Raw genomic sequence first — 56031 nt, 5'->3', positions numbered from 1 at the left:
AGTGCGGCAGCCTCAGTTTCCGTCTCTTCCAGCCCTGTTCACCGTCGTTCGGACGAGACCGTGCGCCGGTTCCTTCCCGTAGCCGGGCCGCCCGCCGACACAGTGGGAAAGCGTGCGCATCAATACACGCTGGATGTCGGCATGCGAGACGGGCTACCGAGGGTGGACGGTGGGCGAGTGGAAGCAGGGCAAGTGCGGTTGGCCGACGGCCGTCGGCGGTCGCTGCCGTGAGCAAGACGCTGAAGGGCACGGCGCGCTGGTACCTCCATCAAGGTGTGTGGACGGAACGCGGCCGGGCCGAACTGAAGAAGAAGGCGAGCAGGCGCCGCAGGAAGTGAGCTGGAGGCATAGGGCGAGCGTCCGACTGCGCGACAGCGCCGACGGACAGCGGCGGACGAGCACGGATGCCGGCGGGCCGTCCGCGCAGGCGAGAGCTGCGCCGGTCCCGGACAGCGTCCCCGCCCCGGTTGCTTCGGGGCGAGGAGGTCGCGGGTTCACATCCCGCCACCCCGACAGTGAGGCACCAGGTCAGGGGCCTGATCCGTATCGCGGGTCGGGCCCCTGACCTCGTACCGGGGACTTCTGGGAGCCGTTCGGGAGCCGACTTCACGCCTCGGCACCCGAACCGGTTCCCCTCACCCCGCCGCGGCCCCCACCGCGCCCGGGGTGCGGCGCACGGCGCCCGGAGTAAACGCTTCGTTCACGGGACCGGGGCCGGAGCCGGCTTCGGAGACAGCGCTCGCGCCATCCGGCGGTCGGAGAAGGCTGCCGTCGATGGCTGAAGTTCCTCTCCTCGGCTCTGCGTGCCAGGGCCGAGGGTCCCCCGGCCCGATCGGATCGACACGTAGAGTGAACGGCCGTGCCACTGTGTGACCGTGATGGGTGGCGTGGTCGGGCGGGTGGCGCGTCGCCCCGGCGCAGAGGCCCGGGCGGTCGTCCTGGTGGTCCCGGGTGAGGAGTGCGGATGAGCCTGTGGGGTGTGGTGGTGGCCGGTGGCGTGGTCGTCGGCTACGGGGCGCTCTCGCGGCGGCTGTCGACGACGGCGCTGTCCGGGCCCCTGGTGTTCGTCGTGTGCGGGCTGGCGATCGGGCCTCTGGGCCTGGACCTGCTGAACGCGGACCGGGATCCGGAGGTCGTCCGGACGCTGTTGGAGAGCGCGCTCATCCTCGTGCTGTTCACGGACGCGGCGGCGATCAGGCTCGAGGACCTGCGCAGGGAGGGGTTCCTGCCGTTGCGGCTGCTTGTGGTCGGGCTGCCCGTCACGATGGTGCTGGGGTGGCTGGTGGCCTGGCCCCTCCTGCCCGGTCTGGGGGTGTGGGAGCTGGCGCTGGTCGGCGTCATCCTGGCCCCGACGGATGCCGCGCTCGGACAGCAGGCTTTCTCCAACAAGCGGGTCCCGGCGCTGGTCCGAGGCGGCCTCGGCGTCGAATCGGGGCTGAACGACGGTCTGGTGCTCCCGTTCTTCGTGCTGGCGCTGGCGGCGGCGGGCGAGGCGGAGGGGCATCCGGGGGTCGTCGTGACGTTCCTGCGCGCGCTGCTGCTGAGCGGTGCGATCGGACTCGTCGCCGGTCGGGCCGGGGCGGACGTGTTGCGTCGGTCGGTCGCCCGGGACTGGAGCACTCCCGCGTGGCGGCAGTTCCTGACGCTCGCCGTTCCCGTGATCGCCTACGCGCTGTGTGACGCGGTCGAGGGCAGCGGCTTCATCGGCGCCTGGGTCGCCGGTCTGGCCTTCGGAAGCCGGCTGCGTGGCGCGCCGACAGGACGTGGCGCTCGCGCCGAAGGACCGGGCGCCGCGCAGAACACGAAATTCAGCGAGCGGCTCGGGCTCCTGCTCGCCTCGGTGAGCTTCCTGGTCTTCGGCGCGGTCATCCTGGGGCCGGTCCTTCAGCACGTGACGTGGCGGATGGTGGTCTACGCGCTGATCAGCCTGACCGCGGTCCGGATGCTGCCGGTCGCTCTGGCCTTGATCGGCACCGGTCTGCGGACCGCATCCGTCGCCTACATCGGGTGGTTCGGTCCGCGCGGGCTCGCCTCCCTGGTCTTCGGTCTGCTGGCCTTCGAGGAACACCTGCCCGGGACGACGCAGCTGAACGGCGTCATCGCCGTGACCGTGGGCCTGAGCGTTCTCCTCCACGGCGCCACGGCCCCGGTTCTGGGAAACCGCTACGGCGACTGGTTCACCAGGACGCTCCGTACCGAACCGGACCTGCGGGAGAACGCACTCGGCGCCGACGACGCCCCGGGCGTACGAGGCCCCCGCAGCCCTTGACGCCCCCGGGACGAATGGTGCTGCCGGGGCGCTAGGAAGTGAGCGACCCGCTCTGGTTGCCGGAAGCGGACTGCCAGGCCTGCAGGCCCGCTCGGGACGCCTCCTTGGCCTGCCGCCATTTCATGGCCGCCTGCTGGGACGGAGGCACGTCCATGGCGCGGACCATGCGCCGACCCGCGGCGAACACGGCGACAGCCATGATGCCCATGCCGGTGCACGCCACCACGGCGCCCGCCGCAGTGAGCACGGCACCGGCCGTGACGAGCCGGGTGTCGATGTCGATCGAGTGCAGGGGCTGGTGATGGTTCATGCCTCCACCATCCGACAGCAGGTGACCACCTGCATCCCGGGCATCACCACCGGCGCGGGGGCCGGGGCCGGCCAGAGTCCCCGGGAACGTTGCCCGGGGATACGTTGAACAGGGAGCGCCATGTCAGAGGGGCGCGGGCGGGCGCCGTGCCGAGCCTGCCCGCCACCCGGCCCCGGCTGGGCCGGTCGGCAGTCTGCTCAGGCGTCGGGCGGCTGGGTGGCGGAGTCCGGGGTGGGTGGGAAGCCGCCACGGATCAGGAAGTAGATGTGAGGGCCCAGCCATACCGTGTCGCCGGTGTGGACCCGCAGGCGGTGGCCGGGGGTGAGGACCTGGTGACGGTTGACGCGGACGCCGTTGGTGGAGCCCTCCGCCACCTCGGTCAGCCAGACCGTGCCGTCCTCGGCGTACTCGACGCCGGCGTGCTGCCCGGAGACCGTGGGCTCGTCCGCCAGGATCTCGGCCGCCTCCGGTGTCGCCCAGCTCCGGCTGCGGCCCAGGTGTACCGTCTGCCCGCGGTCCAGGAGCAGTTGTCCGCCCAGTCCGCGGAAGTCCAGTGCGAGTCGGGCCCTCACTGCCCGGGTGGGGCGGGAAGAGGTGTGCTCGGGGGCGGGGCGGGGCGGTGACAGGGCTCCGGGGGTGAGGGAGATCCAGCCGTCGGAGTCCGATCCGGAGTCCGGATCGGAGCCCTGAGCGGAGTCCGGTTCGGGCGGTGAGGCCTTCGGGGGTGGTGGGGGCGCGGAGTGTCCTTCGGTGTTCTGGTTCCGGTCCCCGTCCCCGTCCCCGGGCTGGCGGGGAGCGGGGAGAGGGCTCTCGGAGAGGGAGACCCAGCCGTCGTCCTCGGGTTCGTCCGCCGTCACCGGGGGGCTGTCTCCTTCTCGAAGTCCACCAGGAGCTCCACCTGGCCGTCCGGCAGTTCCTTGACGCCGGCGACCACCACGGTGGTGCCCGCCCCCAGGCCCGGTGCGGCGAACAGCGCTCGGGCCAGCGGGTTGATCAGGTCCGTCTCCAGCGCCATGCCGATCCCCCGCCCGCCCGTCCACGGGTCCTTGGTGCAGCGGCGCAGCAGCGTGGCGCGGGCGTCCTCGCGGATCTCCAGGACGACGCGGTGCTCGGCCGCGAGCTGCCGCCGGATGTTCTTCACCTGGAGGTCGAAGATCTTCTTCGCCACGTCCTCGGAGATGAAGTCGAACACCACGACGTTGCCGCCGATCCGGTTCATCAGTTCGGGCCGGCCGATGACCTGCTCGAAGTGCTCCTTGACGTTCTTCTTGACCGTCGCCTCCAGGGCGGAGTACTCCGTGCCCGGTTCGACGACCCACTCCCGCCGCTGCGTCTGCGGGTCGATGCGCTGCACCCCGAGGTTGGAGGTGAAGATCAGCACGCATTCGCTGAAGTAGGTGGTGACTCCCTGGCCGTCGGTGAGCCTGCCGTCCTCCAGGACCTGGAGGAACTTGTCCAGCACCCCCTTGTCGGCCTTCTCGATCTCGTCGAAGAGGATGACCCGGAAGGGGTCCTGCCGCACCGCGGCGGTGAGCTCGCCACCCGCCTCGTACCCGACGTAGCCGGGGGGCGCCCCGACCAGCCGGTCGGCGGCGTGCGAGGAGGAGAACTCGCTCATGTCGAAGCGGAGGTACGCCTGCTCGTTGTCGAAGAGGACCGCCGCGACGGCCTTGGCCAGTTCGGTCTTGCCCGTGCCGGTCGGACCCGCGAAGAAGAGGACGCCGCGCGGGCGGTGGCCGGGACTGGTCGCCTGCGCCCCGGACAGGCCCAGCGCGGCACGCTTGAGGATGTCGAGCGTCTTGGCGACGGCGGCGTCCTGGCCCAGCACCCGCCGGGGGACGGAGCGTTCGTCGTCCGGGTCCTCGCCCCGCAGGATGCGCCGGCGGACCTCGTCCCGGCTCCAGGGGTTCCGTTCCACGCCGAGGCGGTAGATCCGGACCGCGTCGGGCATCGAACGGAACGGGAGACCCCGGTCCAGTGCCAGGTCGAGGCTCTCCCGCATCGCCCTCAGCGTCATCCCGCCGGCCGCCCGGGCCACCGCCTCGACGGTCTCCCTCTCCTCCTCGGGGACGTCGCCGGCGGGGGCCGCGGCCGTCCGCTGCCGGGCCCGGAAGTCCCGGCGCAGGAGGTCGGCCATCCGGCGCCGTTCGTCGGCGTCGGGCGGGGGGACCGCGATCGGGCGGATGCGCTCGCTCCCGGAGACGAACCAGTTGGGCAGGTCGCGCTCCCCCTCGGCCAGCCAGATCACCGGGTTGAACAGGTCGCGTCCGTCCGTACGCCTCGGGTCCCGTATCCGCTTGGCCAGATCGGCGAGTTGCAGACAGGAGAGGAAGAAGTCCCGTTCGTCCGGGGTGAGCCGGGTGACGTCCTGGACCAGCCGTGAGGCGTGCTCGACCACCAGGGCGACCCGCAGCGGCGGGAGTTCCACGCCGTCGGTCCGCGCCCTGCTGCGTTCGTCCGCCCAACCGGAGACGATGTTCCGCAGGTCGGCGCTCACCTTCTCCTGCTGGGCCGCGTCGGCCCCGGGGAACCTGCGGGTCGGCAGCAGGGTCCTGGCGGCCTCCTCGACCTCGGGAACGGCGTACAGGACCCGGAGACCGTTGATCTGGTCGCATCCCACCAGGACCTGGTAGCCCATCCGCAGCAAGGGGTTCCACACCACGTCGAGCAGGGGGTGGTGCCGGTCCCGGCCGTTGCTGCGCACCAGGTGCAGATCGTGGATGTTGCCGTGCAGGACGTACTGGGAGTGCACGCTGAGCGTGCCCGTCAGTTCCTGGACGAACAACGGCAGTTCGTCGTTCTTCTGCTTCTGCAGATCCATGGGGTGAACCTTCCGTGAAGGGCGGGGCCGGGTGGCGGGGCGGCCGGGTGGTCACGTGCGGCCGGGACTGGTCGCCGTCCGGTGCTTCCGGGGCCCGGGGACCGAGGATCCGGTGCGACCGCCGTGCGCGTCGGGCGCGGAGCGGTCGACGGGCGTACCCGCGAGCACCTCGGCGCGCCGCATCTCGAAGGTCAGCGGCAGTCCGGCCTCCGCGGCCAGGGACCGGAACTCCTCCAGCCGCTCGGCCGCTTCCGCGCACCGCCGGGCGTCCAGCTCCAGGTCCTCGGTCCGCCGCTCGCCGCGGGTCGCCGGGCGCATGGTGACGGCATGGACGCGCTCCCCCCGCAGCTCCATCCTGAGCCAGTGGTCCGGGCCCCAGCCCCCGGGCGTCCAGTCGAGCGTCACCGCGTCGTCGTCGGTGCGGCCGACGCGCAGGTCGCCCGCGGTGTCCAGGGCCAGCCGGGCCAGGACGCCGGTGCACTGGCGCTTCAGGTGGAGGGCTTCGAGCGCGGCGCACCGTGCCGTCGTGCTGTGCTCCACCAGGTCCCGCTCGCCGGAGGTCAGCGGGACGTTGTCGTCGACGCACTTCCGCAGCGCGGCCACGGCCTGCGGGTCCGGGTCGGGGAGGTCCTGGTCGTCGGGGAGGGGCATGGTCAGGAAGTCGAGTTGCACCGCGGCCTGTTCCACCTCGCGGCGCAGCTTCCACGCCTTGCGGTTGGCGTCGGCCACGAAGGTCCGCGCCTCGCGCAGGTGCCGGCGGGACCGCTGCGGGCGGGCGGCGTGTGCCACCGCGTGGCCCACCGCTTCCGCGGCCATCTGGGCCAGTTCGGCGTCGGCCCGGGCGTCTAGGGCGGCCAGGATGTCGGCGCCCTGGTCCCGGACGGCGGTCCCGTCCGCCGGGCCGGTCGCCCGCGGCGGCTCGGGCACCGGGAGCGGAGCGTCCTGGGCGGCCTGCCGGGCCCGGAGCATGTCGTCCCGCCGGGCTCGCAGCGCGTCCTGCCAGTCCGGGCCGTCCTCACCGTCCGTGCCGCCCGCCGGGCCGGCCAGGGAGGTGAGGAGGGCCTCCGCCTCCCAGGCCGTCTGGGCCCTTTCCGCGGTCTCCAGCTCCCGCTCGAAGCGGGCCAGTTCGCGGCGGAAGTCGCCCAGCCGGATCGCGGTCGGGTCGAGCGGTCCGGGCAGGCCGGGGCGGGGCGGCGGGTCGCCGGGCGCCGTCCGTGCGGCCCGGGCGATCCGCGCTCCCAGCACCCTGCGGCGGGCGTTGGCGCGGGCGGCGGCGAGGGCCGCGTTCCGCCACTGTTCCGCCGCGTCGGCGGAGATCTTCTCCTGCCGCTCCAGGCAACGCTGTTCCTCGGCGGCGCGGACGGCCGCGCCGGCCAGCACCTTGGTGGTCGCGAGCGCGGCCCGGCCGGCCAGCAGGGCCCCGCTGAGGGTGCCCAGTGCCTGGAGCGCGGCGTCGGCGGCCTGCTGGGCGGCCTCGGTGGCCAGCTCGCCCAGCCGGGAGGCGACTTCCTCCGTGGTGCCGTCCATGTGCAGCGGGCCGGTGTGGGCGAGCTCGTTGGGGTCGGGCGGGGGTGGCGGCGGAGGCGGGGGCGGCGGGACGAAGTCCAGGCCGGGCGTCACCCCGGTGTCCAGGATCTGGGCGAACGCCTCACTCACAGGTCGGCTCCTGTCATCCGGTTCCCCGATGCGTCCCCGGTCGAGGGGGCGGGCGCCGCGGGGGCGCCCCGTTGCGGCGGCACGGACCGGCCCCCCACGGCCGCCGGGCCGTTGCGGCGGCTCCGGCGGCTTCCGCTTCTGCGCCCGTCCCTGCTCCAGGCCAGGCACCGCCGGACGCTCCACGCCACCACCGCGCCCGCGGAGACCGCCGGCCACAGCCACGGCACGTACATCACCGTCCCGACGACGAGCGCGCACACGGCGAGCAGCAGCAGGGCGCCGAGGAACAGCCGGGACCTGCGGGACAGGACGAGGGAGGCGGGGCGCTCCGCGCGCTCGATGATCAGGCCCGCCAGGGAGTGGCGCGGGTGGTAGGCGGGCGGGCGGATCCAGTTCGCGGTGAACAGTTCGGCGGCGAAGACGGCGGGTGTCAGTCCGAGGCTCCACAGCCAGGCGACGACCACCTGGTCCTGGGAGGCCCGGGCGAACACGTCCGCCAGCCCGATCAGGAAGCTGTAGGGGAAGGTGACCAGGGTGGCTCCGAGCAGCGCCCAGCCCAGGGCGGCGGGCAGGTCCAGCCGCTGCAGGACGGCGATCGCCCCGTCCTGGTCCTCCCTCAGCTGCCGTTCGGCCTCGTCCTGCAGGTGCCGCTCGTGGCGGGCGTCGGCGTCCCGGGCGGCCAGGTCCGTCAGCCGGTGAGCGGCGACGAGCCGCAGGCGGCGCAGACCGTCGTCGTCGACGGACCGCAGCAGCCGGCTGAACCAGGGGACCTCCAGCCCGCGGGGGAGGTCGTCCTCGAACCTCGCCGCCTCGTGGGCCAGTCGGGCCTCCACGCGGTCGGGCTCACGGGCGAGTTCCAGGAGCAGGGTGTCCACGGCGGTGGTCTGCCGCAGGGCGTGCCGCACCCGGGGCAGCCGCCGCAGGTCGGGGTCGGCCAGGAGTTCGCCGACCAGGTGGGGCCACCCGGTGCGCAGGGCCTGCCAGCGGGCGGCCGTCTCGTCCAGTCCCTCGCCCAGGGGGCGGTGCGCCAGGGCGGTGAGGATCTCCGGGTGCCTGCGCAGGTGTTCGGCCAGTTGGACCGCCGCGCCGTCGTTCTGCCGGACGGCCCGGGACAGGTCGCGGATGCCGCGGACGGTGAGCGGCATCCCCCAGCAGCCGGCCTCGAGCCGGGGACCCAGCCAGTTGATCAGCCGGATGGTGAGTTCTGGGGTGGGCGCCCGTTCCAGGGCTTCGCGGAGCCCGGAAAGGACGCGCCGTCCGGCCTCGCCCTCCTCTTCGGCGAACTGCGCCATCCAGCGGACGAGTTCGGACCTTCTGCCGTCGTCGTCCAGCATCCGGTCGGCCGCGACGTGGTAGTGGTCGAGGGCCCTGGCCAGCGGTTCCCGCAGGGTGAACTGCTCGCCGACGAAGGGGAACGGGGTGACGGGGTCCGGCTCCGGGCCGGGGGCCGTCGTCCCCCGTACGGGCCCGGACGTGCGGGGCGCGGTGTCCGGGGAGCCGCCGTCCAGCCATTCCCCCACCTGCCGGGCGCCCCACCGTCTCTCCGGGTCGCGCGTCAGGAGCCCGGTGCAGAGCATCCGGACACGCCGGTGCTCGAGGCGGTGGACGTCGGGGTTCCGGGTGGCGAGCGCCTCCATGACGGCCTTGTCCTCCCGCTCGTCCATGAGGGGTCGGCCCAGGGCCAGTTGGGCGGCGACCATGCCCACCGACCACCAGTCCGCCTCCGGGGAGACGGACTGGAGCCGCGAGGCGGCTTCCGGGGCGAGGTAGAGGGGTTTGCCCCGCCAGTCGAAGTGCCGGGTCGACTCGTCCGGCCGGTGCACCGCCGCACCGAGGTCGATCAGCGTGATCTCCGGGCTGCTCCCCTGCGCCTGGATCATGATGTTGTCCGGGGTGATGTCCCGGTGCACGACCTCCTCGTCGTGCAGGAACGACACGGCGGCGTACAACTGGGCTACGACCGGCTCCAGTTGCTCGAAGCCCATCGGGCCGGGGTGCTCCCGCTGGTAGTCGCCGAGGTGCGTCTCGCCGTGCGAACGGTAGAGGTGGTACGGGTGCCCGTCGGCGCGTCCGGTTTCCAGGAGGTGCTCCAGGTGCGTGGCCCTCTCGGGCGGGACCCGGCCGGCCTCGAACAGTGTCCGGCCGATCTCGGGGCCGGGGGCGTGCATGCGGTGGTACCACTTGAGCACCAGGGGGACGTCGGGGGTCCCGCTCCTCAGGTCGCGCACCCTGAGCACCACGGCCTGGGAGGGCCGCTCGGCGGTCTGCAGGACTCTGAGCAGGGAGAAGCGGTCCGCCAGTTCGGGCGGCACCTCCGAGACGACCCGCCGGGTCTCGACCTGGCGGGCCCGTGAGAAGCCGTCGTCCTCGGGGGGAACGAAATCCGTGGGGTCAGTGGTCGACATGGTCCGACCTTCCGATGAATATGCCCGTCCCGCGATCGTGAAGCGGCGCGGGGATCAAGAGATTATCCGAGTGGCCCCTGCGCCCGTGCGGCATTCGCCGATTCACTGCACGGAACGCGGAAAGGGTTCCGGGGGGAGTCACCGAGCGGGCCATCCAGTCCGCCGTCGTCACCGGAATGCAATTTTCCGATAATCGTATTTATGAGGTGAGGGGGCGGGTTTACTATGCGCCCCATGGACACATTGCCTTCGCATCAGGAGCTGACCGAGGAGTTGAGGCGCCTGAGACGGCTCGGGTTCCCCCGGCTGCGGCGCTGCTCCCGGGACGGGCTGCGCGCGGCCGCGGTGGCCGCCGGCTTCTGCGCGGACGCCGACGACGAACTCGAGGGCATAGAGGAGCTGCTCGGGTCCGCGGTACGGCGTCTGGGCGGCGGCGAACTGCGGGACGCGGACGACTGCGATCCGCTGGCCCGCGCCGCCGCGCACTCCTTCGGCCTCTTCGCCTACCGCCGCGGCGCGGCCGCCGCGGACCGGCGCAAGGCCGCGGCGGGCGTGTACGGGGTGAGCACCGAGCGCTTCCGCAAGAGCCAGGAGCACGAAGTGCTCGACGGTCTGGCCTCGGCGGTGCTCGCCCTGGCCCGGTCCGGCCGGACCGGTGTGCCCGGCGACGGCCGGACCGGCGCCCCGGGCACACCGGTCCGGCCGGGCCCGCGGACCGCGGTCCGTACGCCGCCCGCCGGCCCGGCCCCGGGCGGCCTCCGCCCGCGGCCGGCCGCCTCCCCTCCGGCGCCCGGCCGTGTCACGGTCCGGCTGTCTCCCATCGAACGGGTACGGGACGTCGACATCCTGGTCTCCTCCGAGAACGTCTACCTGGAGATGTCCAAGACCTTCCGGCCCACCGTCTCCGGCGTACTGCGCCGGGCGGCCGCCGAACGCTCGGACGGCGAGGTGGTGGACGACGTCCTCGCCCGCGAACTGGCGGTCTGGCTGCACTCCCACCGCCGGACCGGCCTCGCCGTACGGCCGGGCACGGTCGTGCCCACCTCCGCCGGGGCGCTCTCCCGGCAGGGCGTCCGGCGCGTCTACCACGCCGCCGTGGCCACCCCCGTGGACCACGGCAGCCGCTACCACGTCGCCCCCGACACCGTGACCGAGGCGGTCCGGGGCTCCTTCGAACTGGCCCGTGCCGAAAGGAAGTCACTCGCGCTCCCGCTGACCAGCATCTGCTTCCCGCTGCTGGGCGCCGGGCGCGGCGGTCTGCCCGCCGCCGACGCCGCGGCCCACCTGCTCGGGGCGGTCCGCGAGGAGCTGCGCCGGGACCCGAGCTGGTCCGTGCTGCTGGTGACCCGCAGGCGCGAGTACGTGGGGCTCCTCAGGGACGCCAACTCGGCTCCCTGAGCGTCACGCCGGCCTCCCGCAGCCCCTGCTCCACGGCCCTGAGTTCGCCGCGCAGCGGCACGCCGTGGAACCGCACCCCGGCGGGCGGCCCCGGTTCCACCACCGCCTGGAGTCTGCTGCCCGTGCTCTCCCGCTCCAGGTGCGGGGCGTACCGGGTCTCGCCCCGGGGCGTCAGCGGGCGCAGGCGCTGGTTGGCCGAGCCGCGCCAGACCAGACGGGTCGGCCGTTCCACCCGGAACCGGCCGGTGATCACCGCGTCGGCGCCGCGCAGCGCCCGGCGCCGCGCGGCCGTGAGTTCGTCCGGCTCGTACCCGGTGTACACCAGCAGGTCGGCCCCGTCCGCCCCGCCGTCGGCCCGGTCCCTGATCCGGGCGGCGCCGACCAGCAGTTCGGTCAGCGCCTCCGCCTGGTCGAGGGGCTCACCGCCGCTCACGGTGAGCCCCTCGGCCCCCCTGTCCAGCGCCTCCTCCCACATCCGCAGCAGACCGGAGACGTCCTCGGCGGTTCCCCCCTCGGGGGCCCAGGTGTGCCGGGACATGCAACCCGGGCAGGCCAGCGCGCAGCCCTGGAACCAGATGCCGAACCGTTGTCCCGGCCCCAGGGTCCCCAGGGGGAAATACGTGCTGCTGATCCGGGCTTCCATGAGCTCCCCTCCGTCACACCGGCAAGAAGTATCGGCGCCCGGACTCGGCTCGCGCAATCGCGCTTTCACCGTTCCCGGGCCGTCGTCCGGGCGAACTCCGGGCGTTTTCCGGATGCCCGGCGAGGAATGATCGATTCCGCCGGAAACCGGCCTCGTTCCGGTCGGATATTCAGTTACTCTCTCGATGTGCGGATCTCCCTCGGAGAGCCGTGCGGACGGAAATTGGAGGCTGTTCCATGACGAACTTCTCCGGTCGAACGGGGGGCCGTCCTCGAAGGGCGAAGCTCGGTTTCTTCTCCAGAACCGGCGCCCGGCTCCACGGAAGTCTCGATGCGACCGATCTGGTGTCCCTGATGACCGGCGCCCGTACCGGCGGCGCCCCGGCGGACCTGGCACTGCCGCCCTATGTGGTCGGGATCAGGAACGAGGTGGAGCGGGGCTGCTCGCGGTTGCGCCGGCATCTGCTGCACAGCCGGAGCGGACTGGTGGCGACGATCCACTCGGAGTCGGTCCGCGTCGTCACCCAGTACACGAAACGCGGCCGGCCGGCCCCGGCCGCGCTGGCCCGCTACGGCCGGATGGTGGCCGAGTGGCGCAACGCGGCCGACCTCCAGCGCACCAAGGCGCAGGAACTGGTCGACGAGGGGAACCAGTTGCTGGCCTGCTACTGGGACGCGGCCTGGCGGCGGGGGCACCGCCACCAGACCGCGGAGGCGGACGCGGACGCCGAGCCGCGGATGGGCGAACTCCGCCCGGCCGGCTGGCTGCCGGGCACGATGGCGCTGGACCCGGCCTGGCACCGGATCGACGACTGGCTGGACTCCGACTCCTGGTACGCGGAGCGCGGCCGGGACGAGACCGGTCCGGCGGTGGTCCAGGCGCTGGCCATCCTGCGGACCCAGCAGCCGGGCGCCGTCGCCGGGCAGCGGACCTAGGCGGAGGCCGATGACCGTGTACCGCCTCCGCGTACCCCCTGCGGCGGGGAGTTCCGCGATCCCGCCCCGGCCGGTGGCCCCGCGGCGCCTCGGCCCGGCCGAGGCGTACGGACTTCCCGGAGCCCCGGGAATCCCCGGATCTCCTGGAACTCCTGGAACTCCCGGAACCCCTGGGCCTCCTGGACCTCCTGGACCTCCTGGAAGGAAGAGAACCGTGCATCGATCGGTCTCCGACGGCCGGCGGCCGCCCCGACTGCGCCGCGCGGCCGCCCTGGTGCCCGCGGTGGGACTGCTGGCCGCGCTGGTCTCGTGCACCTCGCAGCCCGACCCGCTCACCACCCCGTGCGGCGTCGTCGTCGACGGATCCGGGTCCGGTTCCGCGACCGAGGAGGGGTTCGACGCGGAAGCGAAGCTGAAGAACAGCCTCCTGCCGTTCCTCGAGGAACAGAAGTGCGGCACCGTGGAGTTCGCGCCCGTCACCCGCTCCTCCAAGGCCTCCTCCTGCCAGGTGGCGGAGGTCGATCTGGACCCGCCCGGCAGCGAGACCACCGACCAGGAGAACGCGCGCGCCAAGGCCCGGGGCGTCGCCGCCGAGAAGGCGCTCGAGGAACTCGAGTGCGCGCGTACCCAGAACGGGTCGGACGTCTGGGGAGCGCTGGACCGCATCAGCGAGCTCATGCCCGGGGACGGGCCGGACGCCAGGCTGCTGGTCGTCAGCGACTTCGCCCAGACCGACAAGGAGTTCAGGATCTCCCGGGCCGACCTGTCGACCGCGCAGAAGCGCGAGACGGTCCTCGACACCCTGGTGAAGCAGCGCGGCCTGCCCGGACTCAAGGGCATGCACGTCTACCCGGTCGGCCTCGGCATGCAGTACGACGGCAGGCCCAGCGAGAGCGAGGACTTCGAGGCCTTCTGGGCCGAGATGCTGGAAGGGAGGGCGCAGGCCCATGTCCACTACGACTACAGGTGAGCCGCCCGGCCCGAGGCCGTGGCGCCGGTCGGCCCCGCGCCCCGAGGAGCCGGGGTCCCGGCGGTGGGCGTCGAGGGGGCGGCGGGACGGCACCCGGCCGGACCCCCGGCCCGGTCGCCCGGCGGTGCTGGACGTCCGGGCCGAGCAGCGTTTCCTGGAGGAGGCCGAACGCCGCGGCGCCGCCGCCGCCCGCAGCGGGGCGCTGGATCCGCTGGTGCTGCAGGGCGACGACCGGCTTCCGTACTTCGCCGAACTGGCATCGCTGCGGGACCGGGTCATCCGGGGCATCGGCGAGGAGGCGCACCACGCCGAGCAGCAGGCGAGGCTCGACGACGCGCACGCCCTCGCCGAGGCCGCGCGGCTGCGGGCCGAGGTGGAGCTGATCGACCGGGAACTGGTCCGGACCGACGAGCAGATCGCCACCACCACACGGCAGTTGGACCTGCTCGCGATGCGCTCGACCCGCTGGGAACGCTTCCGTGACGCGCTGCGCGAGCGCGTGGAGGGGCGCGCGCTGGAGGGCCGCGACGGACAGGCCCCCCGGCACCGGGACCCGGCCGGTGACACGGAAACCGGTGAGACGGAAACCGGTGGTACAGGGGGCGGTGGGACGGGGGACGGCGAGGCGTCCGGCGCGCGGGGGACACCGGACACCGGTGACCAGCAGTGGGTGAACGTGGGACAGCCCTCCCCCACCTCCGGGGCCCCGGCTCCGCGCCGCGCCGCGGAGCCCGGCCACTCCACCGCGTCGACGGGCGCCGGACTGGCCCGCGCCTGGGAAGGGCTCCACAAGCGGCCCGCCGTCCCGGACTGGATGAGGTGGGGTCTGCTGCTCCTGATCCTCGCGGTCGAGCTGCCCGTCTACTGGGTGGCCTACCAGCCGTTCCACGGCGTCGGCAACGTCAACGTGGACGTTCAGACCGGTGTGCTCGCCGTGGGCACGGCGGCCATGATGGTGGTGCTGCCGCACCTGGCGGGCCTGATGCTGCGACGGCGGCCGGAGACGGGCTCGTTCCGGGCGGTCTGGTTCCCCGCGCTGTCCCTGCTGGGCGTCTGGGTCTTCCTGACCGGCGTGCTCGGTGTCGTCCGCGCCAAGTACGTCATGCAGACCGAGGAACCCGCGCCCGCCGCCGACGGGTTCCGCCCCGCCGGCGCGGACACCGCCGCCGGCAGCCTGATCGAGCGGCTGCAGCTGGAGCCGTGGACGGTGACCTGGCTGTTCGTCGCCCTCCTCGTCCTCTCCGGGGGCATCGGCTTCCTGCTCGCCCTGTGCAAGGAGCACCCGTACCTGGACGCCTACCGCACCGCGATCGAGCACCGCGGCGAGCTGGTACGGCGGCGGGAGCTCAGCCTGGTCGAGGCGGAGCGCGAGCGGGGCACCGCGGAGACGGCCGACGCCCGGCGCGAGGACCGCAGGGCCGCGGCGGAGGACAGGGTGCGGGCCACCCGCGAACTCCACGAGGCGGCGGCCCACCGCTACCTCGACGGAGCCCTCATGTCGGCCAGGGAGCCGGCGGTCACGGAGGCGGCGATGCGGCTGTCCCAGAAGTGGCCCCTCCTCCCGATGACCCGCAGCGAGGTCTCCGTCTGACCCCGGGCCGTGTCCGGCCCCGGGCCACGGTCGTCCGTCCGCACGACGAGAACCCGCTGCCCCGGCCCTTCGCAAGGGCCGGGGCAGCGGGCTCGAACCGTGCCGCGGGTCAGCCGGGGGGAGCGGAGATCACCGACCGCAGGGGGCCCAGGAGCCGGTTGGCCCTCTCCAGTCCTTCCGCGGAGTCCAGCCGCCAGCTCTCCTCCGGCGTCCGGTCCGCCGCGCACGGCGCCCCCCGGTCGCCGAAGAACTGCACGGCGGCACGGGGCCGGCACCTCTTGGACGTCCACCGCAGCCCCTGCGCGGCGCCGCAGTGCCGGCGCATCACCTGCACCCAGTACCGCGTCTTGTCGTACTCGCGTTCCTCGCAGTCGATCAGCCACTCGTCCTGCCACACCGACGCCAGTCCCTCGGCCGTGGTCAGGTCGAGGAGCGTGACGTCCTCGGTGGTGCGCAGCGCGGAGAGCCGGTACCGGGAGGCCTGTGCCCACGGGATCAGCCGGACCCCCGAACCGCTGTCGAACTCCACGGACCGCAGGAACACCTCGGCCAGTGCGGTCATCGGGTCCAGCGCGGCGTAGAGGTAGGGGTAGGGGTCGCGCTCGGTGGCATCGAAGCGGCTCCCCTTGAAGTACTCGTGCGCCGGGCGGGGGTTGAACTCCGCCGCGCCGTAACGCCCACTGTGGCAGCGCCAGATGAGACTGCCGGCCGGGAGCACGGTGAGCAGCGGTTCCATGGCGACGCCCTCGGGCGGGGCCTGCAGCGCCATCAGTCCGCCTCCACCAGTTCGAGCGCGGCCCCTTCCAGCTCCTCGTCGGGCAGGGTGCCCAGGAGGTCCGCGGGAACGCCGTGCAGCCAGCTGTTGCCGCCCAGCCACCAGTCGGCCGCGCCCCACGGGTCCACATCGGCGCGGAGCAGGCCGTTGATGCGCAGTACGACGGGCAGCGGCTGGAGGGTGCCGGGCCGGAACTGGAAGCGCGGACAGTGCGCTCCGGGCCGTCCTGACCGGGGGTCCGCCAGCCGGATCAGCCCCGGCTGGTCCCCGTGCGAGGCGAGGAGTTCGGCGTGCTCCCGCTCGGTCAGAGCGGGAGTGGAGAGCAGTCGCGCCCGGGCCTCCGCCAGCAACTCCGCCGGCTCCGGGCCCGGTTCGGCGCCCGCCTCGGGCCCGGGAGCCGCCTCGGGCCCGGGGGCCGTCCCGGTTCCGGAGTCCGTCCCGGTCCCGGGGGCCGGTACGGACCCCGCCTCCCGTGCCTCCAGCAGGTTCAGCACCGTTCCGATCGCGTCGGCGGTCGGCAGGGCCCGGCCTCCCGTGCCGTCGGCCGCGTACCGGCGGCTGCCCAGCGCGTCGGACACCGGATGCTCCGGCGGCAGCGCGGAGAGCGCCCGGCGCAGTCGCCGCATGGCCGGGGAGGCGGACCGGCCGGCCGTCACCGCCTCGCGCAACTCGCGCAGTGCGGCGGCCACCTCCTGCCGGTCCTCCTCGTCGTGCAGGCCGTCGGCCAGCGACTCCTGGTGCCTCACCAGGAGCGCCAGCAGGTCTTCCGGGGTCACTGCGGGGTACCTCCCGAGGGGTTGCCGTGATGGACGAAGGCCGCCCAGACGTCGGTGTGGCGGAAGTCCCTGTTCCAGCGGCGGGCCCGGACCCGTTCCAGCGCCCGCACCGGCGGCCGTTCGGCGGGGTCGGCGAGCATCCAGCGCTGTGCCGCCCGCAGTGCGTCCGGCGGCGCCGCTCCGGCGGCGAGCCGGTCGTGCAGGACCAGCATCAGGATCTCGGACTCGTCGTCGCCCACGCCCCAGCGTGTTCCGACGGCGTCGGCCGCGAGCCGGTGCACCAGCACGGACGTCACGGTCAACGCCTCGTCGTGGTCGCGGGTGGTGAGGTCGGTCTCGCAGGCGCCGCACACCACGAGCGGCCCCCGCGACCGGTAGGCCTCACCGTCGTGCGGGGTTTCCAGCAGGGTGGCGAGGGTGAGCGGCTCGTCCTCGTCGCCACCCGCGGCCGAGCCGTCCTCGCCGGTGGAGCCGCCCGGCCGGGAGGGCGCCAGCCGGAGGGCGGAGGTCGTGGGGTCGGGGCCCGCGATGCCGTGGCAGGAGAGGTGGACCAGGGACGCGGCGGCCTCGGCGCCTCCCCCGACCAGGGACAGGACGGTCCGCGGGGTGGCGGGCGAGTCCCGGTCCCGGTACACCTCGGCGTGCGGATAGTAGACCTCGTTCAGAATCTCGATCTCCTCCTCCGCCCAGGCCAGTTGGTCGTCCCCGTGGAAGGCCAGCGCGGGACGTTCACCGGGGGGCATCCGGGTCCGGGCCGACGCCCGCAGGAACTCCTGGCCCGAGGCCGCGTGCGAGATCACCGAGACCTCGAAGGCACGCACCTCCCGCGGGCCGCCGAGCTCCGCCGGGGGACGCAACACCGCCGCGGGCCAGGGCACCACACCGAGGGTGCCGCACGGCACCAGGACCAGCCGCACCGCCCGGGCGGCCGGACCGCCGCCCGGCGGAGCGGGGGCCAGGCCCGATTCGGCGAGGGCCCTCGGCCACACGTCCAGCGTGTCCAGTACGGGCGTCAGCACCTCTCCGGCCCAGGCGCACACCTCGTCGAGCGCCTCCCGCCACCGTGTCTCGGCGCGCCGTGCCTCCTGCGGGGAGGAACCGGTGTCGGCGTCCACCCGCTTGCGTTCCGCTTCCGCGTCCAGGAAGGCGGAGAGCGGCGCGCGCCCCTCGACGGAGAGCGCGGACAGCGGCACGGACCGGGCGGGGCCCTCGGGCGTGACCAGGAGGACCGCTCCGTCGTCCGTGCCGCCGCCGGGCAGCAGATGGACGAGGGCGTCCACGTCCGCCCGGACCAGCCCGTCCCGCAGCGCGGCCACCCGTTCGGCGGGCGTCATGTCGTCGGTCTCCCGCTGCCCCGAGCGCAGCAGGTCGAGGGCCTGTCGCCGCACGTCTCCGGGGAGCCGGGGGCCGTCCCCGCCCGTCGCGAACACGGCCTCGACCGGGAACCCGGCCCCGGCCCCGCCCTCCGCCGCGGAAAACGGCGTCTCCCCCGTGCCGGGTGCCGCGGGCGCGACCGCCTCGCGCCACCGGTCCGCGAGCTGCACGGCGCCCAAGGCCTCGAGCCGGTCGGCGACGCTCCTGGACTCGGCCGCCGCAGCGAGCACCAGGGAGCGCCCCGCCTCCAGGCAGTCGACCGCCTCGTCCACCCGCCCCGCGGCCAGCGCCCAGGAGGCCGCGGTGCAGCCGTGGTCCGCGCCTCTCCGGGCGACGCGCAGGCCGTGGCGCACGCCGAGCTGGAGCAGGACCTCGTCCGCGACGGCCCGCAGCGACCGACGCGCGGCGGCCACGGCGGCCGGGAGGTCCTCCGCGGCCTGCGGGGTGCCGGGGTGGGCGGTCGCCCGGTCGGCCAGCCGGGAGGCGAGCAGCCAGTACACGCTCTGTGCGTCCGGGGCGCCCTCGGGCGGCAGGAGCCGGCAGGCGCTCTCCAGCTCGGCGATGGACTCGTCCAGCACGTCCGGGTCACCGGTGCGCAGTCGGAGGATGTCCAGACCGATGGCCAGGGAGACGCGGGTCTTGATCTCGAAGTCGAAGGTGAGGCCCGGCTTCCCCAGCGCGGAACGGGTACGCCGCAGCCCCTCCCTGAGACGTTCCGGGTCCGATCCGAGCAGAGCGGACAGACCCTGCACGGGGGCCGCGTTCACCTGGCTCAGCGTCTCGAAGGTGACGAGCCCGCCGAGGCTCTCCAAGGCCTCCTCCATATGCATGACGGCCTGGTGCATGTCCGCGCGCGAGCCGGACATCTGGGCGCGGGACAGATAGGCGTATCCCAGCGTGTACCCCAGCACTCCCAGCATGTCCTCGGCCGCCAGCGCCTCGGAGTCGAGGTCGTGGAGCTCGTCGATGAGCAGGTCCGTGGCGGCGAGGTCCCGTGTTTCCCGCAGTTCCCTGAGACGCAGCTGGACGCGCAGGCAGTCGGCGAGGACCCGCAGCGCGCTGCCGGTCCCGTCGGCCGGCAGCGGGGGGAGGCTCGCCAGGAGGCCTTCCGCCGCCTCCGTGTCCAGCAGGCTGCCGCCCGTCTCGCCCGCGAGCATCAGCAGCATCGACACCGTGACGTGGAGCCACTCGGCCTGCCCCTCGTCGGCGAACTCCCCGGTCCTGGCGGCTTCCTGGAGCTGCCCCAGCGCGCTGTGCAGGCGTCCGCGGTCCCCGGTGCGCATGCCCAGCGAGATCTGCAGCATCACGGCGATCATGCGGGACGACAGCGGGGAACCCGACTGGGACAACCGGCCGATGATCTGGGAGACCTCCTCGCCCCGCACGATCCGGGGCGACGTCGCCTCCATCAGTGCCAGAAACTCCGGTACGAGGGTGTGGTCTCCCTCCTCCCGCGAGCCGGACTGCTCCGGCCCGTCGGGGGAGGGGGAAGGAGAAGAAGAGGGAGAAGGAGAAGGAGAGAACCGGCCGGTGCGCAGCATGGAGCCGGCGGTCTCCATGGCATGGCGGAGCGGCAGGGGGAGATGGGCGGAGCTCTTCCGCAGCTCCTCCGCGAACCCGGCCACCGCCTGCCCGTCGTCCATCCGGAGCGTCGTGAGCCGGTCGAGGGTCCCCATGAGCTGCCGTACGGGGTCCGGAACCTTCTCGCCGAGGCCGGCTTCGAGCGCCAGCCGGTAGAGCAACTGGAGGTCCTCGACGTACCCGGGGCCGCCCTGACCTCCCGGTCTGCCCACCCACATCATCTCGTTGAGGGTCGCCTCGTCCAGGGTGTCGAAGGACCTCCTCGACACCCCGCCCAACCGGCGGGTGAGCAGCAGGATCAAGTGCTTTCGCGTCGTGAGGCGCTCCTGCTCGGTCAGTGCGTCGTACTGCCGTGCCGCCGCCAGCAGGGCCTGCGCCCTGACACGGTCCTCGTCGGCTCCGCCGAGCACGGCCCTGACGGAGAGCAGCAGGCCCAGCCGGGCCTCCAGCCGGGCCACGGCCACGGCCACTGCGGGGTCCCCGCCCGCCGTGGCCGCTCCCTCGGCCAGGAGTGCGTCGATCTCCTCGATCTCCCGGTCGAGTTCGGCCCCGCGAAGGCCCTCGTACGTCTCGGGTTCCGTGGGCGCCCGGCAGCCCTCCGTACGGGACAGGGCCGTTTCGGCCCGGACGGGCAGCGGTTCGGTGGCGACGTCGCTCATGGTCCGTTCCTCCCGGTGTCATCATGCCCACCGCGTGCCCCCGGCGGTGGCGGACCGGCGGCATCGCCACCCGCACAACCGGTTTTCGCCCGAACTCCGCCCGTCGGGGCACCGTTTGAGGTACGGGTGGGTCACCACCCGGTCGTGTTCCGGGCGTTGGGCGCGCGACGCTCGGCACCGCGTGGCCGGACGGGGAGGAAACAGGGCATGCTGTGCCCTTCCGCGCAAGCGCGCACAAGGAGGCCGGCATGCCGGAAGAGAGCTCCCCGCCCCGTACCGAGACCGACACCGGCCATCCGACGGCGGGACGCCGCGTGCCGTACCGGGAGATGACCGCCGAGCCCTACGCGCGCGACTTCACCCGGGAGGCACAGGCACTGCCCGTGGACGACGAGACGACGGTCCTCAGCGGGAGCTGCCCCCGCTGCGGCTGCTCCTTCACCTATACGTACCGGCCCCGGGCGTTCCGGGGTCCCCGGCGGGGCCCGCGGGTGCGGGAGGTCCCGGTGATGTGCACCTGCACCACCGAGCACGAGGAGCGTCCGGTCGGTGAAGAGGGCTGCGGGGCCTACTGGAACGTGAGGCTGGAGGAGCTGTGACGACCGCCGGTCCCCGGCTCACCCCCGGCCGTCCCGCCATCGCCGCGGACCGCGCGGCGGCCCGCCGGATGCGGCAGGCGCTGACCGAGGAACTGCCGAAGGTCCGGGAGGCCGCACTGGCCTGGCGCAACGGCCTCGCCGGGCTCTTCGTCGGCCTGCTCGGCTTCGGCCTGGTCAAGGGCCGCACGGATGTCGGCAAGCTCGCCTCCCCCTACGACGCGCTGGTGGGCGGCGTGCTCCTGCTGTCCCTGGTGTGCGGCGCCGTGGGCGCGCTGTATCTGCTGCGCGCCGCGCACGGCATGCCGGTGGCGGCGCCGCTGGCCCCGGAGCCGGGCCTGGGCGCGGCGGCCCGGTACGCCGGGGACCACGTGGAGGCGGGCCGCGCCCTGCGGGCGCTGCGCAGGGGCGTGGTCCTCACCATGGCGTGCGGCGCGCTGCTGGTGGCGGGCGTCGCCTTCACCTGGTACGGGCCGGGGAAGGAGAAACCCCAGCTCCTGGTGAAGACCCCGGCGGGCACGGAGTGCGGCGAGCCCCGGCGCACCGAGCGCGGCGTGGTGGTGCTGAAGACGGACACGGGCGAGACGAGGGTGTCCCTCGCCGACGCCACGGCGGTCATGCCGGTGGAGACCTGCCCGGGAACCGCGCAGGACGGCTGACTGCTTGCCGGTGGCCGCTCAGGAGGGAGCCGGGAGGGTTCTGGTCGAGTTCTCCCGGACGGCCGTCTCTCCCGGACTGCCGTCCGCCCTGCGGAAAACCGCAGGGTGCGGGGTGTGGGGGACCGTATCTGTTCGGCGGCAACCCTCATACCGGCGCTGACCTGCGGTTTCTAGGGTGACTGTGGAGCGTGGCACCCGTCCGCGACGACCCGCCCCGCAGCCTGGAGACTTCGAATGGACCTCATGCCCCTGGCTCTGCCCCAGGAACCCGCCGACGGTGTCGCGGGGTGGGCAGCCGACCTGGTGGACACCATGGGCGGCCCCGGCGCGGGCCTCGCCATCGCCCTGGAGAACCTCTTCCCACCGCTGCCCAGCGAGGTGATCCTGCCGCTGACCGGCTTCGCGGCCGGGCAGGGCGTCATCAGCCTGTTCTCGGCGCTGTTCTGGACCACGCTCGGCTCGGTGGTCGGCGCCGTCGCCCTCTACTGGATCGGCATGCTGTTCGGCCGGGAGCGCATGCACGCGATCTGGGCCAGGTTGCCGCTGGTCAGGTCGTCCGACCTGGAGCGGACGGAGGAGTGGTTCGCCAAGCACGGCGCCAAGGCCGTCCTCCTCGGCCGCATGGTGCCGATCTTCCGCAGTCTCATCTCCGTGCCGGCCGGCCTGGAACGCATGCCGGTGCCGGTCTTCCTGCTGCTCACCACCCTGGGCAGCCTGATCTGGAACTCCGTGCTCGTCCTGTCCGGTTACTGGCTGGGCGACCAGTGGGAGCTCGTCGGGGCCTACGTCGGAGTGGCCGGCAAGGCCGTCCTCGTCCTGGTCGCCGGGGCCCTGGTCCTCTGCCTCGTGCACCTCGTGGCCCGCCTGCGCCCCCGCAGCCCCGCCCAGCACCGCCGTACCTCGTGACCGGCCCCGTTCTCGCCCCGGTCGAGCGATCTTGCCCCGGCTGTGCCGCGCGACTAGCCTCGGCGACCGTGCAGGGGGAATCGGCGGACAGCACCACCCGGCCCGTCCCGACGGCGCCCGGACCCGCGCAACCGGCGGGCGGGCCCCCGTCGACGCCGTCTCCGGCGTGGCCGCTGCGGGTGGCCGGGGTCCTCCTCGGCTGCCTGACCGCTTTACCGGGACTGCTGTATTTCGCCGTCGTCGGCACCCTCCTCGGTCCGCTTCTGCTGTGGCCGTACACCCGGCGCCGCGCCGTCGCCGTCCTGACCTCCGGGGCCCGTCGGCTGACGGCGCTCGAACGCCGGCGCCGCTCGGTCTTCTTCGGGGACCGCTTCCCCGACCGCCCCGTTCCCGGCCCGCGGATCCTGCGCTACCTCGCCACCCGCACCTACGCCGGTCTGGTCACCGGCGTCGTGGTGGGCCTGCTCGCCTTCGGCGTCGTCCTGGCGGGGCTGCTTCTCGTCAGTCTCGCGCGCGGCACGCTCGGCTGGCGGGACCTGCTCACCCAGGGCCTGCTCGGCGGGGTGCTGCTCTTCCTGAACGTGCAGGGCCTGGTGTCGCTGGAGGCGTTCGACGCGCGTCTGGCCCGCCGGTGCTTCGGCCCGTCGGAACGCGAGCTGCTGCGGCAGCGCATCGACGAACTGGCCACCAGCCGGGCGGCGGTGCTGCGGGCGGTGGACACCGAACGACGGCGCATCGAGCGCGACCTGCACGACGGGGTGCAGCAGCGCCTGGTGGCGCTGGCCATGCTGCTCGGGCGCGCCCGTCGGGGCCGCACGCCCGAGCAGGCGGGGAGCCTGCTGGAGCAGGCCCACAAGGAGGCGCAGGACGTCCTGACCGAGCTGCGGGAAGTGGCCTGGCGGGTGTATCCGACGGCGCTGGACCATCTGGGGCTGGGGGAGGCGCTCGCCGGGGTCTCCGAGCGGTGCGGCATCCCCGTCCGGACGGACCTCGCTCTTCCCGGGTCGTTGCCCTCCTCCGTCGAGACCGCCGCCTACTTCGTCGTGTCGGAGGCCGTGACGAACGCCGCCAAGCACTCGGCCGCGTCGGAGATCCTGGTGAGCGTACGGCGCCGCGGGACCGTCCTCGTCGTCCGCGTCGAGGACGACGGCGTCGGCGGCGCGGATCCCTCGGGCAGCGGGCTGACCGGGCTGCACGGCCGGGTCGGCGCGCTGGACGGCCTGCTGCACGTGCACAGCCCCTCCGGAGGACCCACCACGATCACCGCGGAGCTGCCGTGCGCGTAATGCTGGCCGAGGACTCGACCCTGCTGCGGGAGGGACTGGTCCGGCTGCTCGTCGAGGAGGGACACCAGGTCCTGGCCGCGGTGGGCGACGCCGTCGCCCTGCTGCGGGAGGTCGCGGCCCGGCCGCCGGACCTGGTCGTCGTGGACATCCGGATGCCCCCCACCCACACGGACGAGGGGCTGCGGGCCGCACTCGAGATCCGCGAGCGGTGGCCCGGGGTCGGCGTGCTGGTGCTGTCCCAGCACCTGGAGCGCGCCTACGCGGCGCGGCTGCTGACCGCGAACGCGGAACGGGTCGGTTACCTGCTCAAGGACCGGGTCGCCCAGGTGGAGGAGTTCCTCGACGCGCTGGAGCGGATCCGGGCGGGCGGCGCCGCCCTCGACCCGGAGGTCGTACGGCAGTTGGTGATCCGTACGACGCACGGCGATCCGCTGGCCCGGCTGACCCCCCGCGAGCGCGGCGTCCTGGAGACGCTGGCCCAGGGGCACACCAACGCGGCCATCGCAAAGAAGCTGCACATCTCCACGAGCACGGTCGAGAAGAACCTCCACACGATCTTCGACAAGCTCGACCTCGCGCACACCACGGGCTACAACCGCAGGGTCCTGGCCGTACTGCGCTACCTGGAGTCGTGACGGCAGCCGCGCCTGCCGCGGTGAGCGACCGCGGCGGACCGGCGGGACGCGACACCCCGACCACCGCGAGCACCGCCGCGTACCGGGACCGGCCGCGGGGAACCGTCGTGGGGCCGGGCACACTCCGTGTGGTGGTGGGGCCTTCGCGGAGGACGGCCCGGCGGCCCCGGGCAGAGCGGCCCGCCTGGCCGTCGGGGCGGGGTCCGGAAGTTTTCCGGCGTGACACATTGCCGATCGCTCACCGGGGCAGCCGGTGACATGGTGGCAGCAGAAGCAGCGGCGTCGGCAGCGGAAGCAGCGGCGGCGGACGTCGTTCACGGAAGGGGCACCACATGATCGTCTTCGGTACCAAGGGGTATCTGTACCAGCTCGCGATGCTGACCCTGGTGTGCACCCGGTGCGGGAATCCCTCCGCGCACGCGCTCAGGAAGCGGGTCACGAAGTTCACCCTGTTCTTCGTGCCGCTGTTCCCGGTCTCGACGAAGTACTCGACCCAGTGCACCTTCTGCGGCGCGGAGTCGAAGCTCTCCCAGGAGCAGGCCGAGCAGTTGCGGGCGCAGGACGCGGGCGGTCCCGGCGGGCAGCCTCACGGGCAGCCGCCCCATCAGCACCAGCAGCCGTACCGGCCGTGAGGGAGCCGGGGGGGGCGCCGGAAGCGTCAGAGGTACGGGACCCCCGCCGGGGCGGCCCGGTCGAGGAGGCGCCGGGCCGCCGTGCTCACAGCGACGTGGCCGTGCGGAGGATCCAGAACAGGGTCACGGCCGCGTTGGCCGAGGACATCGCCGACATCGCCGTACCGGCGGCCGCTCCCCAGGCGGCCAGGCCCACCGAGGTGAACACCGTCGGCCAGGGCCCCGTCGCCGGAGCCGGGGCGAGCAGCGCGGCCACCCGACGGGGAACCGGCCCCGGCGCCGCGAACGGCGCTCCGGACGCCGCGAACGCCGGCGGGGGCGGGCCGGACCGGGAGGCGAGCGCCGCCTTGCCGATGGCGGTGGCGACGGTGCGGCGGTCACCGACCGTACGGGCCGCCTCCTCGTCCGCCCAGCGTTCCGCCGCGTACGCCACCGCCGTGCGCAGCGGGCGCAGGAACGGGTTGGCGTGTGCGGCCAGCCGGACGGCCAGCAGGTAGCGGTGATGGCGCGCGGTCAGGTGGGCGCGCTCGTGGGCGAACAGGGCACGGCGTTCGCCGGAGTCCAGGCGGCCGAGGAGAGCGGTGGTGACCACGACCCGGTCCCGGCTCGGTCCGCCGCCCGGGAGCGCGTACGCGTACGGGGTGTCGTCGGGCAGGACCGCCACCTCCGTGTCCGGCAGGCCGGCCAGGGCGCGGTGGGCGCGTCGGCGGGCGCGGACGTGCCGCCGCAGCGTGCGCGCGCAGACCAGCAGGACCGCGCACAGGGCCGGGATGGCCGCCTTGCCCACGACCTCGTCGTAGGGGACCGCCGCCCGCACCTCCGGGTCCGACCAGCCGTCGGGCAGCGGGTTGCCGGGCAGGGTGGCGGTGCCGACCACCATCACCAGGCACAGGCACACCGTGCTGCACACCGCCATCACCGCCGCGACCCAGGTCAGCATCCGGGTCGCGGTGCGCGGGTGCAGGTGCTGTTCGGCGAGCCGGGCGATCGGCCATGCCGTCAGCGGCAGAACGAGCGGAAGGAAGACGAACACCCCCATGAGGTTTCAGTCTTCCCCGTCGCCCCGGGGCTGACCCAGCAGTACCCGCAGCAGCCGTTCGTCGTCCGGGCCGAGACCGGTGACGAAGCTGGCCAGGACCGCCTCCCGGTCGCTCTCGGCGTCCAGCACCCTGCGCATCCGGTGCGCCGCGAGACCGGCGTGGTCGGCGGCGGGCGTCCAGGCGAAGGAGCGGCCCGCGCGTTCCCGGGTGACCGCGCCCTTGGCCAGCAGCCTGGTCAGGATTGTGATGACCGTCGTGTAGGCGAGGTCCTGGCCCAGCCGCTCCTGCACCCAGCCGGCCGTCGCCGGGCCGTCCGCCTCCCGGAGCGCCGACAGCACGAGTGCCTCCAACTCGCCCTGCCCCCGCCGCCGGTGGCGCTGACCTCGCCCCTGATCGCCCTCGACCACGGCCCGTCTCCCTTCCGCCGCCCTCCCGTTCCCGGGCGGTCATCGTATAGACACGTGCACGCCGTCAAATTCTCTACATTGCTGTAGATTCTATGGGCGGCATCCGGTAACGGCTCACGAGAAGGACGGACCCCCATGTTCGGGTTGAGCGAACTCGCGATCATCCTCATCGTCGTCATAGCCGTTCTCGGTGCGAAGAAGCTGCCCGAGCTGGCCCGCTCGGCCGGCAAGTCCGCCCGCATCCTCAAGGCCGAGGCCCGTGCGGCCAAGGAGGAGGAGCGGGCCGAGCAGGCGCGGGAGCAGGGCCTGCAGCCGGAGGCTCCCCGCGTCATCCGGGGCGAGACCGTCGCCCGGGACACGGCCGCCGACGGCCGCCCCTGAGAACCCTGAACCCCCTCCCCCTCAGCCGTTCCAGACCTCGTCGTACGGGTCGCGCGGGGCCGGGACCGGCTTGGCGGCCGTGACCTCGAAGTAGGGGACGGGACCGCCGTTGACCGGGTCCTTCGTCCGGCGCGGGGTGTAGGTGCCGCTGACCTCCAGCCAGGCGTCCGGCCGCAGGACCGGGGGGACCTCGCCGGTCAGGGCGATCTTGACCGGCTGGGCGTCCGCGGCGCAGCAGCTGAGGGACATCCGGACCAGCTGGGGAGCACCGTCCCGGTCCAGGGCGACGAAACCGGTGATCCGGATGGTGCGGTCGCCGAGGTGGCGGCCGTCGTCGTGGACCGCGCGTGCCGCGTACTCGCCGACCCCGAGCCGGAGCGTGTCCCCGGCGGGGAGGTCCGGGAACCCGAACGGTTTCTGCAGCGCCGTGCCCGTGTGGGTGGCGCTGTACGAGCCGAGGGCCGGCGGCGCCACCAGGATCAGGGCGAGGACGGGGAGGGCCAGGAGCCAGGCGACACGGGACTCCCGATGGCCGTGACCATGACCGTGACCGTCTTCCTGCTCCCGCTTCTGCTCCCGATCCCGCTCCTGGCCCTGCTCGTGCCTTCGGTGGGTGCCGCGCCACTCGTACCAGACCGTCGCCGCCGCCGTCACCACGAGTACCGCGCCGGACAGCAGGAGCAGCGGGCGCAGGCCCGCCTTCACGTAGCGCAGATGGAGGTCGGTCAGGCCCGCGTGCAGCACGGTCGCGCCCAGGAGGAAGAGGAGAGCCGCCTGGGCCTGGTGGTTCAGGTTCGGACTCGGCTTCGGATTCGGGTTCGGTTTCGGGTTCGGTTTCACAGCAGGACCGCTCCGGTCAGGGCCGAGACCGCCACCGCCAGGACGAGGGTCGCGGGGGCGAAGCGCAGGGCGAAGCCGCGGCCGAACGTGCCCGCCTGCATGGCGAAGAGCTTGAGGTCGATCACGGGACCCACCACGAGGAAGGTGAGCCGGGCCGTGAGCGAGAACTGCGTCAGGGAGGCGGCCACGAACGCGTCCGCCTCCGAGCAGAGCGACAGGAGGACGGCCAGCGCCGCCAGCACCAGCACCGACAGCACGGGGTGGTCGGCCGCCAGGCGCAGCCAGTCGGCCGGGACCACCGCCTTCAGCGTCGCCGCGGCCATCGCGCCGACCACCAGGAAGCCACCGGCGTGCATCACGTCGTGCCGGACCGAACCCCAGAACGCGGCGCCCCGGCCCTGCCCCTCGTAGGACGAACGGGCCGGCGGGCGCAGCCAGTCCGCGCGGCCGTGGCGCTGCCACAGCCAGCCCATCGCACACGCCACCAGCAGGCTCGCCACGAAACGGGCGAGGACCATCATGGGGTCGTTCGGAAAGGCGACCGCCGTCGCCGTCAGCACGATCGGGTTGATCGCGGGGGCGGACAGCAGGAACGCCAGCGCCGCCGCCGGCGCCACTCCCCTGCGCACCAGCGCCCCCGCCACCGGTACGGACGCGCACTCGCAGCCGGGGAGCACCGCGCCCGCCGCGCCCGCGACCGGGACAGCCAGGGCGGGGCGCTTAGGCAGGGCGCGGGCGAAGAAGGAGGGCGGGACGAACACGGCGATCGCCGCGGAGAGCAGGACACCGAGCACCAGGAAGGGCAGGGCCTGGATCAGCACCGCGACGAACACCGTCATCCAGCTCTGCATCACGGGCGCGGCCAGGGCGCGGCGGACGGAGTCCTGGAACATCACGGCGAGCAGCAGGAACAGGACGAGCAGGAGAGGGGAGTTGACGTGGCGGGTCTCCCCCGACGGCCCGGACTCCCCGGCGGCGGGCGACTTGGTGACGGCCACGGGCCGGGTACCTCCCACATCGCGCACGAGGGCGGAGCGGGGCCGCTCCCACCCCGCCCCGCCTTCTTGCTCCTTGGTACGAAGCGAAGTGCGGCCCCGTTCAACGCCGTTCGTCGAGTGTTTCTGGAACTGCCTGCGTGTATACGGCAGTCTTTCCTCTCGTGGTGATCCTTCCGAATCAGACCCCGCCGGACGAGCCCCCCGCACACATGGTGGTGTGCGGGGACGACGGACTCGCGCACCGGCTCGCCGCCGAACTGCGCGGCGTCTACGGCGAACAGGTCACCCTCGTCGTGCCGCCCTCCGGACTCCGGGTCCGGGAGCCCGTGGTCGGGCGGGCCCGCGCGGCTTCCGCCGCCCTGCTCGACCGGTTCGTGAACGCCACCGTCAACCGCGTCAACGGCAACGGCGGTCCCGAGGGCGCGTCCGACCAGCGACTGGTGGAGGCCGCCGAGCCGACCGACGCCGTGCTCGCCGAGGTGGGCGTGGCGCGGGCCGCCGCACTGGCCCTGGTGTACGACGACGACGAGACCAACATCCGCGCCGCCCTCACCGCCCGCCGGATCAACCCCCGGCTGCGCCTCGTGCTGCGCCTCTACAACCGCCGCCTGGGCCGACACATAGAGGAACTGCTGGACCAGGCAGCCGAGTTGGCCGGCGGCGACCCGCACGGGCACGGGTACCCCGGCGTCGACACCTCCACCACCGTGCTGTCCGACGCCGACACGGCCGCGCCCGCCCTGGCCGCCACCGCGCTCGTCGGCACCAGCAAGATCGTCGACACCGACGGGCTGATGCTGCGCGCGGTGGAACGGCGCCCGCCGGGCCCCGGCGAGGTGGCCGATCCCGGGCTGTGCACCCTGGCACTGCTCTCCGCGACGAGCAACGACCCGGGCGGTTCCGAGGGTTCGGAGGACAGCGGCGACCAGGGGCCGCAGATGCTGCCCGACGCGGACGCCGTCGCGGCGGCGACCGGACGCGGCACGGTGGTGCTGGAGCAGGTGTCGTACTCCGGACCGCCGTTGCCGGTGGTGCGGGCCCACGTGCCGCCCCTCGCCTCCCTGTTCTCGCGGCGGCTGCGGTGGTCGCTGGCGGGGCTGGCGGCGGCCGTGGTGGCGCTGACGGTGACCCTGACCCTGGTCACGAAGGACAATCCGCTGCACGCCACCTACGTCACCCTGCTGGACCTCTTCTCGATCAACGATCCCGCGCACAACGCGTCCAGGAGCGAGCAGATCCTGCAACTGCTGTCGGGGATAGTCGGGTTGCTGATGCTGCCGGTGATGGTGGCGGCGGTGCTGGAGGCGCTGGGGACGTTCCGTACCGCCTCGACGCTGCGGAAGCCGCCGCGCGGGCTGAGCGGGCACCTGGTGCTGCTGGGGCTCGGCAAGATCGGCACCCGGGTGCTGACGCGGCTGCACGAGCTGCACATCCCCGTGGTGTGCGTCGAGGCCGACCCGGAGGCACGGGGCATGGCCACGGCGCGGCGGCTGGGCGTGCCGGTGGTGCTCGGGGACGTCACGCAGGAGGGCGTGCTGGAGGCCGCGAAGATCCAGCGCGCCGACGCGCTGCTCGCGCTGACCAGCGCCGACACCACGAATCTGGAGGCCGTGCTGTACGCGCGGTCCCTGCGGTCCGACCTGCGGGTCGTCCTGCGGCTGTACGACGACGATTTCGCGACGGCCGTGTACCGCACCCTGCGGGCCGCGCACCCCGACGCGCTGACCCGGAGCCGCAGCGTCTCCCACCTGGCCGCGCCCGCGTTCGCGGGGGCGATGATGGGCCGGCAGATCCTGGGGGCGATCCCGGTCGAGCGGCGGGTGCTGGTGTTCGCGGCGCTGACCGTGGGCGGGCATCCGCAGTTGGAGGGCAGGACGGTCGGTGAGGCGTTCCGGGCCGGGGCGTGGCGGGTGCTGGCCCTGGACACGGCGGCCACGGCGGCACGCCCGCCGGGCGCCGGCGGGAACGGGCCCGGAAGCCCCGGCGCCCCCGCAAGTCCCGGCGCCTTCGGGCCGCCCGGGCACAGGGGCAGGGGCGCGAACGGCGGCGCCGGTCCGGCGGGGGCGGAACCGTCGGGGCTGATCTGGGACCTGCCCGACACGTACGTCCTGCGCAGCGAGGACCGGGTGGTGCTGGGCGCCACCCGGCGGGGGCTGGCGGAACTCCTCCGGCGCAGGGGGAGGGAGCGGTCCGGGGCGTGACGCGCCCAGGGGCGGCCGGCCCGCCCGGCCCTCCCCCGTCCGCTCCCTGCCCGCTCAGCCCTGCTTCCCCAGGTACCGTTCCGCGAAGTCCAGCTCCAGGCGCACCTGCTTGATCCGCTCGTCGACCACCAGGGAGCCGTGGCCCGCGTCGTAGCGGTAGACCTCGTGGGGGGCGTCGCGGGACTGGAGGCGGTGGACGTAGTTCTCGATCTGGCGGATCGGGCAGCGCGGGTCGTTCACCCCGGCCGAGATGTAGACCGGCGCCTTCACCCGGTCGACGTAGGTGATCGGGGAGGACGCCTCGAACCGCTCCGGTACCTCCTCGGGGGTGCCGCCGAGGAGCGTGCGGTCCATGGCCTTCAGCGCCTCCATCTCGTCGTGGTACGCCGTGACGTAGTCGGCGACCGGGACCACCGCGATGCCGAGGGTCCACGCGTCGGGCTGGGTGCCCAGGCCCAGGAGGGTGAGGTAGCCGCCCCAGGAGCCGCCGGTGAGGACGAGGCGCTCCGGGTCCGCGAGGCCCGAGGTGATCGCCCACTCGCGGACCGCGGCGATGTCCTCCAGCTCGATCAGACCGACCCGGTGCTTCAGCGCGTCGGTCCAGGCGCGGCCGTAGCCCGTGGAACCGCGGTAGTTGACGCGGACCACCGCGTAGCCGTGGTCGACCCAGGCGGCCGGGCCCGCGGCGAAGGAGTCGCTGTCGTGCCAGGTGGGGCCGCCGTGGATGTCGAAGACCGTGGGCAGCGGGCCGCTCACGCCCGCGGGCTTCTGGACCAGGGCGTGGATCCGGCCGCCGGGGCCCTCCACCCACACGTCCTCCACCGGCACCGAACCGGGCGACTTCATGCCCGGCGGGTCCAGGACGACCCCGCCGGCCGTGGAGCGGACCGCCGACGGCTCCGCCGACGACGACCACAGGTACTCCACGCTGCCGTCCGGGCGGGCCGTCGCGCCCGAGACCGTGCCGCGCGGGGTGTCGATCTCCAGCAGCTCGGGGCCCGCCAGGTCGTAGCGGAACAGTTCGCTGCGGGCCTCGAAGCTGTGCGCGATCAGCAGGCCCGTGCCGTCCGGGAACCACTCGGCGCTCACGTCACCCGGCAGCTCCAGGGCCAGGTCCGTCTCCTCGCCCGTCGCCACGTCCCACACCAAGGGCTCCCAGCGACCGCGCCGCTGGTGCCCGATGAGCAGACGCGTGTCACCGTCGAGCGGGGCGAAGCCCAGCACCTCCAGGCCCAGCTCCTCGGTGCCGCCCCTGGTGTCGTCCAGCTCGGCGACCGGCATGCCGTCGGGGCGCAGCACCCGCAGCGCGGAGTGCATCGCGTCGCCGTGCTCCGTGTGCTCGACGGCGATGAGCGAACCGTCGTGGGAGAGGTCGCCGACGCCCGCCGACTCGCGGTGCCGGTAGATCTCCACCGGCGCCTCGCCGGTGCGCACCAGGTGGATCGTCGTCCCGTCCTCGTCCGTGGAACGGCCCACGACCGCCGTGCGCCCGTCCCGGGCGAGGGCGAGACCGGCCGGGTACGAGGGGTTCAGGCCCTCGGCGGCGAGTTCGTCGGGGCCGCCCGCGAACCGCTGCCGGCGCCAGACGCCGAACTCGTCGCCGTCCTTGTCGTCGAACCACCAGATCCACTCGCCGTCCGGCGAGAGCACGCCGTCCGTGGTGCCGTTGGGCCGGTCCGTCACCTGGCGCTGCTCGCCCGTCGACCGGTCCCAGGCGTACAGCTCGTACGTCCCCGTCGCGTTCGACACGAACAGGGAACGGTCGGGGGCGTCCTCCGCCCAGTCGGGCAGGGAGACCCGGGGCGCCCGGAAGCGCTTCTCCCAGTCGGGCATCCGTTCGCCCTGTCGTACTCGCTCGGTCGGGTCCGTCCGCCGCGCCGCTGCGCCGGACTCGTTGCTCTCAGTCATGGCCCCATACTGCCTGCCCCGGAGGGTGTCGCGCCGCCGAGGTCCCCAGCCTGTGGACAACTCGTACCGGATATCCCGCCGGGGCCGACGCCACCGTCGCCACCGGCGCCCCCGTCACACCACGGGTCTCCCCGGCCCCTCCCCCGTCCCGGCGACTACGGGACCGCGGCAACCACGGGACCGCGGGGGCCGTGGGGCCGCCCCGCGAACCGGTCTTTCCCTCCGGCCCCGTACCGTAAGGGTGTGTACCGGTTTCTGCTGACGCCCCGCTGGTGGGGGATCAACGTCTTCGTGCTGCTCGCCATCCCCTTCTGCATCTTCATGGGTTCCTGGCAGCTGAGCCGCTTCGAGGACCGTGTCGACAGCCACCGCGGCGCCGAGGAACAGGCCGCCGCCTCCCAGCAGGAGAAGGCCCGGCCGCTGGACACCCTGCTGCCGGTGACCAAGGCGACCTCCGGCAAGCAGGCCACCACGAGCGGCCGCTACGAGGAACAGCTCCTCGTGCCCGACCGGAACCTCGACGGCGAACCCGGCCACTACGTCCTGACCCTGCTGCACACCGACAACGGCAAGGTGCTGCCCGTCGTCCGCGGCTGGCTGCCCGGCGAACCCGACCCGGCCGGGGCGCCCGCGCCGCCGGACGGCGAGGTCACCGTCACCGGGGCGCTCCAGGCGTCCGAGACCCCCGGCAGCCACGGCGTCAGCACCCGCAGCGGCCTGCCGGAGGGGCAGACCGCCGCGATCAGCGCGGCGTCGCTGGTGAACCTGGTGCCGCACGACGTCTACGAGGCGTGGATCACCCTCAACGAGGGCGACTCGGGGATGCGGGCGGTGCCCGCGGTGGCGGCCGGCGGTACCGGGCTGGACCTCAAGGCGTTCCAGAACCTCGGCTACACCGCCGAGTGGTTCGCCTTCGTGGGCTTCGTCGTCTTCATGTGGTTCCGCCTGCTGCGTCGCGAGGTGGAACTCGCCCGGGACGTGGAACTGGGCCTGGCCCCGGAGGGGCCGCAGGAGCGCGAGCCGGCCCCGGAAGCGGAAGGCGACGGGAAGCGGTCCAGCCCGTCAGGGGTGTGACCGGACCGGGACGCCCGTCCCGGTCCGTCGACGTCGGCTCGCCCGCTCGTCAGCTCGTCAGCTCGTCAGCTCGTCAGCAGTCCCGTCCAGTAGACGGTGCCCGCGCAGGCGTTGGCCACCGTGACGGTCGCCGTGCCCCCCGTCGGCGCGGTGTACGTCACGGTCACGCTTCCCTCGACCGGGCCGTCCGCCCTGAGGAGCTGGGCCGCCGTTCCGGTGCTGCCACCCGTGGACGTGCCGCTGTTGGTCGCGGGCTCCTCCTGCGAGGGGCTCGGGTCGGGTGGTGTGGGCTCCTCGGTGCCGCCGCCCGTCTCGCCGCCGGTCCCGCCGTCCGTGGGACAGGTCTCGGAAGGCACCCAGGCGAACTTCACGTCGTACGTCTCGCCCGGCTTGAGCACCAGCGGCGCCGACTCCAGGGACGGGTCGGGCAGGCCGGCCGCCGCGTCCCCCGCCACGTGCCGGACCGAGCCCACCTTGGCGGGGTCGGCCGCGCCCAGCGAAGTCACGCTCACGGTTCCGGGCCCGCCGACGGTACAGCTCACCGCGGACACGTTGCCGACCCGGAAGGAGCCGTAGACCGCGCCGGTCGAGTCGGGGGCGACGCTGCTCGCGGAGGCCGGTCCGAGCTGCGCGGCCGTACAGGCGGCCACCCCGGTCTCCGCGCTCGAGGAAGGGCCGGCCTCCTCCGGCTCACCCGTGCTCGAGCCGGGACCCGCGTCCTTCTCCTTGCCCTTCTCGCCCTTGCCGTTCTTGTCGGCCCCCTCGATCCGGTCCGAGGCGCCGCCCGCGGTGGTCTCGCCGCCGCCGGTCTTCTTGTCCTCGCCGGTGCTGCCCTCCGTCTCCGAGGCGTGGCCGATGGCGAACGGGTTGGCGTCCGAACCGGTGACGTTCGAGACGTGCACCAGGGCCGGGACGGCGGTGCCGAGGAAGAGGGCGGCGGCCGCCGCGCCGACGAAGATCTGCCGCTTGCGTGCCCGGCGGGCGGGGACCGCGCGCTGCAGGTACTCCAGCGTGCCCTCGCGCGGCTCCATCTCGCCCACCGAGCGGTGCAGCAGACTCCGCACGTCCAGCTCGTCCAGCTCAGCCGACTCGTTCGGCTCGGCCGACTCGGTGAGCTCGGCCGACTCGGTGAGCTCGGCCGACTCGGTGAGCTCGGCCGACTTGGCGACCTCGACCGGCCGGTCCGGCCCGTCCGAGTCCGTCAGCCGGTCCGAGTCGGCCGGCTCGACGGAGTCGAGCCGCTCCGTGCCCTGGTCGGGCTCCTGGTCGTCCAGGCCGTCGTTCACAGTTCCGTTCCCAGCGTGCGATTGCTTCGTCTGCTGCCCGGTCGGGGACACCAGCCCACGCAGTACGCGCAGGCCGTCACCGTCGGACGGATCCGGGCCGTCGGCCCCGGACACCCGTTCGTCGGGCTCACGTTCCTCGGCCTCGGCCGCGCTCTCCTCGACCGCCCGCTCCTCGACCACCCGCTCCTCGGCCGCGCGCTTCTCGGGCCCGTCCTCCTCCGGCCCGCGCTCCTCGCCGCGCACGTCCCTGTCGCCGCTCATACCGACGCTCCCATGGACACCCGCAGCGCCGCGATCCCGCGCGAGCCGTACGCCTTCACCGAGCCCAGCGAGATGCCGAGCGTCTCCGCCACCTGAGCCTCGGTCATGTCCGCGAAGTACCGCAGCACCAGCACCTCGCGCTGACGGCGCTGCAGCCCTTTCATCGCCTTGATGAGGGAGTCGCGTTCCAGCTGGTCATAGGCGCCCTCCTCCGCACTCGCCATGTCGGGCATGGGTTTGGAGAGCAGCTTCAGACCGAGGATGCGCCGGCGCAGCGCGGAACGGGAGAGGTTGACGACCGTCTGACGCAGATACGCCAGGGTCTTCTCCGGGTCCCGGACGCGTTTACGGGCGGAGTGGACGCGGATGAACGCCTCCTGGACGACGTCCTCGCAGGAGGCGGTGTCGTCGAGGAGCAGCGCCGCGAGACCCAGCAGCGAGCGGTAGTGCGCGCGGTAGGTCTCGGTGAGATGGTCGACGGTCGTGCCGGCCGCCACACTGTCGTCGGCACCGCCGTCACGCTGACTCGGGATGCGGGCGGGCCGCGCTGTCGGCATCGGCGCGATCACCGGCATGCCACCGGACGCACCGGCCTTGCGGGGTCGGAGAGCCTGGCGGGGCGGGCGTAGAGCCGTGCCACGCGGCGTTGCGAAGTCGAGTACCTCAGCCACGCCAGTTGGACACACTTCCCCCCAGGAGGGTTGTACGTGTCGCGTGTCACGTTCGCCGCGTCCGGCGCCGGCCGGCCGCCGTCCGTACCGGGCAGCACCCTCGACAGCACACCGAATGCCCTCATGTGTCCGCTCTTCCCCTATGCCTCATATGAACGGACGTCCCCACGTCCGGCTCCGGACGTCCCCACGTCCGGCTCCGGACGTCCCCACGCCCGGAAAGACCACCGCGTCCCCACGCGCCCAACAACAGGGGTGCCCGCAAAGACGCTTCTCGCCCCACGCTCGGTTGCGTGGGGCGGGAAAGTAAATCTTCGACCGCCGGACGGAAAGGATCAAGAGGTCTGAACCGTCCCGGCCGGATCGCACGGCACACGAAGATCCTACAAAGCCGACCTCGTGACCAAGGATTATTTACGCCCCGGCCACCACCAGTTCGGCGTTCTGCACGCTGTTGAGCGCGGCGCCCTTGCGCAAGTTGTCACCGCAGACGAAGAGTTCGAGCGCCGTCGGGTCGTCCAGCGCCCGCCGTACCCGCCCCACCCACGTCGGGTCGGTGCCGACGACGTCGGCGGGGGTGGGGAACTCGCCCGCGGCAGGGTTGTCGTACAGCACGACGCCGGGTGCCGTGGCGAGGATCTCGCGGGCCGCGTTGACGGTGACCTCGTCCTCGAAGCGGGCGTGCACGGTGAGCGAGTGCGTGGTGATCACCGGCACCCGTACGCAGGTCACGGCGACCGGGAGCCGCGCCAGGCCGAGGATCTTGCGGGACTCGTCGCGGACCTTCATCTCCTCCGAGGACCAGCCGTCCTCGCGCAGCGTGCCGGCCCACGGCACGACGTTCAGCGCGACCGGCTCCGCGAAGGGGCCCGTGTTGTCCCCCACCGCCCGCCGCACGTCACCGGGGCCGGTGCCCAGCTCCGTGCCCGCGACCAGGGACAGCTGCTCCCGCAGGGTGCGCACGCCCTCCTGCCCGGCGCCGCTGACCGCCTGGTACGAGGAGACGACCAGCTCGCGCAGCCCGAACTCGGCGTGCAGCGCGCCCACCGCGACGATCATCGACAGGGTGGTGCAGTTCGGGTTGGCGACGATCCCGCGCGGGCGCATCCGCGCGGCGTGCGAGTTGACCTCGGGGACGACGAGCGGCACCTGAGGGTCCATCCGGAAGGCGCCGGAGTTGTCGACCACCACCGCACCCCGTGCGACGGCGACGGGCGCCCACCGCTCGGCGACCTCGTCGGGGACGTCGAACAGCGCGACGTCGATCCCGTCGAAGGCCTCCTCCGTGAGCGCCACGACCTCGACCAGCTCACCGCGCACGGCCAGCTTGCGGCCGGCCGAGCGCGGGGAGGCGATCAGTCGGATCTCGCCCCAGACGTCCGCCCGCTGGGACAGGATCTGGAGCATCACCGTGCCGACGGCCCCGGTCGCTCCCACGACCGCGAGTGCCGGCCGTCCGGACCGCCCCATCAGCGGCCGGTGCCCCCGTAGACGACGGCCTCGTCGCTGTCGGAGTCCAGCCCGAAGGCGGTGTGCACGGCGCGGACGGCGCCGTCCACGTCGTCCTTGCGGGTGACGACCGAGATGCGGATCTCGGAGGTCGAGATCAGCTCGATGTTCACACCCGCGTCGGACAGGGCGGTGAAGAAGTCCGCGGTGACCCCGGGGTTGGTCTTCATACCGGCGCCGACCAGCGAGATCTTGCCGATCTGGTCGTCGTAGCGCAGGGACTCGAAGCCGATGGCGTCCTTGTTCTTCTCCAGGGCCTCGATGGCCTTGGGTCCCTCGGTCTCCGGCAGCGTGAACGAGATGTCCGTCAGGCCCGTGGAGGCCGCCGACACGTTCTGCACGACCATGTCGATGTTGATCTCGGCGTCGGCGATCGTACGGAAGATCGAGGCCGCCTCGCCCGGCTTGTCGGGCACACCGACGACCGTGACCTTGGCCTCGGAGGTGTCGTGCGCGACACCGGAGATGAGCGCCTGCTCCACCTTCTTGTCCCCTCGCTGAATCGGCTCACTGCTGACCCACGTGCCCGGCAGTCCGCTGAAGGACGAGCGGACGTGGATCGGGATGTTGTACCGGCGGGCGTACTCCACGCAGCGGTGGAGCAGCACCTTCGACCCGGAGGCCGCCAGTTCGAGCATGTCGCCGGTGGAGATCCAGTCGATCTTCCGGGCCTTCGGCACCACGCGCGGGTCGGCGGTGAACACGCCGTCGACGTCGGTGTAGATCTCGCACACCTCGGCGTCGAGGGCGGCCGCCAGGGCCACCGCGGTGGTGTCGGAGCCGCCGCGGCCGAGCGTGGTGATGTTCTTGCCCTGCTGGCTCACGCCCTGGAAACCGGCGACGATGGCGATGTTGCCCTCGTCCACCGAGGCACGGATCCGGCCGGGTGTGACGTCGATGATGCGGGCTTTGTTGTGGACCGAGTCGGTGATGACACCTGCCTGGCTGCCGGTGAAGCTCTGGGCGTTGTGGCCCAGGTTCTTGATCGCCATGGCCAGCAGGGCCATGGAGATCCGCTCTCCCGCGGTCAGCAGCATGTCGAGCTCGCGCCCGGCAGGCATCGGGGAAACCTGCTCGGCGAGATCGATCAACTCGTCCGTCGTGTCGCCCATCGCGGAAACCACGACGACCACCTGGTGGCCGTTCTGCTTGGCTTCCACGACCCTCTTGGCGACGCGCTTGATGCCTTCGGCATCTGCTACGGAGGAGCCTCCGTACTTCTGCACGACAAGGCCCACGTGCGCTCCTCGCTCATTCCGTCGTTGTCCCACGTTTTGCGCACATGTGTGCACACCGTGGTCGGCTCATTCTATCGGGCACCCGAAAAACGCCTCGGCGATACCGCATCGTGAGACTCCCGGGCACCCCGTGCAGGAGGGCTCATGCCCATCCCGGAGCCCCCCACTCGGAAAAGCGACCCGCGTCACACCCGCACGGCCGCTCGAGGCGAACACCCTCCCGGCCCGCACCACGGGAACGCCGGTGCCGTCAGGTGACCGGGCGCATGCCCAGGGGGGTGCCGATCTCCTCCGCCATGACCTTGCCCGCCTCGAATTCGAGGGTGTCGTCGCCCATGCCCTGGTCGGTGTCGAGGCCGTCGAGGGCGGGCAGGGGCTGGTCGAGACGGACGTGGGCGACGACGGACTGGAGTGCGCGCAGGGTCGCCGACGCGGTGGGGCCCCAGTTGGAGAAGTAGGAGAACTGCCACCACCACAGCGCCTCCGTGGTGCGGCCGGCCCGGTAGTGGACCATGCCGTGGCGGAGATCGGTGATGACGTCGGTGAGGTCGTCGGAGATCCGGGCAGGGACGGGCGCCGTGCGGGGCTCGTAGGGGTCGAAGACCTCGGAGTAGACGTCGATCGGCTCCAGCAGCCGGGCGAGGTTCTCGCGGAGTTCGTCCACGTCGGCCTCCGGGCCCCCGTCGGGCTCGTACCGTTCCTCGGGGACGATGTCCTCGTGAGCGCCCAGCCGGCCGCCGGCCAGCATGAGCTGGGAGACCTCCAGCAGGAGGAAGGGAACCGTCGAGTCGGGCTCGTCGCCCTTGGCGACCTCCGTGACGGCGACCAGGAAACTCTCGATCTGATCCGCGATCTGGACCGAGAAGTCGTCCGGGTCCCGGCCGATCGCGTGCAGCGTGGCGTCAGACATCTAGGAGTCGTCTCCCCTCGAAGGCCCGCCCGAGAGTGACCTCGTCCGCGTACTCCAGGTCGCCGCCCACCGGGAGGCCGCTGGCCAGACGGGTGACCTTCAGGCCCATGGGCTTGATCATGCGGGCGAGGTACGTGGCCGTGGCCTCGCCCTCCAGATTCGGGTCCGTGGCCAGGATCAGCTCGGTCACCGTGCCGTCGGCCAGTCGGGCCAGCAGTTCCCGGATGCGCAGATCGTCGGGGCCCACCCCGTCGATCGGGCTGATCGCGCCGCCCAGGACGTGGTAGCGGCCCCGGAACTCGCGGGTGCGCTCGATGGCCACGACGTCCTTGGGCTCCTCCACGACACAGATGACCGCGCGGTCGCGGCGGGTGTCACGGCAGATGGCGCAGAACTCCTCCTGCGCCACGTTGCCGCAGGTCGCGCAGAAGCGGACCTTCGCCTTCACTTCCATCAGGGCGTGGGCGAGACGCCGTACGTCCGTCGGCTCCGCCTGGAGGATGTGGAAGGCGATCCGCTGGGCGCTCTTCGGACCGACGCCGGGCAGCCGCCCGAGTTCGTCGATGAGATCCTGCACCACGCCTTCGTACAACGGACTGCCGTCCTTCCTGGGTTTTCTTCAGTACGTACCGTAGAGGCCCGCGCCCCGTCTTAGAAGGGCAGACCGGGAATGCCGCCGCCGCCCAGGCCCTGGGCCAGCGGGCCGAGCTTCTGCTGCTGGAGGCTCTGGGCGTTCTCGTTGGCCGCCTGGACGGCCGCGACGATCAGGTCCGCGAGGGTCTCGGTGTCCTCCGGATCCACCGCCTTCGGGTCGATCTTCAGCGCCCGGAGCTCGCCGCCGCCGGTGACGGTCGCCGTCACCAGGCCGCCGCCCGCCTTGCCGTCGACCTCCATGCGCGCGAGTTCCTCCTGCGCCCTGGCCAGGTCCTGCTGCATCTTCTGGGCCTGCTGGAGCAACTGCTGCATGTTGGGCTGGCCACCACCGGGGATCACGATTCAGCTCCTTGGTCGGTCCGTCCGTACGGGATTTTTCCGTTCGGCACGAGCCTACGTGGTCCGGGCGGCCCTCGCCCCGGCACTCTTTCGAGTGAGTCCCGGTCGGGTCCCCTACCTGATCACGGCCCTCTTTCGGGCGGAAGAGCCGCCGAACCACCGGCGCGCCCCACCCGTCGGGCGGTAGGAAGGGCCGGGCACGTCCGCGCCGACCGTCACGCAGATGTCACGCAGACGTCGAGCAGACGTCGAGCAGGGGTCGGGTCAGGAGGGAGTACGGGGTGGGTCAGCCGGAGATGCAGCCCGAGGGCCGTTCGCAGGACGGCCCCGGCGAGGGGGCGGCCGGGCTGCGGCCGGGCGATCTGACCGGGCGGGTGTTTCCACTCGGGGACTGGGGCGAGCCCGCGCTCCGGCTGGACGAACTGTACCGGTGGGTGGAGCGGGGGGCGCTGGACACCGCCGCCTGGTACCTCGCGAACCGGGTGTGGAAGCGGCGCTGCGCGCGGGCCCTGCGCTCCGCGACCGCGGCGGGGGCGGTCACCGGTGCGGCGCTGCTGCTGCTGGATCTGACCCGGGTGGCCGTCGGGGCCACTCCCTGGGGGTACCTGGCGCTGCTGCTGGCGGTGGCGTGCGCGGGCGCCGACCGGTTCTTCGGGGTGACGTCCGGCTGGATGCGGGACGTGGCGACCGCGCAGGCGGTGCAGCGGCGGCTCCAGGCGTTCCAGTTCGACTGGGCCTCGGAGTGCGTCCGCGAGGTGCTGGGACCGGCCGAGGGCACCGCGAGCGAGGCGGCCGAGCGGTGCCTGTCGGTGCTGCGGCGGTTCTCGGAGGACGTGAGCGAGCTGGTGCGGGGCGAGACGGAGGACTGGATGACGGACTTCCGCGGCGGGATCATGCCGCTGGGTGTCCGGAAGGCCGCGGCGGGCACGGGCCGCCCCGACACGGCCGCGCCGCACGGCCGCTTCCCCGCCTCCCCGGGCCCGGCCCGCCCGAACATGCCCCGGCAGCGCCCTCCGGAGCCCAGGTAGGCCGAGGTGGGCCGAAGCGGGGGACGAGCCGGGCGCCTCAGTCCCGGGTGTAGACGAGCTGCTCGCCGCTGCCGGTGTTCACGCGCTGGAGGGAACCGTCGGGGCGGAGGGTGATCTCGGTGGCGGCCCCCGGGGTGCAGGCGCTGCGCGGCCGGCCGGCCGTCACGGTGGACGGGCCGATCCGCAGCCGGCCGCCGGAACCCGGGTCGTCGGAGAGGCTGCCCTCGAAGACGCAGCGGTAGGCGCCGTTGCCGGTGGGTCCCTCGGCGACGAGGGACATGACCGTGTCCCCCACCTCGCCCTGCCGGATGGTCAGCTTGCGGGTGTGCACACCGCTCGCGTTGTCGATGGTCGTGGACCAGCCGCCCAGGTAGCCGGCCGGGACCACCCCGTCCGTCGAGGCGGGGACGCCCGACTCACCCGATCCGTCCGGTCCGGTCGGAGCCTTGCCGTCGGCGGTCGGATCGGTGTCCTGGGACGTGCCGCCGGTCGCCGCGGTCGTGGGGTCGCCGCCGGCCCTGTTGCCCCCGTCTTTGCTGCTCATCAGCGCGTACACCGTGCCGCCTGCGGCAATCGCGACGACCAGCGCGATGACGACGAGCAGCGCGGTGGAACGGTCGCCCCGCGGTGTCCGCGCCGGGCCGTAGGGGGGCGGGGTGGGGCCGAAGGGCGGCGGACCGTGGGGCGGGGTGGGGCCGGCGGCCCCGTGGGCGTTGTACGGGTGGCCGTAGCCGGGGGACCGGGGGTGCGGTTGGGCGTGCGGCTGGGGCCGGCCGTATGCGGCGGGGGCCTGCCCGGGCGCCGGGTCGCCCCGGGTGGGGGCCGGGGGCGGTGCGGTGCTCTGTCCGACGACCAGGGTGGGCAGGTGGTTCACCGGCGTGCCGTCACCGGGGGCGCCCGGCGCGGGCGGGGCGGAGGCGTCGGGGGTGGGGGCGTGTTCGGGGGTGGCGGCGGGCGCGGGGCCGTCCGGCGCGGTGAGTGCGGGCGGTGCGGGTGGCGCGGGCTGCCCGGCGGTCCCTGCCGGGGGCGTCGGGGGCGCTTCCGGGGCCGCTTCCGGCGCCTCCGCGTCCAGCAGCCGTACGGCGTGCCGGCCGAGTTGGGCGACCAGGGCGCTCGGCAGCCAGGGCTCGCGGGAGCGGCCGTCGACGACGGTGTCCTCGGCGCCGGTGCGCTCCAGGATCCGGTCGAGCGTGGGCCGCTGGGCGGGGTCCTTCCTCAGGCAGTCCCGCACCAGGTCGGCGAGGCCCTCGGGGACCCGGCCGAGGTCGGGTTCCTCCTGGGCGATGCGGAACATCAGGGCGTGCACCCCACTGTTGGCGGTGCCGAAGGGAAGCTCCCCGGAGGCCGCGTAGGCGAGCACCGAGCCGAGGCAGAAGACGTCGCAGGCGGAGGTGATGCGGTCGCCGCGCACCTGTTCCGGCGCCATGAACCCGGGCGAGCCGACGAGCGCGCCGGTGCGGGTGAGTCCGCCGTCGGTCACGGTCTCCATCGCCCGCGCGATCCCGAAGTCGATGACGCGCGGCCCGTCGATGGTGACGAGCACGTTGGACGGCTTGAGGTCGCGGTGCACGATGCCGGCGGCGTGGATGTCCTTCAGCGCGTGCGCGAGACCGGCGGCGAGAATGCGCACCGAGCGCTCGGGCAGCGCGCCGTGGTCCTGCCCGACCACCTGCTGGAGGCTCGGCCCGGCGACGTACCCGGTGGCGACCCACGGCACCGGGGCCTCGGTGTCCGCGTCCAGCACCGGCGCGGTCCAGGCGCCGCCGACCTGCCGTGCTGCCTGCACCTCCTGGCGGAACCGGGCCCGGAACTCCTCCTGCTGGGCGAGTTCCTCACGGACCAGCTTGACGGCGACGGTGCGTCCCCGGTCGGAACGGGCCAGGTGGACGGACCCCATTCCGCCGGCCCCGAGCCGCGCGAGCAGCCGGTACGCGCCGATCCTCTCCGGGTACCGGTCGCCCGGCGCCCCCGTCGCGCCGCCCCCCGGCCCGTGCATCTCCATCGTCGCGCCGCCTTCCCCCCACAGTGAGCAACAGCCCGAGAATAGACCGGGCGAGGGCCGGGGTGACCAGGGCTTCCTCTACGGTTCCGTAACAGGCGGGCCCAGTTCGTCGAACACGGCGGAGAGGCGTTCCAGCGCGTGGACCGCCTGTGCGAACTCCGCCTCGCCGAACGCCTCCGCCCGCCGCGCCGGCCGCGCCCCAGTCCCTCGTCGCGACGGCCGTCGGCGCTCCGCCGTCGACACCCTGTCGCGGAAGGCTGCGGCCCGCGGACGGGCCGCCGATGCCGCGCGGCCGGCGCCACGGCCTACCCTCGGCGCCATGACTCCTCAGCCGAACCCCGAGGCCGGGGCCGCCGTGAAGGCCGCCGACCGTGCGCACGTCTTCCACTCCTGGTCCGCGCAGGAGCTCATCGACCCGCTCGCCGTCGCCGGGGCGCAGGGGTCGTACTTCTGGGACTACGACGGTCGGCGCTACCTCGACTTCACCAGCGGCCTCGTCTACACCAACATCGGCTACCAGCACCCGAAGGTCGTCGCCGCGATCCAGGAGCAGGCCGCGCGGATGACGACGTTCGCGCCCGCGTTCGCCGTCGAGGCGCGGTCGGAGGCGGCGCGGCTGATCGCCGAGCGGACGCCGGGGGACCTCGACAAGATCTTCTTCACCAACGGGGGCGCGGACGCCGTCGAGCACGCCGTGCGCATGGCGCGGCTACACACCGGGCGGCCCAAGGTGCTCTCCGCGTACCGCTCGTACCACGGCGGCACCCAGCAGACCGTGAACCTCACCGGTGACCCGCGCCGCTGGGCCTCCGACAGCGGCACGGCCGGGGTCGTGCGCTTCTGGGCGCCCTTCCTGTACCGCTCCCGCTTCTACGCCGAGACCGAGGAGCAGGAGTGCGCGCGGGCGCTCGAGCACCTGGAGGCGACGATCACCTTCGAGGGGCCGTCGACGATCGCGGCGATCGTCCTGGAGACCGTTCCGGGCACGGCGGGGATCATGCCGCCGCCGCCCGGTTACCTCGCCGGGGTCCGCGAGCTGTGCGACACGTACGGCATCGTCTTCGTCCTGGACGAGGTCATGGCCGGGTTCGGCCGGACCGGCACGTGGTTCGCGGCGGACCTGTACGACGTCGTGCCGGATCTGATGACCTTCGCGAAGGGCGTGAACTCCGGGTACGTGCCGCTCGGCGGCGTCGCGATCTCCGGGGCGATCGCCGACACGTTCGGGAAGCGGCCGTACCCGGGCGGGCTGACGTACTCCGGGCATCCGCTGGCCTGCGCCGCGGCTGTCGCGACGATCGAGGTCATGACCGAGGAGGGCGTCGTCGAGAACGCGGCACGGCTCGGCACGTCGGTGGTCGGGCCCGCGCTGCACGAGCTCGCGGAGCGGCACCCCAGTGTGGGCGAGGTCCGCGGGGTCGGCATGTTCTGGGCGCTGGAACTGGTGCGGAACCGGGAGACCCGGGAGCCCCTGGTGCCGTACAACGCGGCCGGCGAGGCGAACGCCCCCATGGCCGCGTTCGCGGCGGCCGCGAAGGCGGGCGGGCTGTGGCCCTTCGTGAACATGAACCGCACCCATGTGGTGCCGCCGTGCACCATCACCGAGGCCGAGCTGAAGGAGGGCCTGGCGGCACTGGACTCGGCCCTGTCGGTGGCGGACGAACACGTGGAGTGACCCGGGCGCCCGGGCCCGCCGGGAGCGCGCCGAGGGCCCGTTGGGGCTGCCGGCCCCGGCGGGCGCTCGAACAGGTGCGGGAAAAGTGAACGCGTAGGGTGGCGGAACCGTGGACAGATGTGTGCACGCCGTTCGAACGCGATGAGGGAGACGCCCGACCATGCCCGGCACCAGCGGCACCGGAGCGGTGACCCGCAGCACGCTGCGGCAGCAGATCGCCGACGCGCTCCGTGACGAGGTGCTGGCCGGGCGGCTCCAGCCGGGGCAGGAGTTCACCGTCAGGGAGATCGCCGACCAGTACGGGGTCTCCGCGACCCCGGTGCGGGAGGCGCTGGTCGACCTGTCGGCGCAGGGACTGCTCGACGCCGACCAGCACCGGGGATTCCGGGTGCAGGAGTACTCCGTCGACGACTTCCGCGACATGATCGAGGCCCGCGGTCTGGTGGTCGACGGGATGTTCCACGCCCTGATCGACCCCGACGGGCGCCTGTCCTCCCTGCGGCCCGAGGAGCCCCGGATCGCCGCCGCGCTCGCCGGGGTCCGGCGGCGCGGCGAGGAGGCGCAGCGCTCGGCCCTCGCCGGGGACCTGACCGTTCTGATCGGCTACGACCTGCGCTTCTGGCGCGAGCTCGGGGCCCTGTTCGGCAACCCCTACCTCACCGCCTTCCTGCACCGGCTCCGGGTGCAGACCTGGGTGTGCGCGGTGCAGCACCTGCGCCGGCTGCCCGATCTGCGGGGACGGCTGTGGTCCGAGCACACCGATCTGGTCGATTCCCTGTCGCGCCGCGACACCGCTTCCGCGCGCGCGATCATCGACTCGTACAACGCCCACTCCCTGAGCCTCATCCGACGGATCCCCCCGGACTGACCGGGGCCGGGGCGCGGCGCCCGCGGTGTCTGTGTTCGTATGGACAGGGGACCTGCACGAGGGGAGCCGCCCCCGCCCCGCGCCGATACCCTTTTCTTCCCTGACGACCTACGTGTCTTCGACCCTGTGTCTTCGACCCCGTGTCTTCGACCTACGTGCTGTGCGAGGAGCCCTCTTGGCCTGTGACCTGTGGCTGGTACCGCTCGTCGACGTGTTGTGCCACACGCCCGACAATCCGTTCGCCGAGGAGATCGCGCAGTACAACAAGGTGCTCGCCGAGGCCGGACTGCCGCCGGTGCCGGTGTACCAGTACATGCCGGGGCTGTCCGGTGAGGTCGCCCCGGTCGCGGGCTTCGACTACGACGCGCTGCACTTCCTGCGGCGCGCCTACCTGCTCCAGGTGTCCGGGCTGCCGGTCACGCCGGTGGGCGAACTGGGCGGTGACTACGAGCAGTTGCTGGAGATGTTCGAGGCGACGGCCCAGCGGTCGCACCTGGTCTGGCACTACGACCACGCCGGGGCGTACGTCCCCGTGGACTTCCCGACCCCGCTCTCCAGCGACGAACTCCTCGCCGGCGGCGGCCCGCTGGGCTCCTCCCACGCGCTGCTGCGGGAACTGGAACTCGTCGCCCCGGCCCTCGGCATCGACCCCGCGAACCCGCCGGCCACGCCGGACCCCCCGCAGGGGCCGACCGAGCTGGAGGAGCCCGCCGTCCCGCCCCCGTACGACCCCAGCCCCTTCGCCCGCGAACGCCACGTCTGGCTCGGCCTGCACGCGGCCGCGACCCGGAGCCTGGCCCAGGGCTCGATGATCGTCTTCAGCTGACCCCGGGCGTGCACGGGCTCGCCCCGGACTCCCCGGATCCCCCGGATCCCCGGAGACGGGAACGTCCCGGTGACCCTGGACGGGTCACCGGGACGTCGGGGTGCGCCGGAGTGCGGCAGCGCCGGTCCTACAGGAACGAGTTGATCTCGATCGTCTCGTCGCGGCCCGGGCCCACGCCGATCGCGGAGATCGGGGCGCCGGACATCTCCTCCAGCGCCTTGACGTAGGCCTGGGCGTTCTTCGGGAGGTCGGAGAAGGACTTCGCCCCGGTGATGTCCTCGGACCAGCCGGGGAGCATCTCGTAGACCGGCTTCGCGTGGTGGAAGTCCGTCTGGGAGTAGGGGAGCTCCTCGACGCGCCTGCCGTCGATCTCGTAGGCCACGCAGACCGGGATCTGCTCCCAGCCGGTGAGGACGTCGAGCTTGGTGAGGAAGAAGTCGGTCAGGCCGTTGACGCGGGTCGCGTAGCGGGCGATGACCGCGTCGAACCAGCCGCAGCGGCGGTCGCGGCCGGTGGTGACGCCCCGCTCGCCGCCGATGGTGCGCAGTGCCTCGCCGTCCGCGTCGAACAGCTCGGTCGGGAACGGGCCGGCGCCGACGCGGGTCGTGTACGCCTTGAGGATGCCGATGACCCGGCTGATCTTCGTCGGGCCCACGCCGGCGCCCGTGCAGGCGCCGCCCGCGGTCGGGTTGGACGAGGTGACGAAGGGGTACGTGCCGTGGTCGATGTCGAGCAGGGTGCCCTGGCCGCCCTCGAAGAGGACCACCTTGTCCTGCTCCAGCGCCTCGTTGAGGACCAGGACGGTGTCGGTGACGTAGGGCGCCAGCTTGTCCGCGTAGCCCAGCAGCTCCTCGACCACCTGGTCCACGGCGATCGCGCGCCGGTTGTAGAACTTGGTGAGCATCTGGTTCTTGACGTCGAGCGCCGCCTCGACCTTCTGGGTGAGGATCGACTCGTCGTACAGGTCCTGGACCCGGATGCCGACGCGGTTGATCTTGTCGGCGTAGGTCGGGCCGATGCCGCGACCGGTCGTCCCGATCTTGCGCTTGCCGAGGAAGCGTTCCGTCACCTTGTCGACGGTCACGTTGTACGGCGTGATGATGTGCGCGTTGCCGCTGAGCAGGAGCTTGGACGTGTCGACGCCCCGCTCGTTCAGCCCACTCAGCTCGGAGAGCAGGACGGAGGGGTCGACGACGACGCCGTTGCCGATGACCGGAGTGCAACCGGGGGACAGGATTCCGGAAGGGAGCAGGTGGAGTGCGTACTTCTGGTCACCCACGACTACCGTGTGGCCGGCGTTGTTGCCGCCTTGGTAGCGCACCACGTAGTCGACGGAACCTCCGAGCAGGTCCGTCGCCTTTCCCTTGCCTTCGTCACCCCACTGAGCACCGAGCAGCACAAGTGCGGGCACGCGCGTACACCCCTTCCGGGCGGGGCATGTCCAGGGTCAGGGGCGTACGCGGTGGATCTCCGCCGCGTGCACCGCGACCACCGTTGGCCGCCAACCGTCGGACCGGGTGCCCCGGAATAGACGAAGCCCCTGCGCAAAAGTGCAAAGGGGCTCTTGCACAAAGATGCTACCCGAGGAAGCGAGGCATGGCCGAGGTGGCGACTTCCCCGACGTCCGATCAGCTCCTGGTGGTCATCGATCCGGTCGCCCGCCGCAGGGACGGCGAGTCCGTGCGCATCGCGAAAGACGTGCTCAGCGGGGGTGCGAGCACGAAGGTCTGCCTGCCGGAGGGGCCGGAGGAGTTCGCCCGCGCGCTGGCCCGGCTGGGCCCCCGGCGGCCGGTGGTGATCGGCGACGACCGGGCCCTGATGCGGGCGGTGGAGGTGCTGCACCGGCAGCGCGAGCTGACCGGCTGCGCGCTGTCCCTGGTGCCGGTCGGCGGCACGCTGTCCCTCGCCCGGTCGCTGGGAGTGCCCACGGGCACGGTGGCGGCGGCGCGGGCCGCGTTGGACGGCGCCGAGCGGCGGCTGGACCTGCTGGTGGACGACAGCGACGGCGTGGTGCTCGGCGCGGTGCGGATCCCGCCGGTCGGGGGTGTGACGCCGGTACGGGAGACGGTCGGCGGGGTGGGGCGCCCCTGGCTGCAGACGTGCCGGTCCCTGGTACGGACCCTGGTGCCGGCCCGGCCGTCCGAGCTCGCTCACGTCGCCGAGGCGCACCCCTCCCGGCTGCGGGTGGAGGTCGACGGGGAGACCCTGGTCGACCTGCACCAGCCGGTGGAGGCCGTGTCCGTCGTCCCGGGCGCCTCCGGGACGGCCAGGGTCGAGGTGCGTCCGGCGTCGGTGGGCGCGGAGGCGTCCCCGCTGCTGGCGGAGGGGCACACGGTGACGGTCTCGGGCGCCCATTTCCGCTACCGCGCGGACGCGGTGGTGTCGGGACCGGTACGGACCCGGACGTGGGTGGTGCTGGAGGGGGCCCTGGGGCTGACCCTGCCGAAGAGCTGACCGACCGGCTCAGGGGGCCTTGAAGTCGGTCGTGTCCAGCAGGCAGTCGAACGGCTGGGGGATCGGCAGCTTCTCGCCGAACGGCTTGGAGCAGCGAGCCTCGTAGCCCTTGGCCGAGGGCATCGAGAAGACCGTGGCCTGCTCCTCCTGCATGTCGAGGAGCAGGTAGACGGGGACACCCGCCCTTCCGTACGCCTCGACCTTGTCGGTCAGGTCGTCGTCCCGGGTGGAGGAGGAGGTCAACTCGGCGACGAAGGACAGGGCCTCACCGTCCAAGTGGTTACTGGTGATCCGGCTGATGCTCCGATGCGCCACGTGAATGTCCGGGCCGTACGCCCGCTCCACTCCCGGAAACACGTACAGGAACGGGCCGTAACTGATCCGGTGCTCTTCGGGCAGATGCTGCCGAAGCTGTTCACACACCAGTTCCATGACGTCGAGGTAGTACCCCTTCGACCACGGCGACACGACGATGTTCCCCCTGATGATCTCGGCTTTGTAGCCGTCGGGCACGTCCAGCTCGTCGAGGGTGTCCAGCAGCTCCTCGAAGTCGTGGGGCTCGGTGCCGCTTATCATCGGTCGCTCTGCCATGACTGTCATGATGCGCCCTCCCTTTGATGCGGACCAGTCGCCACTCAGCGTAGCCGATCACTCACGTAACCGTGACCGACTTCCGCACCTACGCCCCACCCCGCCCGAAGCGCTCCTCCCGCTGCACGCGCCAGCGCGCCATCATCCCCTCGACCTCCTTCTCCACGAACTCGAAGAAGGCCAGGGTCTCCGCCAGCCGACGACCCGCCGGGGTGCCGGGCCCCAGGCCGGTGACGCCCTCGCGCAGGGCGTCCTCCCAGCGCCGGATGACGGCCTCGCGGTTGGTCAGGGCCTCGTACCACTGGTCGCCGCGCACGCGGTACCGCTCCCGGCGCGAGCCGGGCTCGCGCTCGCGGGAGACCATGTGCTGCTGCGCCAGGTAGCGCACCGCGCCGGAGACCGCGGCGGGCGAGACCCGCAGCCGTTCCCCCAGTTCCGCGGAGGTCATGACGCCGGTGTCGGAGGAGAGCAGGGCGGCGAAGACCCGGGCGGGCATGCGCGGCAGTCCGGCCTCCACCAACTGCGCCGCGAAGTGCTCGACGAACCGTGAGACGGCCTCCGGGTCCCGGTCCGTCGTACTCGGTTCCGCCATGCCCCGATCATCTCCCCTGTTCAGACACCGTTCGCCAGTCTAGCCGTCGTTCATACGGTTCCTTAACTTCACAAAATTCTGAAGAAAATGTACGTTCGTCGTCATGACGAAGGCCATCACCGTGTCCGGACTCCACAAGTCGTTCGGTCGCACGCGCGCGCTCGACGGTCTCGACCTGGACGTCGAGTCCGGCGAGGTCCACGGCTTCCTGGGCCCGAACGGCTCCGGCAAGTCCACCACCCTCCGCGTCCTGCTCGGTCTGCTGCGTGCCGACTCGGGCGCCGCCCGGGTGCTCGGCCGCGATCCGTGGGCGGACGCCGTGGAGCTGCACCGCCGCCTCGCCTATGTCCCCGGCGACGTCGAACTGTGGCCGAACCTCACCGGCGGCGAGGCCATCGACCTGCTGGCGCGGCTCCGCGGCGGCCTGGACAGGAAACGGCGCACCGAGCTCGTCGAGCGCTTCGACCTGGACCCGACCAAGAAGGGCCGCGCCTACTCCAAGGGCAACCGGCAGAAGGTCGCCATCGTCGCCGCGCTCGCCTCCGACGCCGAGCTGCTGCTCCTCGACGAGCCGACCGCGGGACTGGACCCGCTCATGGAGGTCGTCTTCCAGGACGTCATCGGCGAGGCCAAGGCGGCCGGCAGGACCGTCCTGCTCTCCAGCCACATCCTGGCCCAGGTGGAGAAGCTCGCCGACCGGGTGAGCATCATCCGGCTGGGCCGCACCGTCCAGTCCGGCACCCTCGGCGAGCTGCGCCACCTGACCCGCACCACCATCGAGGCGGAGACCGAGCGCCCCGCCACGGGTCTCGCCGAACTGCCCGGCGTGCACGGCCTGCAGACCCTCGACGAGGCCACCGGCCGGATCCGTTTCGCCGTCGACGGCGGCCGGGTCGACGCGGCGGTCCGCAGGCTCACCGAGTGCGGAATCCGCAGCCTCGTCAGCCACCCGCCGACCCTGGAGGAGCTGATGCTCCGCCACTACGGCAGCGAACTCGCCGCCAACGGGCACGGCGCCGGGCGCACCGGGCGCACCGACGAGCAGGCCGAGCAGGCCGAACAGGCCGGGCAGCGTACGAACGGAGACCCGCGATGACCACCGCGACCGCCGCCCCCGAGGCGCCGGCCCCCGCCGGACCGGCCGCGGGCGGCAACGCGCTGGCCGGGACCCGGACGCTGATCCGCTTCGCCCTGCGCCGCGACCGGATCCGGCTCCCGGTGTGGATCCTGGCCCTGTTCCTCGGCACGCTCGCCACGGCGAACAGCTTCACCACGCTCTACGGCTCCCCGGAGGACCGGGCGAACGCCGTCCGGAGCATGGACAGCCCGGCCGGCCTCGCCATGTCCGGCCCCCGCCACTACCTCGACGACTACGGCTTCGGCTCCATGCTGAGCCACCAGATGCTCGGTTTCATGGCCGTCCTGGTCGGCCTCATGAGCGTGCTGGTCATCACCCGGCACACCCGTGCCGAGGAGGAGACCGGCCGCGCCGAGCTGGTGCGCTCGACGGTGGTGGGCCGCCACGCCCACCTCGCCGCCGCCCTGTCCGTCGCGGTCCTGGCCAACCTCGCCCTCGCCCTGCTGCTGGCCTTCGGCCTGGCCGGCCTGGGGACGGAGGGCATCGACACGGCGGGCTCGCTGCTCTACGGCTTCGCCCACGCCGCCGTCGGCCTCGTCTTCGCCGCCGTCGCCGCGGTCACCGTCCAGTTCACCGCGCACACCCGCGGCGCGTCCGGCACGGCGCTCGCGGTCATCGGCCTCGCCTACGTGCTGCGCGCCGCCGGCGACAGCGGCGCGAACGACGCCCTGTCCTGGCTGTCCCCGATCGGCTGGGTGCAGCGCAGCTACCCGTACGTCGACGACCGCTGGTGGCCGCTGCTGCTCTGCCTGGTGTTCGCGGTGGTGTGCGCGGCGGCGGGTTTCGTGCTCTCCACCCGCCGCGACGTGGGCGCGGGCCTGCGCCCGGAGAAGCTGGGCAGCCCCACGGCCTCCGACGCGCTCGCCACACCGCTCGGCCTCGCCCTGCGGCTGCACCGCGGCACGCTGATCGGCTTCGGCGCGGGCCTGTTCCTGATGGGCGCGATGTACGGGTCGATCCTCGGGGACGCCGAGGAGATGCTGGAGGGCATCGACGAGATCCAGGAGGCCCTGGCCCGCCTCGGCGGGGCGGGCATCGCCGAGTCCTTCGCCTCCATGGTCATGGTCGTCCTCGCGGTCGTGGCGGCGGTGTACGTCGTCATGGCGGCGCTGCGGCCCCGCTCCGAGGAGACGGCGGGCCGCGCCGAACCCCTCCTCGCCACCGGCCTCTCCCGCACCCGCTGGGTCGGCGGCCACCTGGCCGTGGCCATGGGCGGCGGCACGGTCGTGCTGCTGCTGGCCGGGCTCGGCTTCGGCGTCGCGGGCGCGGCCTCGACCGGGGACGGCTCGCTGCTCCCGAAGCTGGTGGGGGCGGCCCTCGCCTACGCACCCGCCCTGTGGGTCACGGTCGGCGTGGCCGTGGTGCTCTTCGGCTGGTTCCCGCGGGCGAGCCAGGCGGCCTGGATCGTGCCGGTGTACGCCTTCGTGGTCGGCTACCTCGGCCAGATCCTCCGGTTCCCGGGCTGGATGAACAACCTCTCCCCCTTCGGCCACGTCCCCCGGCTCCCCGCCGCGGACATGGACTGGCTCCCCCTGCTCCTGCTCTCCCTCACCGCCGCCGGCCTGGTGTGGCTGGGCCTGACGGGCTTCCGCCGCCGGGACCTGGAGACGAAGTGACCGCGCCGCGGGCCCTGCCCGATGGAACGGCGGCCTCGCCGTGGGCGGCGCCGGGGCACTCGCTCACGCTCCGGGGAGGACACACCGTCCCGAAACCGTGAGCACTTCGGCCATGACTGTCCCGATCGCGCTCATTTGAGCGCCTAAGTGACACATGGCCGCCGAGTGCTCACGGTTTTCGGCAAGGTACCCGTCTCCGGCTCCGCGGCCCCGGGTGGCGGGTGACGGATGACGGGTGACGGGCTCAGAGCTCGACCGTCAGTCCCTCCAGGCCCCGGATCACGAAGTTCGGCTTGCGCTTCGGTTCCTCCGCCAGGCGCAGCGTCGGGGTCTGCTCCAGCAACGCCGTCATGGACGCGGCGAGTTCGATACGGGCCAGGGGTGCGCCGATGCAGTAGTGGATGCCGGCGCTGAAGGAGATGTGCGGGTTGTCCGCGCGGGTGAGGTCCAGGCGGGCGGGGTCGGCGAACACGGCCGGGTCGTGGTTGGCGGAACCGAAGAGCATGGCGATCTCCGCGCCCCGGGGGATCACCGTGCCGTCGATCTCGATGTCGTCCAGGACCCAGCGCTCGAAGAGCTGGAGCGGGGTGTCGTAGCGCATCAGCTCCTCCACCGCCGTGGGGACCAGGGAGTGGTCCGCGCGGAGGGCGGCCAACTGGTCCGGGTTCCGGAACAGCGCCCACCAGCCGTTGACCGTGGAGTTCACCGTCGCCTCGTGGCCCGCGTTCAGCAGCAACACACAGGTGGAGATCATCTCCTGCTCGGTGAGCCGGTCGTCGTCCTCGTCGTGGGCCGCGATCAGCCCCGAGATCAGGTCGTCGCCGGGCTTCGCGCGACGCTCGGCGATCAGCTCCCGCAGGTACTCCGAGAACTCGACCGAGGCCCGGACGGCCTTCTCCGCCGACTCCCCCGACGGGTTCAGCTCGTACATCCCGCAGATCTCCGCCGACCAGGGGCGCAGCGGGGCCCGGTCGGACTCCGGGATGCCCAGCATCTCGGCGATCACCGCGACCGGCAGCGGTTCGGCGACGTCCGTCAGCAGGTCACCGCCGCCGGCGTCGACCAGCGCGGCCACCAGGTCGCCCGCCAGTCCCTCGACGTACGGCTTCAGCCGCTCCACCGTGCGCGGGGTGAACGCCTTCGACACCAGGCGCCGGATCCGGGTGTGGTCCGGCGGCTCCAGGTCGAGCATGCCGTGGTCGTTGAGGGTGTGGAACGGCTCCTGCTCCGGCGGCGGAGCCGTCCGGCCGAACTCCTCGTGGGTGAAGCGGTGCTGGTACGTCCGCCCCAGCCGCCGGTCGCGCAGCAGCGCCGAGACGTCCGCGTGGTGCGGCACCAGCCACTGGTTCGTCGGCTCGAACCAGTGCACCCGCCCCCGCTCCCGCAGCTCGGCGTAGCCGGCATACGGATCGGCGACGAACGCCGGGTCCCAGGGGTCGAACACGAGGTCGGTTTCAGCCATCATGCCCGGACCATAAGCCGCCGACCGGCCCTGTGCCCAGAGCCCTCGGTAGGGTCGTGGCCGAGCATTGTCACCTGGGGAGATCCGAGGATGCACGGGACAGTCACGGCCGTCAGCAGCAACGGCGCGTACTCGTTCACCAAGCCGAACCGGGACAGCATCACGCTGCTCGCCGGGCTCGGGGTCGAGGGGGACGTACATGCCGGCGTCACGGTCAAGCACCGCTCGCGGGTCGCGCAGGACCCCACCCAGCCGAACCTGCGCCAGGTCCACCTCATCCATGAGGAGCTCTTCGCCGAGGTCGGTGCGGAGGGATTCGAGGTGGCGCCCGGTGACCTCGGCGAGAACATCACCACCCGGGGCGTCGACCTGCTCGGCCTGCCGGTCGGCACGCTGCTGCGCATCGGCGACGACGCGGTGCTGGAGGTGACCGGCCTGCGCAATCCCTGCCTGCAGATCGACACCTTCCAGGACGGACTGCTGAAGCAGGTCGTCGGCCGCGACGAAGCCGGAAACCTCGTACGCAAGGCCGGAATCATGAGCATCGTGAAGGAGGGCGGCGTGGTGCGCCCGGGCGACGTGATCGAAGCAGAACTCCCCAGCGGATCGCACCGGCCTCTGGACCGGGTCTGACTCACAGGCCGCCACACCCACGCCGCGGTCGGCCTGCCCCAGCTCACCCGCCTATCCGCGCGACCTCTTGACCGACTCTATGAAGGCGCCGAAGGAGCGGGCGGGGAAGGAGAGAGTGGCGCGGGCGGGTGCCTTGGAGTCGCGGATGGCTATACGGGGGTGCGCTTCCGCTATCTCGACGCAGGTGTCGCCGTCACCGCCGCTTGAATAGGTGGACTTCCGCCAGTTCAGGGCCTCGGTCATCGTGCGCCTCACATCTCCTTCGCCAGCCGGTGGATGACGTCTCGCGACGCCACAGGCTCCAGCGCCGCGCTCTCCACCTTATGGAACAACGCACGGAGCCATTTCAGTTGGGCCTGTGCATCGCAGAAGACGACACCCGTGGGCGAATCACGCAGCCCCGTGTCCAGTTGGGGAACCGGGCCACCGAGGTACACCATCGAAGCTCCAGCCCCCGCGAAGCCTTCGAAGTCGACGGGGACGACACGCACCGTGGCATGCCCCTTCTCGATCTCATCCAGGATGAAGCGCAGTTGAGCACGTGACGCCTGG

General features: G+C 73.0%; 50 protein-coding genes (1 of these 50 cut by a window edge). 22 read left to right on the top strand and 28 right to left on the bottom strand.

What is annotated here, in order from left to right; translation table 11 throughout:
* Positions 1-964 precede the first annotated feature (964 nt).
* Entirely contained in the window at positions 965-2269 is a 1305-nt protein-coding gene (locus tag ACWEQO_RS18130) for a cation:proton antiporter (RefSeq protein ID WP_452984169.1), read from the top strand.
* 31 nt (positions 2270-2300) lie between these two features.
* On the opposite strand, the gene ACWEQO_RS18125 is transcribed toward ACWEQO_RS18130, so the two are convergent.
* From ACWEQO_RS18125 to ACWEQO_RS18105, 5 genes are all read right to left on the bottom strand, one after another.
* Complete coding sequence (locus ACWEQO_RS18125) at positions 2301-2579, bottom strand: hypothetical protein (RefSeq protein WP_361454831.1); 279 nt, start codon at positions 2577-2579, stop codon at positions 2301-2303.
* Positions 2580-2776: 197 nt separating this feature from the next.
* Positions 2777-3436 carry an FHA domain-containing protein gene (locus ACWEQO_RS18120; protein ID WP_452984167.1) on the bottom strand — a complete coding sequence of 220 codons (660 nt, stop codon included), beginning with the start codon at positions 3434-3436 and terminating at the stop codon, positions 2777-2779.
* Positions 3433-5400 carry an AAA family ATPase gene (locus tag ACWEQO_RS18115; protein WP_452984165.1) on the bottom strand — a complete coding sequence of 656 codons (1968 nt, stop codon included), beginning with the start codon at positions 5398-5400 and terminating at the stop codon, positions 3433-3435. Before ACWEQO_RS18115 ends, ACWEQO_RS18120 begins: the two co-directional genes overlap by 4 nt.
* Positions 5401-5451: 51 nt before the next feature.
* Complete coding sequence (locus ACWEQO_RS18110; RefSeq protein WP_452984163.1) at positions 5452-7056, bottom strand: hypothetical protein; 1605 nt, start codon at positions 7054-7056, stop codon at positions 5452-5454.
* On the bottom strand, positions 7053-9461 hold the full coding sequence (locus ACWEQO_RS18105; protein ID WP_452984161.1) for a protein kinase domain-containing protein: 2409 nt from the start codon (positions 9459-9461) through the stop codon (positions 7053-7055). The genes ACWEQO_RS18110 and ACWEQO_RS18105 overlap by 4 nt, the downstream gene beginning before the upstream one ends.
* Positions 9462-9695: 234 nt before the next feature.
* Between ACWEQO_RS18105 and ACWEQO_RS18100 the strand changes: the two genes are divergently transcribed.
* On the top strand, positions 9696-10859 hold the full coding sequence (locus ACWEQO_RS18100; RefSeq protein ID WP_452984159.1) for a macro domain-containing protein: 1164 nt from the start codon (positions 9696-9698) through the stop codon (positions 10857-10859).
* On the opposite strand, the gene ACWEQO_RS18095 is transcribed toward ACWEQO_RS18100, so the two are convergent.
* Positions 10834-11502, bottom strand: a complete 669-nt coding sequence (locus tag ACWEQO_RS18095; protein WP_452984157.1) for a 4Fe-4S single cluster domain-containing protein — start codon at positions 11500-11502, stop codon at positions 10834-10836. The genes ACWEQO_RS18100 and ACWEQO_RS18095 overlap by 26 nt on opposite strands.
* Positions 11503-11855: 353 nt before the next feature.
* On the opposite strand from ACWEQO_RS18095, the gene ACWEQO_RS18090 reads away from it, so the two are divergent.
* The 3 genes from ACWEQO_RS18090 to ACWEQO_RS18080 all read left to right on the top strand — a co-directional run bounded on the left by ACWEQO_RS18090 (position 11856) and on the right by ACWEQO_RS18080 (position 14998).
* Positions 11856-12437, top strand: a complete 582-nt coding sequence (locus tag ACWEQO_RS18090; RefSeq protein ID WP_452984155.1) for a hypothetical protein — start codon at positions 11856-11858, stop codon at positions 12435-12437.
* A 214-nt stretch (positions 12438-12651) separates the two neighbouring features.
* Positions 12652-13407: a hypothetical protein gene (locus ACWEQO_RS18085; RefSeq protein WP_452984153.1), complete on the top strand. Its 756-nt coding sequence runs from the start codon at positions 12652-12654 to the stop codon at positions 13405-13407.
* Positions 13385-14998 carry a hypothetical protein gene (locus ACWEQO_RS18080; protein ID WP_452984151.1) on the top strand — a complete coding sequence of 538 codons (1614 nt, stop codon included), beginning with the start codon at positions 13385-13387 and terminating at the stop codon, positions 14996-14998. The genes ACWEQO_RS18085 and ACWEQO_RS18080 overlap by 23 nt, the downstream gene beginning before the upstream one ends.
* 109 nt (positions 14999-15107) lie before the next feature.
* Here ACWEQO_RS18080 and ACWEQO_RS18075 read toward each other — a convergent pair whose 3' ends face one another.
* Genes ACWEQO_RS18075 through ACWEQO_RS18065 form a run of 3 tightly spaced genes read right to left on the bottom strand, consistent with a single transcriptional unit; the run spans position 15108 to position 20163 of the window.
* Positions 15108-15767 carry an RES family NAD+ phosphorylase gene (locus tag ACWEQO_RS18075; protein WP_452984149.1) on the bottom strand — a complete coding sequence of 220 codons (660 nt, stop codon included), beginning with the start codon at positions 15765-15767 and terminating at the stop codon, positions 15108-15110.
* Positions 15767-16549 (bottom strand): hypothetical protein, encoded by a 783-nt coding sequence (locus ACWEQO_RS18070; RefSeq protein WP_452984147.1) that lies wholly within the window; start codon positions 16547-16549, stop codon positions 15767-15769. The genes ACWEQO_RS18075 and ACWEQO_RS18070 overlap by 1 nt, the downstream gene beginning before the upstream one ends.
* Positions 16546-20163 carry a CHAT domain-containing protein gene (locus tag ACWEQO_RS18065; protein WP_452984145.1) on the bottom strand — a complete coding sequence of 1206 codons (3618 nt, stop codon included), beginning with the start codon at positions 20161-20163 and terminating at the stop codon, positions 16546-16548. The genes ACWEQO_RS18070 and ACWEQO_RS18065 overlap by 4 nt, the downstream gene beginning before the upstream one ends.
* Before the next feature lie 248 nt (positions 20164-20411).
* Here ACWEQO_RS18065 and ACWEQO_RS18060 point away from each other — a divergent pair, with 248 nt between their 5' ends.
* From ACWEQO_RS18060 to ACWEQO_RS18035, 6 genes are all read left to right on the top strand, one after another.
* Positions 20412-20762, top strand: coding sequence for a hypothetical protein (locus tag ACWEQO_RS18060; RefSeq protein ID WP_452984143.1), 351 nt, complete (start codon positions 20412-20414; stop codon positions 20760-20762).
* The gene (locus tag ACWEQO_RS18055; RefSeq protein ID WP_452984141.1) at positions 20759-21418 is read left to right on the top strand and encodes a hypothetical protein; all 660 of its coding nucleotides are present in this window, start codon (positions 20759-20761) and stop codon (positions 21416-21418) included. Before ACWEQO_RS18060 ends, ACWEQO_RS18055 begins: the two co-directional genes overlap by 4 nt.
* Positions 21419-21652: 234 nt before the next feature.
* Positions 21653-22324 carry a DedA family protein gene (locus tag ACWEQO_RS18050; RefSeq protein WP_452984139.1) on the top strand — a complete coding sequence of 224 codons (672 nt, stop codon included), beginning with the start codon at positions 21653-21655 and terminating at the stop codon, positions 22322-22324.
* A 68-nt stretch (positions 22325-22392) separates the two neighbouring features.
* A complete protein-coding gene (locus ACWEQO_RS18045) occupies positions 22393-23610 on the top strand; it encodes a sensor histidine kinase (protein ID WP_452984137.1) in 1218 nt (405 codons plus the stop codon).
* Positions 23610-24245 carry a response regulator gene (locus tag ACWEQO_RS18040; RefSeq protein WP_452984213.1) on the top strand — a complete coding sequence of 212 codons (636 nt, stop codon included), beginning with the start codon at positions 23610-23612 and terminating at the stop codon, positions 24243-24245. Before ACWEQO_RS18045 ends, ACWEQO_RS18040 begins: the two co-directional genes overlap by 1 nt.
* Positions 24246-24577: 332 nt before the next feature.
* Entirely contained in the window at positions 24578-24877 is a 300-nt protein-coding gene (locus ACWEQO_RS18035; protein ID WP_361454828.1) for a zinc-ribbon domain-containing protein, read from the top strand.
* Positions 24878-24962: 85 nt separating this feature from the next.
* On the opposite strand, the gene ACWEQO_RS18030 is transcribed toward ACWEQO_RS18035, so the two are convergent.
* Positions 24963-25916, bottom strand: coding sequence for a M56 family metallopeptidase (locus tag ACWEQO_RS18030; protein WP_452984135.1), 954 nt, complete (start codon positions 25914-25916; stop codon positions 24963-24965).
* Positions 25917-25922: 6 nt separating this feature from the next.
* Positions 25923-26324: a BlaI/MecI/CopY family transcriptional regulator gene (locus tag ACWEQO_RS18025; RefSeq protein ID WP_361454823.1), complete on the bottom strand. Its 402-nt coding sequence runs from the start codon at positions 26322-26324 to the stop codon at positions 25923-25925.
* Between the two features lie 135 nt (positions 26325-26459).
* Between ACWEQO_RS18025 and ACWEQO_RS18020 the strand changes: the two genes are divergently transcribed.
* Positions 26460-26705, top strand: coding sequence for a twin-arginine translocase TatA/TatE family subunit (locus ACWEQO_RS18020; RefSeq protein WP_452984133.1), 246 nt, complete (start codon positions 26460-26462; stop codon positions 26703-26705).
* Between the two features lie 21 nt (positions 26706-26726).
* Here the strand turns inward: ACWEQO_RS18020 and ACWEQO_RS18015 are convergent, their stop codons facing one another.
* Together ACWEQO_RS18015 and ACWEQO_RS18010 are read right to left on the bottom strand one after the other, a co-directional pair.
* On the bottom strand, positions 26727-27497 hold the full coding sequence (locus tag ACWEQO_RS18015; protein WP_452984211.1) for a TIGR03943 family putative permease subunit: 771 nt from the start codon (positions 27495-27497) through the stop codon (positions 26727-26729).
* 44 nt (positions 27498-27541) lie between these two features.
* On the bottom strand, positions 27542-28543 hold the full coding sequence (locus ACWEQO_RS18010; RefSeq protein WP_452984131.1) for a permease: 1002 nt from the start codon (positions 28541-28543) through the stop codon (positions 27542-27544).
* Between the two features lie 209 nt (positions 28544-28752).
* Between ACWEQO_RS18010 and ACWEQO_RS18005 the strand changes: the two genes are divergently transcribed.
* On the top strand, positions 28753-30744 hold the full coding sequence (locus ACWEQO_RS18005; RefSeq protein ID WP_452984209.1) for a potassium channel family protein: 1992 nt from the start codon (positions 28753-28755) through the stop codon (positions 30742-30744).
* A gap of 54 nt (positions 30745-30798) precedes the next feature.
* On the opposite strand, the gene ACWEQO_RS18000 is transcribed toward ACWEQO_RS18005, so the two are convergent.
* Positions 30799-32652: a prolyl oligopeptidase family serine peptidase gene (locus ACWEQO_RS18000; protein ID WP_452984129.1), complete on the bottom strand. Its 1854-nt coding sequence runs from the start codon at positions 32650-32652 to the stop codon at positions 30799-30801.
* Positions 32653-32895: 243 nt separating this feature from the next.
* On the opposite strand from ACWEQO_RS18000, the gene ACWEQO_RS17995 reads away from it, so the two are divergent.
* A complete protein-coding gene (locus ACWEQO_RS17995; RefSeq protein WP_361454811.1) occupies positions 32896-33726 on the top strand; it encodes an SURF1 family protein in 831 nt (276 codons plus the stop codon).
* 65 nt (positions 33727-33791) lie between these two features.
* On the opposite strand, the gene ACWEQO_RS17990 is transcribed toward ACWEQO_RS17995, so the two are convergent.
* The 7 genes from ACWEQO_RS17990 to ACWEQO_RS17960 all read right to left on the bottom strand — a co-directional run bounded on the left by ACWEQO_RS17990 (position 33792) and on the right by ACWEQO_RS17960 (position 40594).
* Complete coding sequence (locus ACWEQO_RS17990) at positions 33792-35273, bottom strand: hypothetical protein (RefSeq protein ID WP_452984127.1); 1482 nt, start codon at positions 35271-35273, stop codon at positions 33792-33794.
* Entirely contained in the window at positions 35270-35944 is a 675-nt protein-coding gene (locus tag ACWEQO_RS17985) for a SigE family RNA polymerase sigma factor (RefSeq protein WP_452984125.1), read from the bottom strand. The genes ACWEQO_RS17990 and ACWEQO_RS17985 overlap by 4 nt, the downstream gene beginning before the upstream one ends.
* Before the next feature lie 414 nt (positions 35945-36358).
* Entirely contained in the window at positions 36359-37414 is a 1056-nt protein-coding gene (locus tag ACWEQO_RS17980; RefSeq protein WP_452984123.1) for an aspartate-semialdehyde dehydrogenase, read from the bottom strand.
* Positions 37414-38691 (bottom strand): aspartate kinase, encoded by a 1278-nt coding sequence (locus tag ACWEQO_RS17975; RefSeq protein ID WP_361454799.1) that lies wholly within the window; start codon positions 38689-38691, stop codon positions 37414-37416. The genes ACWEQO_RS17980 and ACWEQO_RS17975 overlap by 1 nt, the downstream gene beginning before the upstream one ends.
* Positions 38692-38941: 250 nt before the next feature.
* On the bottom strand, positions 38942-39601 hold the full coding sequence (locus ACWEQO_RS17970; protein ID WP_361454796.1) for a DUF5063 domain-containing protein: 660 nt from the start codon (positions 39599-39601) through the stop codon (positions 38942-38944).
* Positions 39594-40193 carry a recombination mediator RecR gene (recR, locus tag ACWEQO_RS17965; protein WP_361454793.1) on the bottom strand — a complete coding sequence of 200 codons (600 nt, stop codon included), beginning with the start codon at positions 40191-40193 and terminating at the stop codon, positions 39594-39596. Before recR ends, ACWEQO_RS17970 begins: the two co-directional genes overlap by 8 nt.
* A gap of 59 nt (positions 40194-40252) precedes the next feature.
* Positions 40253-40594: a YbaB/EbfC family nucleoid-associated protein gene (locus ACWEQO_RS17960; RefSeq protein WP_361454790.1), complete on the bottom strand. Its 342-nt coding sequence runs from the start codon at positions 40592-40594 to the stop codon at positions 40253-40255.
* Positions 40595-40875: 281 nt separating this feature from the next.
* Between ACWEQO_RS17960 and ACWEQO_RS17955 the strand changes: the two genes are divergently transcribed.
* Complete coding sequence (locus ACWEQO_RS17955) at positions 40876-41622, top strand: SLATT domain-containing protein (protein WP_452984120.1); 747 nt, start codon at positions 40876-40878, stop codon at positions 41620-41622.
* Between the two features lie 37 nt (positions 41623-41659).
* On the opposite strand, the gene ACWEQO_RS17950 is transcribed toward ACWEQO_RS17955, so the two are convergent.
* Positions 41660-43624 carry a serine/threonine-protein kinase gene (locus ACWEQO_RS17950; protein ID WP_452984118.1) on the bottom strand — a complete coding sequence of 655 codons (1965 nt, stop codon included), beginning with the start codon at positions 43622-43624 and terminating at the stop codon, positions 41660-41662.
* A 319-nt stretch (positions 43625-43943) separates the two neighbouring features.
* Here ACWEQO_RS17950 and ACWEQO_RS17945 point away from each other — a divergent pair, with 319 nt between their 5' ends.
* The 3 genes from ACWEQO_RS17945 (at position 43944) to ACWEQO_RS17935 (ending at position 46993) form a co-directional block, all read left to right on the top strand.
* The gene (locus ACWEQO_RS17945) at positions 43944-45299 is read left to right on the top strand and encodes an aminotransferase class III-fold pyridoxal phosphate-dependent enzyme (RefSeq protein WP_452984116.1); all 1356 of its coding nucleotides are present in this window, start codon (positions 43944-43946) and stop codon (positions 45297-45299) included.
* Positions 45300-45459: 160 nt separating this feature from the next.
* A complete protein-coding gene (locus tag ACWEQO_RS17940) occupies positions 45460-46167 on the top strand; it encodes a GntR family transcriptional regulator (protein ID WP_452984114.1) in 708 nt (235 codons plus the stop codon).
* 175 nt (positions 46168-46342) lie between these two features.
* On the top strand, positions 46343-46993 hold the full coding sequence (locus ACWEQO_RS17935) for a hypothetical protein (protein WP_361454778.1): 651 nt from the start codon (positions 46343-46345) through the stop codon (positions 46991-46993).
* Between the two features lie 127 nt (positions 46994-47120).
* Here ACWEQO_RS17935 and ACWEQO_RS17930 read toward each other — a convergent pair whose 3' ends face one another.
* Positions 47121-48404, bottom strand: coding sequence for an adenylosuccinate synthase (locus ACWEQO_RS17930; protein ID WP_452984112.1), 1284 nt, complete (start codon positions 48402-48404; stop codon positions 47121-47123).
* 185 nt (positions 48405-48589) lie between these two features.
* Between ACWEQO_RS17930 and ACWEQO_RS17925 the strand changes: the two genes are divergently transcribed.
* On the top strand, positions 48590-49447 hold the full coding sequence (locus tag ACWEQO_RS17925) for a diacylglycerol kinase (protein WP_452984110.1): 858 nt from the start codon (positions 48590-48592) through the stop codon (positions 49445-49447).
* Between the two features lie 9 nt (positions 49448-49456).
* On the opposite strand, the gene ACWEQO_RS17920 is transcribed toward ACWEQO_RS17925, so the two are convergent.
* Positions 49457-50047 (bottom strand): Uma2 family endonuclease, encoded by a 591-nt coding sequence (locus tag ACWEQO_RS17920; protein ID WP_452984108.1) that lies wholly within the window; start codon positions 50045-50047, stop codon positions 49457-49459.
* A gap of 79 nt (positions 50048-50126) precedes the next feature.
* A complete protein-coding gene (locus ACWEQO_RS17915) occupies positions 50127-50630 on the bottom strand; it encodes a GbsR/MarR family transcriptional regulator (protein WP_452984106.1) in 504 nt (167 codons plus the stop codon).
* A gap of 103 nt (positions 50631-50733) precedes the next feature.
* Here ACWEQO_RS17915 and ACWEQO_RS17910 point away from each other — a divergent pair, with 103 nt between their 5' ends.
* Both ACWEQO_RS17910 and ACWEQO_RS17905 read left to right on the top strand, forming a co-directional pair.
* On the top strand, positions 50734-51726 hold the full coding sequence (locus tag ACWEQO_RS17910) for an ATP-binding cassette domain-containing protein (protein ID WP_452984104.1): 993 nt from the start codon (positions 50734-50736) through the stop codon (positions 51724-51726).
* Positions 51723-53384 carry an ABC transporter permease gene (locus ACWEQO_RS17905; RefSeq protein WP_452984102.1) on the top strand — a complete coding sequence of 554 codons (1662 nt, stop codon included), beginning with the start codon at positions 51723-51725 and terminating at the stop codon, positions 53382-53384. Before ACWEQO_RS17910 ends, ACWEQO_RS17905 begins: the two co-directional genes overlap by 4 nt.
* Before the next feature lie 244 nt (positions 53385-53628).
* On the opposite strand, the gene ACWEQO_RS17900 is transcribed toward ACWEQO_RS17905, so the two are convergent.
* Positions 53629-54849, bottom strand: a complete 1221-nt coding sequence (locus ACWEQO_RS17900) for a cytochrome P450 (RefSeq protein WP_452984100.1) — start codon at positions 54847-54849, stop codon at positions 53629-53631.
* Between the two features lie 87 nt (positions 54850-54936).
* On the opposite strand from ACWEQO_RS17900, the gene ACWEQO_RS17895 reads away from it, so the two are divergent.
* On the top strand, positions 54937-55479 hold the full coding sequence (locus ACWEQO_RS17895) for an MOSC domain-containing protein (RefSeq protein WP_452984098.1): 543 nt from the start codon (positions 54937-54939) through the stop codon (positions 55477-55479).
* Positions 55480-55530: 51 nt separating this feature from the next.
* Here the strand turns inward: ACWEQO_RS17895 and ACWEQO_RS17890 are convergent, their stop codons facing one another.
* Positions 55531-55722, bottom strand: coding sequence for a DUF397 domain-containing protein (locus tag ACWEQO_RS17890; RefSeq protein ID WP_452984096.1), 192 nt, complete (start codon positions 55720-55722; stop codon positions 55531-55533).
* Positions 55723-55730: 8 nt separating this feature from the next.
* On the bottom strand, positions 55731-56031 hold the final stretch of the coding sequence (locus ACWEQO_RS17885) for a helix-turn-helix domain-containing protein (protein ID WP_452984094.1). It continues 551 nt past the right edge of the window; only the last 301 of its 852 coding nucleotides appear in the window; its start codon lies off the right edge, out of view — the gene reads right to left on this strand; the stop codon is at positions 55731-55733.

This window comes from Streptomyces sp. NPDC004051, from assembly GCF_053604275.1.
Note: the sequence above shows the minus strand (reverse complement) of the source record. Positions and strands in the feature narration are given on the sequence as shown.

What these genes read in the sequence shown, in the direction of transcription:
- ACWEQO_RS18130 (WP_452984169.1), top strand. Translation starts at nt 965, where the DNA reads ATGAGCCTGTGGGGTGTGGTGGTGGCCGGTGGCGTGGTCGTCGGCTAC.
- ACWEQO_RS18125 (WP_361454831.1), bottom strand. Translation starts at nt 2,579, where the DNA reads ATGAACCATCACCAGCCCCTGCACTCGATCGACATCGACACCCGGCTC.
- ACWEQO_RS18115 (WP_452984165.1), bottom strand. Translation starts at nt 5,400, where the DNA reads ATGGATCTGCAGAAGCAGAAGAACGACGAACTGCCGTTGTTCGTCCAG.
- ACWEQO_RS18105 (WP_452984161.1), bottom strand. Translation starts at nt 9,461, where the DNA reads ATGTCGACCACTGACCCCACGGATTTCGTTCCCCCCGAGGACGACGGC.
- ACWEQO_RS18100 (WP_452984159.1), top strand. Translation starts at nt 9,696, where the DNA reads ATGGACACATTGCCTTCGCATCAGGAGCTGACCGAGGAGTTGAGGCGC.
- ACWEQO_RS18095 (WP_452984157.1), bottom strand. Translation starts at nt 11,502, where the DNA reads ATGGAAGCCCGGATCAGCAGCACGTATTTCCCCCTGGGGACCCTGGGG.
- ACWEQO_RS18090 (WP_452984155.1), top strand. Translation starts at nt 11,856, where the DNA reads ATGACCGGCGCCCGTACCGGCGGCGCCCCGGCGGACCTGGCACTGCCG.
- ACWEQO_RS18080 (WP_452984151.1), top strand. Translation starts at nt 13,385, where the DNA reads ATGTCCACTACGACTACAGGTGAGCCGCCCGGCCCGAGGCCGTGGCGC.
- ACWEQO_RS18075 (WP_452984149.1), bottom strand. Translation starts at nt 15,767, where the DNA reads ATGGCGCTGCAGGCCCCGCCCGAGGGCGTCGCCATGGAACCGCTGCTC.
- ACWEQO_RS18065 (WP_452984145.1), bottom strand. Translation starts at nt 20,163, where the DNA reads ATGAGCGACGTCGCCACCGAACCGCTGCCCGTCCGGGCCGAAACGGCC.
- ACWEQO_RS18060 (WP_452984143.1), top strand. Translation starts at nt 20,412, where the DNA reads ATGCCGGAAGAGAGCTCCCCGCCCCGTACCGAGACCGACACCGGCCAT.
- ACWEQO_RS18050 (WP_452984139.1), top strand. Translation starts at nt 21,653, where the DNA reads ATGGACCTCATGCCCCTGGCTCTGCCCCAGGAACCCGCCGACGGTGTC.
- ACWEQO_RS18040 (WP_452984213.1), top strand. Translation starts at nt 23,610, where the DNA reads ATGCTGGCCGAGGACTCGACCCTGCTGCGGGAGGGACTGGTCCGGCTG.
- ACWEQO_RS18035 (WP_361454828.1), top strand. Translation starts at nt 24,578, where the DNA reads ATGATCGTCTTCGGTACCAAGGGGTATCTGTACCAGCTCGCGATGCTG.
- ACWEQO_RS18030 (WP_452984135.1), bottom strand. Translation starts at nt 25,916, where the DNA reads ATGGGGGTGTTCGTCTTCCTTCCGCTCGTTCTGCCGCTGACGGCATGG.
- ACWEQO_RS18020 (WP_452984133.1), top strand. Translation starts at nt 26,460, where the DNA reads ATGTTCGGGTTGAGCGAACTCGCGATCATCCTCATCGTCGTCATAGCC.
- ACWEQO_RS18005 (WP_452984209.1), top strand. Translation starts at nt 28,753, where the DNA reads ATGGTGGTGTGCGGGGACGACGGACTCGCGCACCGGCTCGCCGCCGAA.
- ACWEQO_RS18000 (WP_452984129.1), bottom strand. Translation starts at nt 32,652, where the DNA reads ATGACTGAGAGCAACGAGTCCGGCGCAGCGGCGCGGCGGACGGACCCG.
- ACWEQO_RS17990 (WP_452984127.1), bottom strand. Translation starts at nt 35,273, where the DNA reads ATGAGCGGCGACAGGGACGTGCGCGGCGAGGAGCGCGGGCCGGAGGAG.
- ACWEQO_RS17980 (WP_452984123.1), bottom strand. Translation starts at nt 37,414, where the DNA reads ATGGGGCGGTCCGGACGGCCGGCACTCGCGGTCGTGGGAGCGACCGGG.
- ACWEQO_RS17970 (WP_361454796.1), bottom strand. Translation starts at nt 39,601, where the DNA reads ATGTCTGACGCCACGCTGCACGCGATCGGCCGGGACCCGGACGACTTC.
- ACWEQO_RS17950 (WP_452984118.1), bottom strand. Translation starts at nt 43,624, where the DNA reads ATGGAGATGCACGGGCCGGGGGGCGGCGCGACGGGGGCGCCGGGCGAC.
- ACWEQO_RS17945 (WP_452984116.1), top strand. Translation starts at nt 43,944, where the DNA reads ATGACTCCTCAGCCGAACCCCGAGGCCGGGGCCGCCGTGAAGGCCGCC.
- ACWEQO_RS17940 (WP_452984114.1), top strand. Translation starts at nt 45,460, where the DNA reads ATGCCCGGCACCAGCGGCACCGGAGCGGTGACCCGCAGCACGCTGCGG.
- ACWEQO_RS17925 (WP_452984110.1), top strand. Translation starts at nt 48,590, where the DNA reads ATGGCCGAGGTGGCGACTTCCCCGACGTCCGATCAGCTCCTGGTGGTC.
- ACWEQO_RS17920 (WP_452984108.1), bottom strand. Translation starts at nt 50,047, where the DNA reads ATGACAGTCATGGCAGAGCGACCGATGATAAGCGGCACCGAGCCCCAC.
- ACWEQO_RS17915 (WP_452984106.1), bottom strand. Translation starts at nt 50,630, where the DNA reads ATGGCGGAACCGAGTACGACGGACCGGGACCCGGAGGCCGTCTCACGG.
- ACWEQO_RS17910 (WP_452984104.1), top strand. Translation starts at nt 50,734, where the DNA reads ATGACGAAGGCCATCACCGTGTCCGGACTCCACAAGTCGTTCGGTCGC.
- ACWEQO_RS17905 (WP_452984102.1), top strand. Translation starts at nt 51,723, where the DNA reads ATGACCACCGCGACCGCCGCCCCCGAGGCGCCGGCCCCCGCCGGACCG.
- ACWEQO_RS17900 (WP_452984100.1), bottom strand. Translation starts at nt 54,849, where the DNA reads ATGATGGCTGAAACCGACCTCGTGTTCGACCCCTGGGACCCGGCGTTC.
- ACWEQO_RS17895 (WP_452984098.1), top strand. Translation starts at nt 54,937, where the DNA reads ATGCACGGGACAGTCACGGCCGTCAGCAGCAACGGCGCGTACTCGTTC.
- ACWEQO_RS17890 (WP_452984096.1), bottom strand. Translation starts at nt 55,722, where the DNA reads ATGACCGAGGCCCTGAACTGGCGGAAGTCCACCTATTCAAGCGGCGGT.